The sequence below is a fragment of the Streptosporangium sp. NPDC000509 genome, from assembly GCF_042898365.1.
Lineage (GTDB): Bacteria > Actinomycetota > Actinomycetes > Streptosporangiales > Streptosporangiaceae > Streptosporangium.
Genome location: NZ_JBIAYX010000026.1, coordinates 39,133 through 95,318 on the forward strand (window position 1 = coordinate 39,133; position 56,186 = coordinate 95,318).

General features: G+C 71.2%; 53 protein-coding genes and 3 pseudogenes (1 of these 56 running past the window's edge). 30 read left to right on the forward strand and 26 right to left on the reverse strand.

The features are described 5' to 3' along the window. Positions 1-188 precede the first annotated feature (188 nt). Positions 189-1,085: an alpha/beta hydrolase gene (locus tag ACFY3D_RS35285; protein ID WP_389987989.1), complete on the forward strand. Its 897-nt coding sequence runs from the start codon at positions 189-191 to the stop codon at positions 1,083-1,085. Positions 1,086-1,301: 216 nt separating this feature from the next. Here the strand turns inward: ACFY3D_RS35285 and ACFY3D_RS35290 are convergent, their stop codons facing one another. Beyond that, on the reverse strand, positions 1,302-1,841 hold the full coding sequence (locus ACFY3D_RS35290) for a dihydrofolate reductase family protein (RefSeq protein WP_362905967.1): 540 nt from the start codon (positions 1,839-1,841) through the stop codon (positions 1,302-1,304). A 119-nt stretch (positions 1,842-1,960) separates the two neighbouring features. Then, positions 1,961-2,773 carry an aminoglycoside 3'-phosphotransferase gene (locus ACFY3D_RS35295; RefSeq protein ID WP_389987992.1) on the reverse strand — a complete coding sequence of 271 codons (813 nt, stop codon included), beginning with the start codon at positions 2,771-2,773 and terminating at the stop codon, positions 1,961-1,963. A gap of 125 nt (positions 2,774-2,898) precedes the next feature. On the opposite strand from ACFY3D_RS35295, the gene ACFY3D_RS35300 reads away from it, so the two are divergent. Beyond that, complete coding sequence (locus tag ACFY3D_RS35300; protein WP_389987995.1) at positions 2,899-3,129, forward strand: hypothetical protein; 231 nt, start codon at positions 2,899-2,901, stop codon at positions 3,127-3,129. A gap of 93 nt (positions 3,130-3,222) precedes the next feature. Here ACFY3D_RS35300 and ACFY3D_RS35305 read toward each other — a convergent pair whose 3' ends face one another. The 5 genes from ACFY3D_RS35305 to ACFY3D_RS35325 form a co-directional block, all read right to left on the reverse strand. Continuing rightward, complete coding sequence (locus tag ACFY3D_RS35305; RefSeq protein ID WP_389987998.1) at positions 3,223-3,870, reverse strand: SRPBCC family protein; 648 nt, start codon at positions 3,868-3,870, stop codon at positions 3,223-3,225. Next, entirely contained in the window at positions 3,867-4,250 is a 384-nt protein-coding gene (locus ACFY3D_RS35310; RefSeq protein ID WP_389988001.1) for an ArsR/SmtB family transcription factor, read from the reverse strand. Before ACFY3D_RS35310 ends, ACFY3D_RS35305 begins: the two co-directional genes overlap by 4 nt. Before the next feature lie 188 nt (positions 4,251-4,438). Further along, positions 4,439-4,837 carry a hypothetical protein gene (locus tag ACFY3D_RS35315; RefSeq protein WP_389988004.1) on the reverse strand — a complete coding sequence of 133 codons (399 nt, stop codon included), beginning with the start codon at positions 4,835-4,837 and terminating at the stop codon, positions 4,439-4,441. Positions 4,838-4,924: 87 nt separating this feature from the next. Next, on the reverse strand, positions 4,925-6,247 hold the full coding sequence (locus ACFY3D_RS35320) for a hypothetical protein (RefSeq protein WP_389988007.1): 1,323 nt from the start codon (positions 6,245-6,247) through the stop codon (positions 4,925-4,927). A gap of 211 nt (positions 6,248-6,458) precedes the next feature. Then, complete coding sequence (locus ACFY3D_RS35325) at positions 6,459-7,169, reverse strand: TetR/AcrR family transcriptional regulator (RefSeq protein WP_389988010.1); 711 nt, start codon at positions 7,167-7,169, stop codon at positions 6,459-6,461. A 148-nt stretch (positions 7,170-7,317) separates the two neighbouring features. Between ACFY3D_RS35325 and ACFY3D_RS35330 the strand changes: the two genes are divergently transcribed. The 4 genes from ACFY3D_RS35330 to ACFY3D_RS35345 all read left to right on the forward strand — a co-directional run bounded on the left by ACFY3D_RS35330 (position 7,318) and on the right by ACFY3D_RS35345 (position 11,709). After that, on the forward strand, positions 7,318-8,964 hold the full coding sequence (locus ACFY3D_RS35330; protein ID WP_389988013.1) for an ABC-F family ATP-binding cassette domain-containing protein: 1,647 nt from the start codon (positions 7,318-7,320) through the stop codon (positions 8,962-8,964). Between the two features lie 114 nt (positions 8,965-9,078). Beyond that, positions 9,079-9,954 carry a hypothetical protein gene (locus ACFY3D_RS35335; RefSeq protein ID WP_389988016.1) on the forward strand — a complete coding sequence of 292 codons (876 nt, stop codon included), beginning with the start codon at positions 9,079-9,081 and terminating at the stop codon, positions 9,952-9,954. Between the two features lie 159 nt (positions 9,955-10,113). Continuing rightward, positions 10,114-10,701 carry a DinB family protein gene (locus tag ACFY3D_RS35340; RefSeq protein WP_362905947.1) on the forward strand — a complete coding sequence of 196 codons (588 nt, stop codon included), beginning with the start codon at positions 10,114-10,116 and terminating at the stop codon, positions 10,699-10,701. Positions 10,702-10,710: 9 nt separating this feature from the next. Beyond that, the gene (locus ACFY3D_RS35345; protein ID WP_389988018.1) at positions 10,711-11,709 is read left to right on the forward strand and encodes an NAD-dependent epimerase/dehydratase family protein; all 999 of its coding nucleotides are present in this window, start codon (positions 10,711-10,713) and stop codon (positions 11,707-11,709) included. Positions 11,710-11,815: 106 nt separating this feature from the next. Here ACFY3D_RS35345 and ACFY3D_RS35350 read toward each other — a convergent pair whose 3' ends face one another. Beyond that, positions 11,816-13,204: a hypothetical protein gene (locus tag ACFY3D_RS35350; RefSeq protein ID WP_389988021.1), complete on the reverse strand. Its 1,389-nt coding sequence runs from the start codon at positions 13,202-13,204 to the stop codon at positions 11,816-11,818. A gap of 92 nt (positions 13,205-13,296) precedes the next feature. Between ACFY3D_RS35350 and ACFY3D_RS35355 the strand changes: the two genes are divergently transcribed. The 3 genes from ACFY3D_RS35355 to ACFY3D_RS35365 are packed head-to-tail and all read left to right on the forward strand — an operon-like array spanning position 13,297 to position 15,462. After that, positions 13,297-13,962: a glycosyltransferase family 2 protein gene (locus ACFY3D_RS35355; protein ID WP_389988024.1), complete on the forward strand. Its 666-nt coding sequence runs from the start codon at positions 13,297-13,299 to the stop codon at positions 13,960-13,962. Then, on the forward strand, positions 13,959-14,798 hold the full coding sequence (locus ACFY3D_RS35360; protein ID WP_389988027.1) for a TIGR04282 family arsenosugar biosynthesis glycosyltransferase: 840 nt from the start codon (positions 13,959-13,961) through the stop codon (positions 14,796-14,798). The genes ACFY3D_RS35355 and ACFY3D_RS35360 overlap by 4 nt, the downstream gene beginning before the upstream one ends. A 52-nt stretch (positions 14,799-14,850) precedes the next feature. Beyond that, complete coding sequence (locus tag ACFY3D_RS35365) at positions 14,851-15,462, forward strand: class I SAM-dependent methyltransferase (protein WP_389988029.1); 612 nt, start codon at positions 14,851-14,853, stop codon at positions 15,460-15,462. 289 nt (positions 15,463-15,751) lie between these two features. Here ACFY3D_RS35365 and ACFY3D_RS35370 read toward each other — a convergent pair whose 3' ends face one another. Next, on the reverse strand, positions 15,752-16,468 hold the full coding sequence (locus ACFY3D_RS35370; protein WP_350949382.1) for a polyprenol monophosphomannose synthase: 717 nt from the start codon (positions 16,466-16,468) through the stop codon (positions 15,752-15,754). Between the two features lie 774 nt (positions 16,469-17,242). Here ACFY3D_RS35370 and ACFY3D_RS35375 point away from each other — a divergent pair. Further along, a complete protein-coding gene (locus ACFY3D_RS35375) occupies positions 17,243-17,788 on the forward strand; it encodes a hypothetical protein (RefSeq protein ID WP_389988032.1) in 546 nt (181 codons plus the stop codon). Positions 17,789-17,891: 103 nt separating this feature from the next. On the opposite strand, the gene ACFY3D_RS35380 is transcribed toward ACFY3D_RS35375, so the two are convergent. From ACFY3D_RS35380 to ACFY3D_RS35390, 3 genes are read right to left on the reverse strand one after another with little or no spacing between them, the layout of a single operon-like run. Beyond that, positions 17,892-19,250, reverse strand: coding sequence for an FtsX-like permease family protein (locus tag ACFY3D_RS35380; protein WP_389988035.1), 1,359 nt, complete (start codon positions 19,248-19,250; stop codon positions 17,892-17,894). Continuing rightward, positions 19,247-19,909, reverse strand: a complete 663-nt coding sequence (locus tag ACFY3D_RS35385) for an ABC transporter ATP-binding protein (protein ID WP_389988038.1) — start codon at positions 19,907-19,909, stop codon at positions 19,247-19,249. The genes ACFY3D_RS35380 and ACFY3D_RS35385 overlap by 4 nt, the downstream gene beginning before the upstream one ends. Then, entirely contained in the window at positions 19,902-20,426 is a 525-nt protein-coding gene (locus ACFY3D_RS35390) for a PadR family transcriptional regulator (protein ID WP_389988041.1), read from the reverse strand. The genes ACFY3D_RS35385 and ACFY3D_RS35390 overlap by 8 nt, the downstream gene beginning before the upstream one ends. 774 nt (positions 20,427-21,200) lie before the next feature. On the opposite strand from ACFY3D_RS35390, the gene ACFY3D_RS35395 reads away from it, so the two are divergent. Together ACFY3D_RS35395 and ACFY3D_RS35400 are read left to right on the forward strand one after the other, a co-directional pair. Then, positions 21,201-22,028, forward strand: coding sequence for a nitroreductase/quinone reductase family protein (locus tag ACFY3D_RS35395; RefSeq protein WP_389988044.1), 828 nt, complete (start codon positions 21,201-21,203; stop codon positions 22,026-22,028). Between the two features lie 190 nt (positions 22,029-22,218). Beyond that, complete coding sequence (locus tag ACFY3D_RS35400; protein WP_389988047.1) at positions 22,219-23,865, forward strand: FAD-dependent oxidoreductase; 1,647 nt, start codon at positions 22,219-22,221, stop codon at positions 23,863-23,865. Positions 23,866-23,922: 57 nt separating this feature from the next. Here the strand turns inward: ACFY3D_RS35400 and crcB are convergent, their stop codons facing one another. From crcB to ACFY3D_RS35430, 6 genes are all read right to left on the reverse strand, one after another. Beyond that, the gene (crcB, locus tag ACFY3D_RS35405) at positions 23,923-24,309 is read right to left on the reverse strand and encodes a fluoride efflux transporter CrcB (RefSeq protein WP_389988050.1); all 387 of its coding nucleotides are present in this window, start codon (positions 24,307-24,309) and stop codon (positions 23,923-23,925) included. Beyond that, a complete protein-coding gene (locus tag ACFY3D_RS35410) occupies positions 24,306-24,647 on the reverse strand; it encodes a DUF190 domain-containing protein (RefSeq protein WP_362905923.1) in 342 nt (113 codons plus the stop codon). The genes crcB and ACFY3D_RS35410 overlap by 4 nt, the downstream gene beginning before the upstream one ends. After that, the gene (locus ACFY3D_RS35415; protein ID WP_389988053.1) at positions 24,644-25,165 is read right to left on the reverse strand and encodes a fluoride efflux transporter FluC; all 522 of its coding nucleotides are present in this window, start codon (positions 25,163-25,165) and stop codon (positions 24,644-24,646) included. Before ACFY3D_RS35415 ends, ACFY3D_RS35410 begins: the two co-directional genes overlap by 4 nt. Before the next feature lie 294 nt (positions 25,166-25,459). After that, complete coding sequence (locus tag ACFY3D_RS35420; protein WP_389988056.1) at positions 25,460-27,106, reverse strand: acetyl-CoA acetyltransferase; 1,647 nt, start codon at positions 27,104-27,106, stop codon at positions 25,460-25,462. A 191-nt stretch (positions 27,107-27,297) separates the two neighbouring features. Then, positions 27,298-27,645, reverse strand: a complete 348-nt coding sequence (locus tag ACFY3D_RS35425) for a PRC-barrel domain-containing protein (protein WP_350949394.1) — start codon at positions 27,643-27,645, stop codon at positions 27,298-27,300. Positions 27,646-27,802: 157 nt separating this feature from the next. Next, a complete protein-coding gene (locus ACFY3D_RS35430) occupies positions 27,803-28,291 on the reverse strand; it encodes an NUDIX domain-containing protein (protein ID WP_389988059.1) in 489 nt (162 codons plus the stop codon). Positions 28,292-28,479: 188 nt separating this feature from the next. On the opposite strand from ACFY3D_RS35430, the gene cobF reads away from it, so the two are divergent. The 3 genes from cobF to ACFY3D_RS35445 all read left to right on the forward strand — a co-directional run bounded on the left by cobF (position 28,480) and on the right by ACFY3D_RS35445 (position 31,441). Further along, positions 28,480-29,265: a precorrin-6A synthase (deacetylating) gene (gene cobF / locus ACFY3D_RS35435; RefSeq protein WP_362905912.1), complete on the forward strand. Its 786-nt coding sequence runs from the start codon at positions 28,480-28,482 to the stop codon at positions 29,263-29,265. A gap of 304 nt (positions 29,266-29,569) precedes the next feature. Next, complete coding sequence (locus ACFY3D_RS35440) at positions 29,570-30,529, forward strand: putative protein N(5)-glutamine methyltransferase (RefSeq protein ID WP_389988062.1); 960 nt, start codon at positions 29,570-29,572, stop codon at positions 30,527-30,529. Between the two features lie 69 nt (positions 30,530-30,598). Beyond that, a complete protein-coding gene (locus ACFY3D_RS35445) occupies positions 30,599-31,441 on the forward strand; it encodes a pentapeptide repeat-containing protein (RefSeq protein WP_389988065.1) in 843 nt (280 codons plus the stop codon). 82 nt (positions 31,442-31,523) lie between these two features. On the opposite strand, the gene ACFY3D_RS35450 is transcribed toward ACFY3D_RS35445, so the two are convergent. Then, positions 31,524-32,714, reverse strand: coding sequence for an MFS transporter (locus ACFY3D_RS35450; protein WP_389988068.1), 1,191 nt, complete (start codon positions 32,712-32,714; stop codon positions 31,524-31,526). A 60-nt stretch (positions 32,715-32,774) separates the two neighbouring features. On the opposite strand from ACFY3D_RS35450, the gene ACFY3D_RS35455 reads away from it, so the two are divergent. Then, a complete protein-coding gene (locus ACFY3D_RS35455; RefSeq protein ID WP_389988071.1) occupies positions 32,775-33,737 on the forward strand; it encodes an ArsR/SmtB family transcription factor in 963 nt (320 codons plus the stop codon). Positions 33,738-33,765: 28 nt separating this feature from the next. On the opposite strand, the gene ACFY3D_RS35460 is transcribed toward ACFY3D_RS35455, so the two are convergent. Continuing rightward, positions 33,766-34,191, reverse strand: a complete 426-nt coding sequence (locus ACFY3D_RS35460) for a nucleoside deaminase (RefSeq protein ID WP_389988074.1) — start codon at positions 34,189-34,191, stop codon at positions 33,766-33,768. After that, the gene (locus tag ACFY3D_RS35465; protein WP_389988077.1) at positions 34,188-35,036 is read right to left on the reverse strand and encodes an LLM class flavin-dependent oxidoreductase; all 849 of its coding nucleotides are present in this window, start codon (positions 35,034-35,036) and stop codon (positions 34,188-34,190) included. Before ACFY3D_RS35465 ends, ACFY3D_RS35460 begins: the two co-directional genes overlap by 4 nt. Positions 35,037-35,150: 114 nt before the next feature. Here ACFY3D_RS35465 and ACFY3D_RS35470 point away from each other — a divergent pair, with 114 nt between their 5' ends. The 4 genes from ACFY3D_RS35470 to ACFY3D_RS35485 all read left to right on the forward strand — a co-directional run bounded on the left by ACFY3D_RS35470 (position 35,151) and on the right by ACFY3D_RS35485 (position 38,527). After that, entirely contained in the window at positions 35,151-35,606 is a 456-nt protein-coding gene (locus ACFY3D_RS35470; protein WP_389988080.1) for an Lrp/AsnC family transcriptional regulator, read from the forward strand. A gap of 250 nt (positions 35,607-35,856) precedes the next feature. Further along, a complete protein-coding gene (pyrF, locus tag ACFY3D_RS35475; protein WP_389988083.1) occupies positions 35,857-36,684 on the forward strand; it encodes an orotidine-5'-phosphate decarboxylase in 828 nt (275 codons plus the stop codon). Beyond that, the gene (locus ACFY3D_RS35480) at positions 36,678-37,685 is read left to right on the forward strand and encodes a 3-deoxy-7-phosphoheptulonate synthase (protein ID WP_389988086.1); all 1,008 of its coding nucleotides are present in this window, start codon (positions 36,678-36,680) and stop codon (positions 37,683-37,685) included. The genes pyrF and ACFY3D_RS35480 overlap by 7 nt, the downstream gene beginning before the upstream one ends. A 44-nt stretch (positions 37,686-37,729) precedes the next feature. Beyond that, on the forward strand, positions 37,730-38,527 hold the full coding sequence (locus tag ACFY3D_RS35485) for a thioesterase II family protein (RefSeq protein WP_389988089.1): 798 nt from the start codon (positions 37,730-37,732) through the stop codon (positions 38,525-38,527). A gap of 59 nt (positions 38,528-38,586) precedes the next feature. On the opposite strand, the gene ACFY3D_RS35490 is transcribed toward ACFY3D_RS35485, so the two are convergent. Both ACFY3D_RS35490 and ACFY3D_RS35495 read right to left on the reverse strand, forming a co-directional pair. Then, entirely contained in the window at positions 38,587-39,744 is a 1,158-nt protein-coding gene (locus tag ACFY3D_RS35490; RefSeq protein WP_389988092.1) for a winged helix DNA-binding domain-containing protein, read from the reverse strand. An 11-nt stretch (positions 39,745-39,755) separates the two neighbouring features. Beyond that, positions 39,756-40,967, reverse strand: a complete 1,212-nt coding sequence (locus tag ACFY3D_RS35495) for a cytochrome P450 (protein ID WP_389988095.1) — start codon at positions 40,965-40,967, stop codon at positions 39,756-39,758. A 211-nt stretch (positions 40,968-41,178) separates the two neighbouring features. Here ACFY3D_RS35495 and ACFY3D_RS35500 point away from each other — a divergent pair, with 211 nt between their 5' ends. The 7 genes and pseudogenes from ACFY3D_RS35500 to ACFY3D_RS35530 form a co-directional block, all read left to right on the forward strand. Beyond that, complete coding sequence (locus ACFY3D_RS35500) at positions 41,179-43,725, forward strand: S9 family peptidase (protein ID WP_389988098.1); 2,547 nt, start codon at positions 41,179-41,181, stop codon at positions 43,723-43,725. Continuing rightward, positions 43,722-47,303, forward strand: a complete 3,582-nt coding sequence (locus ACFY3D_RS35505) for an amino acid adenylation domain-containing protein (RefSeq protein ID WP_389988100.1) — start codon at positions 43,722-43,724, stop codon at positions 47,301-47,303. The genes ACFY3D_RS35500 and ACFY3D_RS35505 overlap by 4 nt, the downstream gene beginning before the upstream one ends. Next, positions 47,300-47,428, forward strand: a complete 129-nt coding sequence (locus ACFY3D_RS35510) for a hypothetical protein (protein WP_389988103.1) — start codon at positions 47,300-47,302, stop codon at positions 47,426-47,428. Before ACFY3D_RS35505 ends, ACFY3D_RS35510 begins: the two co-directional genes overlap by 4 nt. Positions 47,429-47,900: 472 nt before the next feature. Further along, entirely contained in the window at positions 47,901-48,392 is a 492-nt protein-coding gene (locus tag ACFY3D_RS35515; RefSeq protein ID WP_389988106.1) for a sensor histidine kinase, read from the forward strand. Continuing rightward, positions 48,389-49,042, forward strand: coding sequence for a response regulator (locus tag ACFY3D_RS35520; RefSeq protein ID WP_389988109.1), 654 nt, complete (start codon positions 48,389-48,391; stop codon positions 49,040-49,042). Before ACFY3D_RS35515 ends, ACFY3D_RS35520 begins: the two co-directional genes overlap by 4 nt. Before the next feature lie 86 nt (positions 49,043-49,128). Further along, positions 49,129-49,932: pseudogene (locus ACFY3D_RS35525) on the forward strand (ATP-binding cassette domain-containing protein); the annotation flags it as partial. A 231-nt stretch (positions 49,933-50,163) separates the two neighbouring features. After that, positions 50,164-50,601, forward strand: a pseudogene (locus ACFY3D_RS35530) (recombinase family protein); the annotation flags it as partial. A gap of 141 nt (positions 50,602-50,742) precedes the next feature. On the opposite strand, the gene ACFY3D_RS35535 reads toward ACFY3D_RS35530, so the two are convergent. Then, a complete protein-coding gene (locus ACFY3D_RS35535) occupies positions 50,743-51,375 on the reverse strand; it encodes a TetR/AcrR family transcriptional regulator (RefSeq protein WP_389988112.1) in 633 nt (210 codons plus the stop codon). A gap of 144 nt (positions 51,376-51,519) precedes the next feature. Here ACFY3D_RS35535 and ACFY3D_RS35540 point away from each other — a divergent pair, with 144 nt between their 5' ends. Next, positions 51,520-52,308, forward strand: coding sequence for an SDR family NAD(P)-dependent oxidoreductase (locus ACFY3D_RS35540; protein WP_389988115.1), 789 nt, complete (start codon positions 51,520-51,522; stop codon positions 52,306-52,308). Positions 52,309-53,168: 860 nt separating this feature from the next. After that, positions 53,169-53,687 (forward strand): hypothetical protein, encoded by a 519-nt coding sequence (locus ACFY3D_RS35545; RefSeq protein WP_389988118.1) that lies wholly within the window; start codon positions 53,169-53,171, stop codon positions 53,685-53,687. Positions 53,688-54,298: 611 nt separating this feature from the next. Here the strand turns inward: ACFY3D_RS35545 and ACFY3D_RS35550 are convergent. Both ACFY3D_RS35550 and ACFY3D_RS35555 read right to left on the reverse strand, forming a co-directional pair. Continuing rightward, on the reverse strand, positions 54,299-54,667 hold the full coding sequence (locus ACFY3D_RS35550) for a hypothetical protein (RefSeq protein ID WP_389988121.1): 369 nt from the start codon (positions 54,665-54,667) through the stop codon (positions 54,299-54,301). Positions 54,668-55,393: 726 nt separating this feature from the next. Continuing rightward, positions 55,394-55,675 (reverse strand): annotated as a pseudogene (locus ACFY3D_RS35555) (transposase); the annotation flags it as partial. Positions 55,676-56,104: 429 nt separating this feature from the next. Here ACFY3D_RS35555 and ACFY3D_RS35560 point away from each other — a divergent pair. Next, positions 56,105-56,186: the beginning of a TetR/AcrR family transcriptional regulator C-terminal domain-containing protein gene (locus tag ACFY3D_RS35560; RefSeq protein ID WP_389988124.1), read on the forward strand. It continues 578 nt past the right edge of the window; the window shows 82 of its 660 coding nt (coding positions 1-82); the start codon lies at positions 56,105-56,107; the stop codon falls past the right edge of the window.

The window sequence follows — 56,186 nt, forward strand, 5'->3', positions numbered from 1 at the left end:
TTTTTTTATTTTATTTCTACTTAACTCTTGTTTTTCGCTCGGTCACCCACCCCCGGACGTGGCCCGGGCGGGGCGCCCCCCCCCCCGCCCCCCCCCGCCCGGGGGGGGGCGGCGCGCGCCCCCCCCCCGACGGCGGAGTCACCGTTCACCGGAACCCGGAGGTCGTTCCTCGCATCAGGGAGAGAGCAATGAGACCCGCCCGTGTCCGCCTACCGCTCGGTGGGATCGCCCCCGCGGTGGCATTCGCCGTGATCGCGGCAACCACCATGACATCACCGGCGCCCGGCGACCGGGCGGCCACGACGGTACGCGCACCGTCGGCGCCCACGGGTGAGCCGCTGCCCCCCTGCCGCCGATCGCCGGGCCACGCCAAGCCCACGGTCGTCCTGGTACACGGCGCCTGGGCCGACGCCTCCAGTTGGAGCGGCGAGGTGGGCTCCCTGCAACGAGCGGGCTACACCGCGCGGGCCATCGCCAACCCACTGCGCGGGCTCACCGGCGACGCCGCGTCCGTCGCCGACTTCCTGAGAACGATTTCCGGCCCGATCGTGCTCGTCGGACACTCCTACGGAGGTTCGGTGATCACGAACGCCGCCGCGGACGTCCCGAACGTCAAGGCCCTGGTGTACGTCGACGCGGCGGCGCCCGACATCGGGGAGAGCACCGGCGAGCTCAGCGGCCACGACTCCGCCCTGTCCGCAGATCCCGCCTCTCTCTACGAGACGGTGTCCTACCCTGCGGCGCCCCAGGGAGCGAAGGACCTGTATCTCAGGCGGGACACCTTCGTCCGCTCGTTCGCCTCGGACCTGCCCCGGGCCACGGCCCTGCGCCTGTGGGCCTCCCAGCGGCCCGCCTCGACCAGCGCGTTCACCACGCCGTCGCAGGCCGCGGCGTGGAAGACGATCCCCTCCTGGTACTTCATCAGCACCGGCGACCGGATCATCACCCCGTCCTCGGAACGGTTCATGGCCCGCCGGGCACACTCGAAGGTCACCGAGTTCCCCGGCGGCTCTCACCTGACCCTGGTGTCGCATCCGGACGCGGTGACGGCGGTGATCGGATCCGCGATCTGCTCCGTCCGCTAGACCTGTTCGTCGCGAACCGGCGGCTCCGTCCGATCCGGTACGACGGGTGATCCCCGGGCCGATCGGATCGCACGCGGAACACATGGCCGGCATACGGTGGCGGCGTCCGGCCGATCGAGGACGCAGCGCCGGCCGGGTCGTCGGGCGACACGGCCTGACGCCGAAGCCGCCACGCGCGGGGGTGCCCCGCGTGGCGGCTTCGGCGACGGGCCGGCGCTACCCGGCGGCCGGACGGTAGTCCAGCACGATGGCACCGGAGCTGAAGGCCGCGGTGCCGGCCAGCCTCCAGGAGGAGGTGGCGACACCGTCGGGGAACAGGCGCTTGCCGGAGCCGACCACGACCGGGTGGAGGAAGAGCTTGAGCTCGTCGACGAGCCCGTGCTCGATCAGGTAGGCGACCAGCTCGCCGCTGCCGTAGATCAGCAGGTCCTGGCCCTTCTCGGCCCTGAGCCTCGCGACCTCCTCGGCGACGTCCCCCTTGATCACGGTGGCGTTCCACTCCGGATCCCGCAGGGTGGTCGAGGCGACGTACTTCGGCAGGCCGTTCATCTGCTCCGCCCCCGGCGTACCCTCCATCTTCGGCCAGGCCTGCGACATGCCGTCGTAGGTCTTGCGTCCCAGCAGCAGCGCCCGGCTGGCGTGCAGCTGGCCACTCTGGAACCTGGCGTGCTCGTCGTTCCAGTACGGGCCGGTCCAGGCGGGCTCCTCCACGACGCCGTCCATCGAGATGTAGATGACTGCGACAACCTTGCTCATGTCCTGCTCCTCAAGGGTGGCCGGCCCTTCTGGCCCGCTGTTTTCGATGTGCCTTCAGCGTGGCGGAACCCGTTTACGGATTGTTTACGGCTTCTCGCCGGACAGGCGGCCGCGGCCGGTCAGGCCAGGTCCCACAGCAGGCGGTAGTAGGCGATGCGCTCGGGGTCGGGGACGATTCCGTACGCCTCGTACACGACGCCGTCGTAGCCGGGGCCGTAGTTCCAGTCCATGCTCCACGCCGCGACCGCGAGGTCCGCCCACCGGTCGGCCACCCCGAGCGAGCCCAGGTCGACGTGCGCGGCAAACGTGCCGTCCTCGTGCAGCAGGGTGTTGGGGGCACACGCGTCCCCGTGGCAGACGACGAGGCGATCGACGGCGGGGGGATTCCCGATGCGGGCCCGTGCCTCCGCGAGTCCCAGGTGCCGGTGCTCGGGGAACCAGTCGGCGGGTCCCTCGCCGTCGGAGACGCGTTCGTCGGCACGCGCGAGCCGCCGCTCGACACTCCATTCGTACGGGCACCGGTCCACGGGCAGGGTGTCGTGGAGCAGGCGCAGCCCCCGGCCGATCGCGGCCGCCGCGGTCGCCGGGGCGTCGCTCCAGCGGGGATCCACCGCCGAGAGTCCCGGGACCGCCGCCGTGACCAGCCACGCGCCGCCGGCGTCCGTACCGTGCCCGAGGACCCGCGGGACGGTCACCCATCTCCGCGCCCAGATCAGGCGCTCCGCCTCCGCCTGAAGGTCGATCTCCGGGGTGCCGTCGGCGACCCACTTGGCGTATCTGATGCCGCCGCGTCCGTCTTCGAGGCGGAACGTCAGCCCGCCGAGCTCGTTGCGCCACACCGGGGTGACGGTGTCACCGGCGGCGAGTGCCGTGACGACGCCGGGCACGGTGACGGGGCCGGTCGGGATCTCGGAGATGACGGGACGGCTCATGAGAACCTCATCCTTCACAGGCGCGGCGCCGGCGGCAAACGGTTTTCCCGCCGGAGGGCCCGGCCGTGGGGACGAGCCGGGAAACCGATCGCCGCGTCCCGCGCGGGCGGTCAAGGATGAGGGCGGTGAGCAGAGCGAAGACGCACCCCGACGAGATCCTGACCGATGTTCCGCTGGTTCGCCGACGCTTCCGAGCCGAGCTCGACGTCGACGACGCGGCCTGGTCACGTGGCCGCGGCTGGGCGCTCCACCAGGCCGTAACGGGGCTGGCGTACTACTGGGATACCAATCCCGGGATGGTTCGGCAGACCGCGCACGCGCCGGCGCAGATCCTGGCCGACGACTCCCCGTCGTGAGGTGCCCGGCCCGTGCTCCGGTGCCCGCGGCCGGCATCGCCTGATCCACCGCGGGCACCCGGCGCGGTGCGCGTACGGCCGGCCGCCGTTCGATCAGGCGTTCCCCTTCTTCTCCACGGGGGAGCCGACGTCCGGGGCGAACTGCGCCAGCGAGACCTCGGTCGCGGCGGCGATCTCGGCGGAGTCGGCGGTGCCCGAGGCCTCGACCGCCGCGACCCACGCGTGGACCGACTGCCGGCAGAACTCCTGGCCCTCCGGCGAGTTCGCCGCCGCGACCGGGTCGTCACTCACCTCCCCGGCGACGAACAGGCCCAGCGCCATAAGGGCGCCGTCCCATCCTGGCCCGACATAGAGCGCGCCCGCGCCGCTGCCGGCCATCTCCAGGGGGACGGTGTGCTCAAGTTCGAGGGTGGTCGCCTCCTCCCCGTCGGGGGACAGGCGCAACTCGACCAGGCTGCTCTCGCCTCCGAACGTCACCTTCAGCAGGCTGGGGGGCTCGCAGCGCAGGATCCGGCCCCCCGCGTTGCCCTCCAACTGGAAGTCGCCGCCGACCCGCAGCTCGCCGCTGATCGGCAGGAACCAGCGCTTCATGCGGTCGGGGTCGGTCAGCGCCTCCCACACGTCATGGATCGGCGCCTCGTAGCGGCGGCGCAGCAGGACGCCGACGGCCTCGCCGTCGGCCGTCGGCCGGTTGCCGACCTCACGGTTGATGGCGTTGATCTGGGCGATGATGTCGATCATGGATTTTTCTTCTCCTTGGCAGGGGGGCGACCGTCGGCCGCCGCACCCGGATCGTCGGTCGGGTGGCGTTCGCCGCGGGTGAGTTCGGTGGCCAGCACGTCCAGATGCCGGCTCCAGAACCGGCGGAAGCGTTCCAGCCACAGGTCGATCTCCCGAAGGGGGGCGGAGTCCATGGCGTACAGGCGGCGGACGCCTTCGGGCCGGACTTTCGCGAACCCGTTCTCCCTCAGCACCCGCAGATGCTGCGAAACCGCCGAGGGGGAGAGTTCGAACTCCTCCCGGATGACCACGGTGATCGCACCGGAGCTCCGCTCGCCGTCGGCGAGCAGCTCCAGGATCCGGCGCCGGACCGGATCACCGAGAACATCGAAGGCGTGCACAGGACACATTATTTCAGAATTCACTTATATAAGTCAACGCTGCTATATGGGTGGCGCGACTCACCAGCCTTCGGCCACAACACCACCGCCCTCAGGGCCCGAGCTCCTGCCGGAGGTCGACACCTCCAGGATCGCCGAAGGTCCCGCCGCCCATGCCGGGCGCGACGGGACCTCTCGGCGGCCCAGGGTCAGGCGCGGCGCAACCCGACGTACTGGAGTTCGGCGAAGGCGCCGACCAGCAGAGCCTGGGCGACGACGAAGGCGACACCCAGCGGGTTCGGGTCCACCCAGCCCGTGAACAGCAACAGGACACTGTCCACGGCCCACAGCACGTTGACGACGATCAGCGTCCAGACGCCCGCCCTGGGCGGAACCGGGCGGGTGGCCAGATAGGCGACGAACGCCGTGAACGGCAGCAGCCCGATCCCGGCCCAGCGGACCAACGGCTCGGGGAGGGCGAGCAGACCGGCGAGCGGGGTCGCCGCGACGGCCAGCAGGAGCGCGAACCCTCCGGTGAGGACGGCGTCCGTCCTTAGCACGCGGGTCAGCAGGGAGGTGCGGCGAGCGGTGGGGGCGGTCGTGGTCATCGATGTCTCCTTCGCTGGGGGTGTCGGGTTTCGACACGCCCAGCACACCGCCCCACCCGCTGCCATCTGCAGACATGGCACTGCCATTCACTGCCGATTCTCACGACGAAGATCATCGGCGACGAGTTTGGCCGCCGCGTTCTGCCAGTTGTAGAGCGTACGTTCGGGAACCTCGCGGACGAACCAGTCGAACGCCTGCCGCTCGGCGGCGGCGAGCCCACCTCGGTCGGCCCCGCGCCGGTAGGGACGCAACCCTCGAACGTACGGGAAGTACAGCACGTTGTAGAAGCGCCACTCCTCACTGGTGCCGAACTCGCCGTCGCGAGGCTTAAGCCGCTGGATGCTCTCCAGCAGCAGGTGCTTCAACTCGGCCGCCCGCTCCAGGGGAATGTCACCGGTGATCCGCGCGTCGATCACCGGCAGGTTCGCGAGCGGGCTGCTGGCGAGCTTGCCCAGATCGCCGTAGTTGGCCAGGGCGCGCCGCGTCAGCCGGACGAACTCGGTCTCGTCCGGCGGCGGCGGACCCTGCTCGCGGCGCGGTAGCGCCTCGGACGTCTCGCGCAGTTCGGCCCGCTCACGGCGGATCCCCGAGTCGCCGGGAAAGGCGATCCGGTCCAGCGCCCGATGCACAGGACCGGCCAGCGTCTGCGCGGCGACGACCACCGCGATCACGCCGAACAACAGCGCCGAGAGGGCGGGCGTGGACTCGCCGAGCGCGACGGCCAGGGCGACCTGGCCGCCGGAGGCGACGGCCACGGCCGTCGCCCCCAGCAGGGACCGCAGCATGTCGCGCCAGAGTGCCTCCCCCGCCTGGAACGCGCTGGACATCGCGATGGCCACGCCCAGCAGGACCATGTCCACGTCGATGGCGACGATGGAGAGCAGGCCGGGCGGGCCGAACAGCGGGAACACCAGCAGCACCGCCCCCAGCCAGAAGAACAGCGTGGCGACCACCACCAGCCACCCGGCCCGCGGCGGCCTGGCCCGCACGAGCAGCACCAGCACCCCGGCCAGCGGTCCCAGCAGCAGCACCCCGGCCACCACCCGCGCCGCGAGGCTCACCCCCTCCCCCAGCCCGGCCACCAGCAGCCACACGAACACCACGAGCGTGAGCGGGACGAGCCCTCTGGACCAGACCCGGTCCAGCCGCTCACCACCGGGAACGAGGGTCAGCACGGCGCCCGTCCAGAGCAGCGCCGGCAGGCAGACCAGCGTGGTCTCGACCGCGCCCAGCACCTTCACCGCGTTGTCCGGTACGGCGGTGAGCACCTGGGCGATCGCCAGCGCGACGGCGTAGGCCAGCAGCCCCAGGCCGGCCCGCCTCGGCCCGCGCTCGCGGGGGTCCCGGGCGATCACGTAACACCCGAGCCACCAGGTGAGCCCGAACACGGTCGCGACGGCGAAAAGCATCGGCCTCCCTTCCCGCTCCCTTACGGTCCTTCCCGGGCGCGAGCGTATCGGCCGCGCGCCGCGGGTCGATCGTCAGGTGGACCAAGATCGCTAGGGAAGGAAGGTGATCTTGATTTTCGTCTGTTCATGACCCCGCACGGGCGCCTTTACATTGTAGATCAACAACCGTCGACCCTCGCGACGGAGAGTTTCTCGCGCCGAGCCCGCCGACTCACCGGATACGCGACTCGATGCCGTCCAGAAGGTAGTCCAGCCCGGTGCCGAACACCTGGTCCCAGTCATTGCCGATCGGGGCCCCGTGCGCGGCGAGAGTCGGATACAGCTCACCGCCGGCCCGCACCCGCAGCTCGGCGGCTCGCCTCCACCCGGCCTCGCCGTACGCGGCACCGGCGACCTGCATCGTCGCGGAACCGATGACGTAGTTGGCCAGGGCGTAGGCGGCGGCGGTGAGGCCGGGACCGGTGAAACCCGCCCCGGCGAGCGCGGCGTGCAGGTATTCGGTGCGGGCCAGCACGTTGGGCCCCAGCAGAGGACGGTCGAGCACCGCCACCGACCACGGGTGGCGCAGCATGGTGGCGCGCCACTCGGTGATCAGAGCGGTGACGTCGTCGCGCCACGCCCCCCGCGACGCCGGCGGGACGGGCACCTCGCCGAACACGGCGTCGAGTGCGAGGTCCAGCACGTCGTCCTTGGTCTCCACATGCAGGTAGAGCGTGGTGGCGGCGGTCCCCAGCCGCTCGGCGAGGCGGCGCATGGTCAGCCGATCGGCCCCCTCCTCGTCCAGCAGCTCCACGGCCGCCCCCACGATCCGCCCGAGGGTGACGACCGGCTCGGCCCTGCTCGCGCGCGGGGGGCGCAGCCACACCCCGGGCGCCGCCTCACCGCTCCGGCGCCGCGTTCTCCTGCCCGGCGTAGCGCTCACGACCCTCCGATCCCCGACTCTCCCGCTCTGAGGATCCTAATGGCTTGAGAAGCGGCCCGATCAATGTTCATAGTGTATGACCAATGTTCTAACTGCGGTTTCGCCCGTACAACACGCCGAGAACCGCCACCTTCGAGGAGACGCCACCGTGGGACATGTCGAGGCCGACGAGCTCACCTACGTGCTGCCGGACGGACGGCTGCTGCTCAACGAGGTGTCCTTTCGCGTGGGTGACGGCGTCACCGCGGCGCTGATCGGCCCCAACGGAGCGGGAAAGACCACCCTGATACGACTGATCGCCGGCGACCTCCACCCCTCTTCCGGGCGGATCATCGCGTCCGGCGGGCTCGGCGTGATGCGCCAGTTCATCGGGGGCATCCGCGGAGGTCAGACGGTGCGCGAGCTGCTGCTGTCGGTGGCCCCGCAACGCGTGCGCGCCGCGACCGCCGAGTTGGAGCGGGCCGAGCGGGCGATGGGTGAGCGTGACCTGGAGGAGACCCAGCTCGCCTACGCCCGCGCCCTCGGCGACTACGCCGACGCCGGCGGCTACGACATCGAGGTCACCTGGAGCGCCTGCACCACCTCGGCGATGGGTGCCGACTACGAGCACGTCGCGGACCGCGACGTCGGCACACTGTCGGGCGGGGAGCAGAAAAGGCTCGCGCTGGAGGCTCTCCTGCGCGGCCCCGACCAGGTCCTGCTGCTCGACGAGCCGGACAACTACCTGGACGTCTCCGGCAAGCAGTGGCTGGAGGAGCAGCTGGGGGCCACCCGGAAAACCGTCCTGCTCGTCTCCCACGACCGCAGGCTGATCGCCAACACGGCGACCCGCGTCATCACCGTGGAGTCACGCGGGGTGTGGACCCACGGCGGCGGCTTCGCCACCTACGCCCAGGCCCGCCTCGACCGCAACGAGCGCCTGCACGAACGCCGCCGCCGCTGGGACGAGGAGCACGCCCGCCTCAGGAAACTGGTCCACACCCTGCGCCAGAAGGCGACCAACAACGACGCCGTCGCCTCCGCCTACCGGGCCGCCCAGACCCGGCTGGGCAGGTTCGAGGAGGCGGGCCCGCCCGAGAGCGCACCCAAGGAGCAGAACGTCCGGATGCGCCTGAGCGGGGGCCGTACCGGCAAGCGCGCGCTCACCTGCACCCGCCTGGAGCTCACCGGCCTGACCGAGCCGTTCGACGTCGAGATCCACTACGGAGAGCGGGTCGCGATCCTCGGCCCGAACGGCTCCGGCAAGTCCCACTTCCTGCGGCTGCTCGCCGAATCGGGAGGTGGCGCGCTCTCCCCCGCGTCCACGCCGCCGGACCCGGTACGCCACCGGGGCACCGTGGAACTCGGGGCCAGGGTCGTACCCGGCTACTTCGTCCAGACGCACGCCCGCCCCGACCTGGCCGGAAGGACTCCCGCCGACATCGTCACGGCCGCCGGGTCGCTCACACTCAACGACGCCATGGCCTCCCTCGCCCGCTACGAGCTCGCCCCCACCGGTCGGCAGCTCTTCGAGACCCTCTCCGGCGGGCAGCAGGCGCGCCTGCAGATCCTGCTGCTCGAACTGTCGGGAGCCACCCTGCTGCTGCTCGACGAGCCGACCGACAACCTCGACCTGGCCGGCGCGCAGGCACTCCAGGACGGCCTCGCCTCCTTCTCCGGCACCGTGCTCGCCGTCACCCACGACCGATGGTTCGCCGACGACTTCGACCGCTTCCTGATCTTCGGCGCCGACGGGGAGGTCCGGGAGTCCGGCGAACCCCTCTGGCAGCCGGACCGCGACCGCCGCGCACGATGACGGGCCGGGAAGCGGTCGAAGTCGTCGTCGAACATGCCACCGGCCTCGCCCAGGCGGGGCCGCGTCCGATTCGTACAAGACAGCCCCGGCGAGTACCCGCCATCATCGGATGGCATGAGTGACAGCATCCTTGACACCGCTTCGGCCTTCATCCTCCGCGAGGGACGCCTGCTCGAACGCCGCCTGTTCGCCACGCTTTTCCAGGCGGCGCCCGCCACCGGAGTGGTGGACGCCCTGCGCGGCTATCGGAACGAGGACGGCGGCTTCGGTCACGGCCTCGAACCCGACAAGCGCTGCCCCGAGAGCCTGCCCATCGACGTGGAGGTCGCGTTCCAGACGTTGTCGACGGCCGGCGCGCCCGGGACCGACCCGATGGTGTCACACGCGTGCGACTGGCTCGCGACGGTCGCCGCGCCCGATGGAGCGGTCCCCCTCTCCCTGCCGGTCATGGAGTCCTACCCCAGGGCCGCGCACTGGTCGGACTGGACCTACGCGCCGGGGCTGAACCCCACCGCCGGGCTGGCCGGGCTGCTGCATGGGATGGGCGTGGAGCATCCGTGGCTCACCCGGGCCACCGACTGGTGCTGGTCGACGCTGGAGAAGGGATTTCCCGACGACGCGCACGCCATGTCCGAGACGCTCGTGTTCCTCGAACACGTCCCGGACCGCGACCGGGCCGAACGCCTCGCCGAGCGGGTGGGCGAGTGGCTCCCGCAGCTGAAGTGGTATCGGAGCGACCCCGCCGACCCGGAGTACGGGGTCAGCCCTCTGCATCTGGCTCCCCACCCTGACAGCCGCTGGCGCCGGTTGTTCTCCGACGACGTGATCGAAGGCCACCTCGACCGGCTCGCCGCCGACCAGCGGCCCGACGGAGGGTGGGCCATCACCTGGGAGCCTCCCGGCTCGGCCGCCACCCTGGAGTACCGGGGGGTGGAGACCCTGCGTGCCCTCCAGGTGCTCGGCGCCTACGGGAGGGTGCCGTCGAGCTGAGAATCCGCCACAGAAACCCGGCCGTCGGCGCGCGTGGAACCCTTACCACCGCGGTCGCGGTGGTAAGGGTGGAGCGAGCAGGACCGCGTCGTCGCCGGTGTGGGCCAGGTAGGTGAAAACCTGTGGCGGGGCGGCGGGGAGCGGTGCCAGGGTTCCCGGATGACCGTACCTCGCGTTGATCTGCTCGTCCGGCAACTCGACATCGCATGGGCGCTGTTCGAGTATCACCTGAAGGACCTCGACGACCCGGCCTGCCTCTGGGAACCCGCGCCCGGCTGCTGGACCGTCCGGCCCGACGACCGGGGCCGCTGGACGGCCGACTGGGAGGTGCCCGAGCCCGACCCCGCGCCGGTCGTCTCGATCGGGTGGCTGACCTGGCACATCGGTTTCTGGTGGACGACCACCCTCGGGCACTGTTTCGGATCCGGGGCGCCCGAGCGCGAGGAGATCACCTGGCCGGGCACCGCCACGGCCGCGGCCGACTGGCTGCGCGCTCTGAAGGACGACTGGCGGGCGGCGCTGCTGCCGCTCACCGACGCCGACCTCGACTCGTCCGACAGGACCGCCGGCCTGCCGTGGGGGCAGGATCAGCGGCTGGTAGACATAGCGGGCTGGGTCACCGTCGAGCTGACCAAGAACGTCTCCGAGATCGGCCTCGTCCGCCACCTTCACGGCGCGCTGGCCCCCTCCTTACGAGATGCGAACGTCGTCGTGGTGTCCCCCTCCCACGAGCCGGGGCGGGGATAGCGTCGCCGCATGAGGACACTGGTCACCGGTTCCGCCGGGTTCATCGGAAGTCACGTGGTCGAGGCCCTGGAGGAGGCCGGGCACGAGGTCGTCGGCCTCGACGCGCGGGCCGGTAGCGGGGATGTGCGCGACGACGCGGCGCTGGACCGCGTGCTGGGCGGCGTCGACGCCGTGGTGCACCAGGCGGCGAAGGTGGGACTCGGAGTGGATGTGTCCGACCTGCCGGACTACGCCTCGGTGAACGTGCTGGGCACCGCCACGCTGCTGGCCGCGATGGCGCGGCACGGCGTCGAGCGGCTGGTGCTGGCCTCGTCGATGGTGGTGTACGGCGAGGGCGCCTACGACTGCGCGGCCCACGGCAGGGTACGGCCCGGCCCCAGGACCCGCGACGACCTCGTCCGGGGGGAGTTCGAACCCCGGTGCCCGAGCTGCGGACTCTCCGTGACGTGCGCCGTCATCGGTGAGGACTCCCCGGCCGACCCGCGCAACGCCTACGCCACGACCAAGCTCGCCCAGGAGCATCTGGCGGCGAACTGGGCGCGCGAGACGCGCGGCGCCGCCGTCGCGTTGCGCTACCACAACGTGTACGGGCCCCGGATGCCGCGCGACACCCCGTACGCGGGGGTGGCGGCGATCTTCCGGTCGGCGCTGGAGGCGGGCCGGGCCCCTCGCGTGTTCGAGGACGGCCGCCAGCGCCGGGACTTCGTGCATGTGCGCGATGTGGCGGCGGCCAACCTCGCGGCGCTCTGCGCGCTCGGCTCGTCGGCCGGGGGAACGCTCACCGCCTACAACATCGCGAGCGGGGAGCCGCACACGGTCGGGGAGATGGCCGCGGCGCTCGCGGACGAGCGCGGCGGCCCGGCGCCCGTGACCACCGGCGAGTACCGGCTGGGCGACGTACGGCACATCGTCGCCAGCCCGGAACGCGCGCGGGCCGAGCTGGGCTTTCGCGCCACCATCCCGTTCGCGGACGGGATGAAGGAGTTCGCCGGCGCCCCGCTCGGCTGACGGGAGTCACCGGTCGGCTGATCGGGCAGACTTGACGCCTGACAGCCGCCGGTGAGTGAGCGCTTTCTTCGGCTGGACCGATGTTCGAGCCCCAAGATCGGACCGGTCACCAGGGGGAGATGACGAGTCCCTGCAGCAGGAGCCCCGTCAGGGCCTGGGCGGCGAGCCAGCGGCGGCTCGGGGACCAGGCCGCCGCCAGGACGATCCAGGTGGCGTAGGGCACCCAGATGCGCTCGACCTCTCCCCTGGTCACCCCGCTGACGTCGAGGGCGAGCACGGCCACGATCGCCGCCGCGACCAGGGCACGCGCGTCACCGGACACCGCCCGCAGCAGGGCGGGCACGTCGCGGGGCACCGTCCCCAGCGGGGCACGCGCACCGCCGGGCGCCATCCGCGCCAGGCCCGCGGCGGTCGCCGGGCCGGTCAGCAGGGCGAGCACGGCCAGGTTGGCGATGAGGAAGTAGAGGTAGGGCCGCGCCGCGCCGGGGTCGGCGGTCCACTCCGCGTGGGTGGCGAGCACTCCGGCCGGCCAGAGGAAGCCTCCCGCGGCGAAGGCGGCCGTGACCGCCGCCACCCCCGCCAGGCAGGCGACCGCGCTCGCGCGGGAGATCCGGGCGACGACGGCGGCGACCACCGGGATCAGCAGGTAGGGCACGAGACCGTAGCTGAGGTACGGCAACGCCCCCAGCAGTACTCCGGCCGCCACCCCGGAAAGGACGCGCGTCCTGCCCGCGCCCCCGGACACCAGCAGTGCCACCCCCCAGGCGCCCACCCCCGCGAAGAAGGCGTCCATGCTCGTGGCGATCCAGACCGCGGCGGGGCTCAGGGCGAGGTACGGCAGCGCGCGCCTGGCCGCCTCCTCCCCCGCGACACTCCGGACGGTGACCGCGACCGCCACGACCGTCGAGCAGCCGACCAGCACGACCAGTACCGCCGCCCAGAACGGACCGGGCAGTCCCACCCTCGCCAGGGCCCAGAGCACCAGCACGGGCAACGGCGGATGTCCTCGCACATGGGTGGGATAGCCGGGAAGCCGCTCGGTGAAGGAGCCCAGCCAGCCCAGCGGGTCGTCCCCCACCGCGGGCAGCACGGCCGGATACTCGTGAGGGCCGGCGAACGGCCTGGCCAGTCCCTCGCCGGAGGCGGCGAGCAGCACCGTCCAGGCCAGGGCCGTGCCGTAGGTGAGGAGCAGGGCGGCGCCGAAGCGCAACCGCGCGGTCAGGACGGGCAGTACGGCGACCGCGAGGGCGCCGAGGAACAGGGGCGGCAGAAGCGAGAACGACGGCGTGCGGAAGTGTCCGTGCAGGGGTGGCAGGTGATCGATGGGCAGCATGCCCAGCGCGTGCAGGACGGCCCCGGCGGCGAACGCCGCGACGACGAGCGAGATCCAGACGGCGAGCGCCCGCCCGCTCCGGCGGCCGCCGGGGTCATCGGGAGCGGAGGAAGCAACGGCCGCACGCGGACCCTTGACCTGCCGGCGGGAGAGTTTGATCACCCTCCCACAGTAGGTACGGGTCGCTTTCTTTCCCTGACACGTCACTACTCCGTAAGAGTTGACAGGCCTTGTCGACCTTAGCGTTCTCAAACATGAAGATCGATGTTGTGCTCCCGTGCCTGGACGAGGAGACGGCTCTGCCGTGGGTGCTGGAGCGCATGCCCGACGGTTACCGGCCGATCGTGGTGGACAACGGTTCCACGGACGGATCGGCGCGGGTCGCGGCCGAGCTGGGAGCGCTGGTGGTGAGTGAGCCCAGACGCGGGTTCGGTGCCGCCTGTCACGCGGGACTGCTCGCCTCGAGCGGCGAGGTGGTGTGCTTCATGGACGCCGACGCGTCGCTGGACCCGGGCCAGCTCCCTCGGGTGACCGAGCCGGTCGTCTCAGGTCGCGCCGACCTGATGCTCGGCAGACGGGTTCCCGTGCCGGGAGCGGCCTGGCCGCTGCACGCGCGGCTGGGCAACGCCTTTCTCGGCCGGCGGCTGGCCGGGCGTACCGGCACCAGGCTCCGCGACATCGGCCCGATGCGCGCCTGCCGCCGCGCGGACCTCCTCGCCCTGAACCTGGCCGACCGGCGTTTCGGCTACCCGTTGGAGATGGTGCTGCGCGCGGCCGACCAGGGCTGGCGGATCGCCGAGACCGGGGTGGACTACCTGCCTCGCGCCGGACGGTCCAAGGTCACCGGCACCGTACGCGGCACGCTGCGCGCGATCGGTGACATGCGCAAGGTCATGAGCGAACCGGGCGGCGCGCGATGACCGGCGACCGGAACGCGCCGCGGCGGGACCCGCACACCCGCGACGCCCGGAACACGACGCGACAGAGCGCGCCCTTCAAGGACGGCGGCCCGAACACGACACGGCGAACCGCGCGCCCCCGGGACGGCGAGCGGCGTGACGTGGTCGGCGCCGGGCAGGGCGGCCGAGCAGGCGGAGGTCAGGCCGTCCAGGCGGGCGACGGCCAGATCGTCGTCATCGCCAAGGAGCCGGTGGCGGGCGAGGTCAAGACCAGGCTCACCCCGCCGTTCAGCCCCGAGGAGGCCGCGACCCTGGCCACCGCCGCACTGGCCGACACCCTGGGCGCGGTGGCCGACGCTCCGGCACGCCACCGGGTGCTGGCGCTGCGCGGCGACATCGGCCCCTGGCTGCCACCGGGCTTCACCGTCCTGCCGCAGCGGGGCGCCGGGCTGGACGAGCGGCTCGCCGCCGCCTTCGAGGACGCGTACCGCTCCCGCCCCCTGCCCATGGTCCTGATCGGCATGGACACCCCGCAGGTCACCCCGGCGCTCCTGACCGACGCGATGGCCGAGCTCGCCACCCGCGACGCCGTGTTCGGCCCCGCCGCCGACGGCGGCTTCTGGCTGCTCGGCCTGCGCCGGCCCGACCCCGCGCTCCTGCTCGGGGTGCCGATGTCGCGGCCCACGACCGGCGCCGCCCAGCTGCTGCGGCTGCGTGCGGCGGGCCTGTCGGTGGGCATGCTGCCCCTCCTGCGGGACGTGGACACCGCCGACGACGCCGCGGCGGTCGCGGCCCAGGCGCCCTCGTCCTGCTTCGCGACCGTCCTCGCCGCGCTCGGGACGAGGGCGATCCGGTGACCGGGCGACCGTACGACGCGCCGCCCGCCGCCCGGAGGGCACGGGTGATCCGGTGATCGGGCAGCTCTACGAGAAGTCCCTGGCGGGCGCCACCGTCGAGATGGAGTACGCCGACGGCAGGACCGCGCCCCTCGACGCGGCCCGCTGGCTCGCCCCGATCGACGGGGACGAGGCCATGCTGTCGCGGTGCGCGGCCCCCACCCTGGACATCGGGTCCGGTCCCGGCCGCCTCACCGTCGCACTCGCGCGGCGAGGCGTTCCCGCCCTGGGCGTCGACATCGCCCCCTACGCCGTCCGGCTCACCCGGCGCGCGGGAGGCCGGGCGATCTGCCGCGACGTCTTCGACCACCTGCCCGGCCACGGCCGCTGGGCCACCGTGCTGCTCGCCGACGGCAACATCGGGATCGGCGGCGCCCCGGACACCCTGCTGCGCAGGGTCCGCGAGCTGGTACGGCCCGGGGGCGAGGTCATCGCCGAGGTGCAGCCACCGAGCGCATCGGGCCGCGTCGAGCATCTGCGGCTGCGCGGCCGCGAGCTCGCCGGCCCGTGGTTCGGCTGGGCCACCGTGTCCGTTTCCGACCTGGGAACCCTCGCCGGGCGTAACGGTTTCTCCCGGGTGGACTCGTGGAAGGAGGCCGGAAGGTGGTTCGCGAGCCTGCGCTGACGGGGAAGGTCCACCGGAACGCCACGCTCGGAGGGCGTCGTTCTTTTCCTCGGCGTTGTGCCGTTCGAGCGCGTCGGGAGGTGACGCACCGCGCCTTCCGGCATCACAGGTCGGCGACGCTCGCCATATGACATGCCGATGGACAACGGCGGGTCGAATTCGTCGATTATCGACAAAGGCTCACCGGGGGTGAGCCGACGGCGCACGGGGCATCCCGTCTCCCGGAGCGCTGCCCTGCGAAGGAGAATCGATTCCCATGTCCGGGGAACTCTCGTGTCGCGCGGATCCCTTAGCGCCTGAAGACAAGCCGCCACGGCATCAGGGCCGATTCCCACTGCACCCGGAGGCTCATCTTCGAGTCACCCGCCCGGCGGTCGGAGAAATGGATGGGGATCTCGACGATCGTCATTCCGGCCCTGATCGCCCGATAGTGCATCTCCACCTGGAAGCTGTAACCCCCCGAGGAGATCGTGCCGAGGTCCAGGGCGGTGAGGCTTTCCGCCCGCCAGATCTTGAACCCGGCGGTCACGTCCCGCAGCCCGAGGCGCAGGATGGTGCGGACGTAGAAGTTCGCCCACCTCGACAGGGCCCGCCGCCACAGGCTCCACTCGGCGGCCAGCGTCCCACCCGGCACGTACCGGCTGCCGATCACGCACGCCGCCCCCGTCGCCCGCGCGGTCTCCAGCAGACGCGGAACGGCGTCGACGGGGTGCGAGAAGTCGGCGTCCATCTGCACCACGAACTCCGCCCCCGCCGAGAGCGCGGTCTCCATGCCGTCGACGTAGGCGCGCCCGAGCCCTTCCCTGACCTGCCGGTGCACCACGTCGACCCGGCCGGGGTGCGCGGCGGCCAGTCGGTCGGCCACCTGGCCCGTACCGTCCGGGGAGTCGTCGTCGACCACCAGGATTCGCAGGCCGTCGAGCGGCAACGCGAGCAGGGCCTCCGCGATCGACGGAAGGTTGTCCGCCTCGTTGAACGTCGGGATCACGACGGTGACGGTGGCCATGGTCGGGGTCAGGGCCTTCCGGGATCGATGGTCGGATGTTCTTCGCCGCGAACGACGTGGCGCCGCCTTCCGGTGATGTCCGACACCGGAAGGGACGAAGATCAACCCAATGCTAGCGGCCGGCGGCCCGGCCGCGCCGTTCCCCTCCCGACCGAAGGTCACCGCACGTCGTGTCGCCATGAGTATGAGCAGGAAAAACCCATTGCGCTCACATCAGGTCGACGTATTCTAAAGGATCATCCATTCATAATGGAACCGGGCGGCGACCGATTATCGCGGGGACATTATGCGGGCCGAATCCATGTCGGCCGGCCAACCCCTGGAAATCGCCTGTGACGAGTCCGGTTCGGAGGGTGAGAATCCCATCGGGGGGGCACCGATGTTTTCACGCACGCCGGCCTGTGCCTGGACGTCGAGTCGGCGGCCGGCCGCATTCGGGAGATACAAAAAATGGCGCCCTCTCCAGCGGTGGAATACAAGGCCGATCTTCTGCTCCGCGAGAAGAACAGGCCGGCGAGGTACCGGAACGGCGCGGAAGACAGCGTCGGACGAGCTCAACGGCCGGGGTGACGCGGAGCTCACCGTCCTGCTGCGACCGTACGTGGATTCGTTCTCGGTCTGGGGAGACGACCGGAGCCGGTCCCTGTGGAGCCCGCCCCCGGCACCCGTTCGCAAGGCCCGGGCGACTTCCCCCGCGTGCGACCAGGTTGCATTACTGGATAGCGACAGTATCTAATACTGGATAGTTCAACTATCCGATTAGGAGGTGCGTCGATGTCCGCATTCGTGGTTGAAATCGTTCTCGTGGCCGCCACCCTGGGCTTCCGGGTGCTGGGCGCGCTCGGCGCCCGCCGCTTCGCCACCTGGCCGGTGAGCGCGGCACACGGGATGGCCGCCATGCTCGTCGTCACCGCCACCGCGCACTTCGTCCCGGCCGAGGTGACCTTCATGCCCAACCACGCCGACCTGGTACGCATGGTGCCGCCCGTCGTGCCGTTCCCCGGCGCCGTGGTCTACGCGACCGGCGTGCTGGAACTCCTCGGCGCCGCGGGACTCGTGGTCGCCGTGACACGCCGGACCGCAGGGATCGGCCTGGCCGCTCTCTACGTGCTGCTGCTTCCCGCCAACGTCTACGCGGCCGTCGCCGACGTCCCCTTCAACGGCGACGAGGCGACGCCCCTGTGGCTCAGGATCCCGCAGCAGGTCCTGTACATCGCCGTCGCGCTCTGGGCGGCCAGGTCGGCCGACACCACCCTGACCCGCCCCGGCTGGACCGCGCGATCTCTCCGCGCCGAGAGCTCGGAGTCCGCGGCCCGCTGAGCAGCGGACGTCTCGCGGAACAGGCCGCCGTCCAGCGCCAAGGCCGTGCCGCGAGAAAGAGAGCGACCCGGCCTTGGCGACGAGTCCGGGACGGCGGCCCTTCTCATTCCTCCCGCAGCCCCTCCGGCCGCAGCGTCCGGCGCAGGATCGGCCGGGCGGCCCGCGCCACCAGCACCGCGGCCAGCACGCCGATCCCCACCATGAGCATCGCCCGAGCGGCGGCGACGGAGAGCGCCGCCGGCAGGTAGATGTCCGCCAGCGACAGGACGACCACTGCCACCCCCGCGACGGCGGCCACGACGCACACCGGCAGCGCCGCGATGAGCGCCTGCCGGGTGAGGATCCGGCCTAGCGCGACGCCGGGCACGCCCGAGGCGGCCAGGGCCGCGAACGAGCGCCGGTGATCCAGCAGGTCCTCCGCCTGGTGCGCCACGAGGGCGGCGGCCGAGGTGACCAGCGCGATCAGCAGAGCGAGGTCGACGAGCAGATAGGCCACCCCCTCCGAGGGTCTGAAGCCGCCCCGGAGAAGGATGTGCCCCTGCTGGGCGCCGACCGCGGAGCCGAAGAACACGGTCAGCCCTACCACCGCCAGCGCGCGGGCCCACCCCCTGGGGTCGGCCCCGACCATCCGGGCGGCCAGCAGGGTCTCCGCCGACCCGGTGCGGTCGCCGATCCGCCGGGCGGCGGCCCTGATCAACCACGAGGCGGCGAGGACCAGGCCGAACATCAGGAGCACCATGCCGGCCAACATGGAAAGCACCGCCGCGTACGGCCCGCCGGGGAATTTGCCCTTGCCGACGAGTCCGGCGACGAACATCACGGCACCCGCCGCGACCAACGCCAGGTCGGACGCCCTGGGACCGGCCGGGGGTGTCCGCCGGACCACGCCCAGCGGTGAGGTCACCACGTTCCGTCCCGCCCTCAGCCCGGACAGCGTCCCGGCGAGCAGCACTACCGCGAGGATCGCCAGGATCTGCGCCGGTGGGACACGGGGCACCGCACCCTCCAGCGACCACGCCGGCACCAGGTGCGCCACCAGGTACAGCGCGACGCCGGACACCCCGCCCAGCAGGGACCGCCACCCGCTCTCGTACGCCCCGAGCAGGCGCACCTCGCGCGGCGTGGCCCCGGCCAGCCGGAGCGCGGCGAGCCTGCGCTCCCTCGTCGCGGTGGCCAGCCGGCTCACCTGATGGACGAAGGCCATGGTGGGCACGACCAGCAGGGCCAGCGCCAGCGCGGTGACGAGCCGTGCGTCCCTGCCGGAGAAGAAGCCGAGATACTCGATCCGCCTCTCGACGAGGAAACCCTCGGGGTCACGCGAGACGCCGAGCCCGAACGCCAGCAGGTTCGCCGCCACGCACAGCAGGAAGGTCGCGAGCGCCGCCCCCGCGACCATGAGACGCCCCCGCACCCGCTCGCGCCGCGACCCGCCCCTGGCGAGCATCCGCATCACGGTGATCACACGGTCACCCCGGCCGTCCTGCCGTCGCGCAGCACGATCTCCCGGTCGGCGTAGGCGGCCACCCGGTTGTCGTGGGTGACGATCACCAGGGTGGTGCCGTCCGCGCGTGCCGTACCGACGAGCTCGTCCATCACCCGTTCACCGGCCAGCGAGTCGAGCGCGCCGGTCGGCTCGTCGGCGAAGACCACTCGTGGACCGGTGACCAGGGCGCGGGCCACGGCGACCCGCTGCAGCTGTCCGCCGGACAGCTCGCCGGGGCGCCGGGCCGCGCAGTCGGCCACCTCCAGCCGTTCCAGCCGGGACCGGGCGGCCAGCAGCGACTCCTGGCGTCCGTGCCGGTTGAACAGCAGCGGCAGCGCCACGTTCTCCTCGGCGGTCAGCTCGGGGACGAGCCCGCCTGACTGGAAGACGACACCGAAACTCTCCCTGCGCAGCGTCGTCCGGTCGGCGTCGTCGAGGGTGTCGACGCGCCGCCCGTCGAAGTGGACCTCCCCCGACTCTGGACGGATGATCCCGGCCAGGCAGTGCAGCAGGGTCGATTTGCCGGAGCCACTCTGGCCGGTGATCGCGACGATCTCCCCGTCGCCGATCTCCAGGGACACGCCGTCCAGCGCGACGGTCCTGCCGAAGGTCTTGCGTAACGCACGTGCCTCAAGCATCGATCTCCTCCTTGAGATCCGCGAGTCGTTCCATGGCCGTCTCGATCCAGCGCAGGTCGGCGTCGAGGTGCTGAAGGGCGTAGTCGGCGGCGAGCGCCTGCGCGGGGGACCCCGAGGCCCGCTCCGCGGTGAGTTCGCGCATCCGCGCCAGGTGGGCGGCGCGCTGCCTGACCAGGTAGCCGTCGGCGGCGCCTCCGGCCACGATCGCCACCACCACGCGCGAGACGAGCGTGCTGGAAACGTGCGGCGCGGGTGTTTCCACCTGCTCCAGCCACCGGGTCAGCTCGGCCAGCCCCTCCTCGGTGAGCGCGTACACCGTGCGCTCGGGACCGCTCTCCCGCACGGTCTCCGCCACCTCGGCGAAGCCGTCCCTCTGCAGTCGCTGCAATGTCGCGTAGACCTGCCCGTACGCGAGCGGCCTGGCGCCCGGCAGGCGCTGGTCGTGCTCGCGTTTGAGTTCGTACCCGTGTTTGGGCCGCTCCGCGAGCAGTCCGAGCATCACGTGTCCTGTAGACATGATCGGGACTATACATTCAATACATACACTGAGCGAATAGAGAAAGGCCGATCATCTCGCGCCGGGGAAGGCGAGCGCCGGCGTCGTTGGAACAGGCCCCGGTAACAGGTGAATCCGCGACGCCGGTCGTCATATCGGCGGGTCCTGCGGCGTCACGCGGAAGGCGTGCGCGTGCTCGGCCCCCAGTCGCGGAAGGCGCACCCAGTCACGGAAGGTACGCGCCGCGTTTCCCGGTGGCCTCCCGTACCCGCAGGGAGTTCTCGCTCGCGGTGACCGGGAAACGCGGCGTTGCTCCGATGCGTTTGTGGCATTACGGTTGACCTTGTGACTGCCGGGTCGGCCTTGGGCCAACAGCGAGTAGGGCACCCGGCCGAGGCGTGAGCCCCGGGCGGGCCAGAGGCCCTCCCCTTCTCTTCCTTCCGCGCTCCCAGCGCGACGTTCCTCCGTGGACGCGACCCGGATCTCTCCTCCGTGGTCTCCGCGTCTCATGTAGCCCGCGCGTGTGATTCCCACCGGTTTCCATGGTCCGGTGGCTTCCACGTCCCGCGTGACGCCCACCTGCTCTCGCGGCACCGGTCACCGCGGGTTTCGCGCCGTTCGTGAACCGGCCCCGGCGATGAATCGCCGACCGGGCCGGTCGCCCGGTGCTCCTTCCTGATTTCCCGCACCACGGTCGCGGTCGCCCCGTGGTGATTTCGTCCTGCCCATCGGACGGTCCTTCGTCATGCCCGCGAACAGTCGCGGGACCATCGATTCCGGAGAAGAAAACAGAGAATGCCCAACGAATTCAACCAGCAGATCATCGAGGAGTTCCGCGCCAACGGCGGGCGGGTCGGCGGCCCCTTCGAGGGGGCTCGGCTGCTCCTGCTCACCACCGTCGGGGCACGGTCCGGCGCCCGGCACACGACCCCGCTCGGCTACCTTCCCGACGGTGGCGCCCGGGTCCTGGTCATCGCCTCGGCCGGGGGCGCGCCGAACCACCCCGCCTGGTTCCACAACCTGGTGGCCGACCCTCTCGTCACGGTCGAGGACGGCATCTTCACCTACCAGGCGCGGGCCGTCGTCCTGGAGGGCGCCGAACGCGACCGCGTCTTCGCCCGCGCGGCCGAGGCCGACCCCGGGTGGGCCGAGTACCAGGCCAAGACGGCGCGTGTCATCCCGGTGGTCGCCCTCCAGCAGGTCGGCGGCGGGCCGCCGAAGGGGGCGTCGGCGGGCGCGACCCTCAGGATGGTCCACGAAGCGTTCCGGCGAGAGCTCGCCCTGATCCGCAAGGAGGTCACCGAGTCGGGTCCCGGACTCGGCGCCCAGCTGCGGGTGAACTGCCTCACCCTCTGCCAGGGGCTGCACAACCACCACACCGGTGAGGACATCGCGCTGTTCCCCTTCCTCGCCGGGAGCCACCCCGAGCTCGCCCCGACCCTAAAGCGGCTGAGCCGGGAACACGAGAAGATCGCGGCCCTCGTCGAGGAGTTGCGGGACGTCATCTCCACCGAGGGCACGGATCCGCTGCCGGTGCTCCCCGAGGTCGAGCGGCTCACGGACGAGCTGGAAAGGCACCTGGTCTACGAGGAGGAGCAACTGCTCCCGATCCTCGGCGCGTAGCACCCCGCCGCCCGCGTACCGGTGACGTTCGCCGTCGGCCGGTACGCGGGTCACCCGCCTGAGGACGCGTCGTGCGCCCGTGTCCGCCCGTCCTCAGGCCCGCCCCCCTCTGTTTGCCGGTTCGGCAACTAAGTTTGCCGGATTCGGGGAGGTGGGCGGAGTATTCACGGCGAACGGAGGTACTACACACATGACCGTACAAGCGGAACAGACCGTGGCCGCCCCCGCGGGTGAGGAGCGGCGCTACGACGTCGTGGTCGTCGGCGGTGGCGCCGCCGGGCTGAGCGGGGCGCTGACCCTGGCCCGTGCGCGGCGTTCGGTGCTGGTGATCGACGCGGGCCGGCCGCGCAACGCTCCGGCGTCCCACGTCCACTCCTACCTGACGCGCGACGGCATGCCCCCCTCGGAGCTGGTGGCCGCGGGACGCGCGGAGGTGACCCGCTACGGCGGCGAGATCATGCAAGGTGACGTCGTGGCGGCCGAGCGCCTGGACACCGGAGGTTTCCGCGTCGCCGTCGACGGCGGGATCTCGGTCGCGGCGGACCGGCTGCTCGTGACCACCGGCCTCGTCGACGAACTGCCCGAGGTGCCGGGCCTGCGGGAACGCTGGGGGCGCGAGGTCCTGCACTGCCCGTACTGCCACGGCTGGGAGGTGCGCGACCAGGCGATCGGCATCCTCGCCACCGGGCCGTTCGCGGTTCACCAGGCCCTGCTGTGGCGGCAGTGGAGCAGGGACGTGACCTTCTTCTCGCACACCGCGCCCGAGTTCGGCGCCGAGGAGTACGAGCAGCTCGCCGCCCGCGACATCGCCGTGGTCGACGGGCCGGTGACGGCGCTGGAGGTGGCGGACGACCGGCTCACCGGCGTACGCCTGGCCGACGGCCGGGTGGTCCCCCTTCAAGCTCTCGTGGTGACCCCGCGCTTCACCGCCCGCTCCGGCCTCCTCACCGGCCTGGGCCTGGAGACGACCGACCAGGAGATGGGCGGGCACGTGTTCGGCAGCTACGTCGCCGCCGACCCGTCCGGGGCGACGGCACTGCCCGGGGTGTGGGTGGCGGGAAACGTCACCGCGCTCACCGAGCAGGTGATCGGCGCCGCCGCGGCGGGCGGGCGTGCCGCCGCCGCGATCAACGCCGACCTGATCGCCGAGGAGACCCGCCGGGCCGTCGCCGCCCGCCGCGACTCCGGCCGGCACGAGCACACGCGGGAGAATGCCGTCCCCGAGGAGGAGTTCTGGGACCTCCGCTACCGCGAGAGCGACCAGATCTGGAGCGGGAACCCCAACGTCGTCCTGGTCCGCGAGATCACCGGTGTGGAGCCGGGCAGTGCCCTGGACCTGGGATGCGGCGAGGGCGCCGACGCGATCTGGCTCGCGCGGCGAGGATGGCGCGTCACCGCCACCGACATCTCCGGTGTCGCACTGGAGCGCGCCGCCCGGCACGCCGCGTCGGCGGACGTCACCGGCCTTGTCGACTGGCAGCGGCACGACCTGGGGGTCTCCTTCCCGCAGGGCGTCTTCGATCTCGTCTCCGCCCACTTCCTGCACTCCCCCGGCGACATGCCGCGAGAGAAGATCCTGCGGACCGCCGCCTCGGCGGTCGCGCCCGGCGGGACGCTCCTCATCGTCGGGCACGCGGGACTCCCCGCCTGGGAGCACAACCCCCATCCCGACGTGCACCTCCCCACCCCGCAGGAGGTGCTGGAAAGCCTGGAGCTTCCGGAAGGAGAGTGGGAGGTGCTGCTCTGCGAGGAACACGAGCGGATCCAGAACGACCCCGAAGGACAGCCCACCACCCGCACGGACAACGTCCTCAAGGTCCGGCGCCTGAAAGGCTGAACTGCGGCCCCTCCCCCTTTCCAGGGCCGGGCGTCTCCCGTGTCTCGTGGAACGGGGTCACGCGACGATCACCTGGGCGAGGGTGAGGCCGAGGAACACCGCGCCGAGACCGGCGGCGACCGAGGCGACGACGTTGACCACGGCGAAGAGGACCGCGCCGGTCTCGGCGAGCCGCAGCGTCTCGTAGGAGAACGTCGAGTACGTGGTCAGCGCCCCGCAGAAACCGGTGCCGAGCAGAAGTTGCACGCCGGGGCCCACCGCGCCGGACAGCGCGACCCCGGTCAGGGCTCCCAGGATCAGCGAGCCGACCACGTTGACGGTGAAGGTGCCCCAGGGGAAGAGCGTGTCGTGGCGGGCCTGCACGGCCCGGTCCGTCAGGTAGCGCAGCGGCGCCCCGACGGCACCGCCGAGCAGCACCACGAGCCAGTTCTGCGGCCCGCTCACGTCGTCGCCCCGGTCCCGGGGCGGACGACCTCGACCTCGTCCAGGGTGGCCAGCCCTTCGGTGAGGAGGTCGTCCAGCCTCGGCAGGAAGGCCCGGATCCGTTCCTCGGTGTCGATGATCGTGACGATCACCGGCAGGTGGTCGGCCATCGACAGCAGCCGGGTGGTGTGCACCATCGAGGTGGCGCCGAAGCCCTCGATGCCGCGGAAGACGGACGCCCCCGCCAGCCCGGCGGCGTGGGCCCGATGCACGATCTCGGTGTACAGGGGTCGGTGGCGCCAGGTGTCCGTGTCGTCGACGAAGATCGTCAACCTCAGTGCCCGGGCGGCTGGAATCATCGCGTTCCCCTCGTCGCTCTCGCCGTCCTCGCCAGGAGCCTGCGGGTGGTCCACGCGCCGGCCGTCACCGCGACCAGGGCCGCGATGACCGTCGCCGCCAGGTAGCCGAGCGCCGGGCCGATCCGGCCGGCGGAGACCAGGCGCTCGATGTCCAGGCAGTAGGTGGAGAAGGTGGTGAAGCCGCCCAGCACCCCGGTGGCCAGGAACGGCCGCGCCCAGCTGGGCGCCGTCCACGCCTCGGTGAGCACGACCATGAGAACGCCGATCAGCAGGCAACCGGCCGCGTTGACCCCGAGCGTCGTCCAGGGGAAGGAACCGGCCGCGGTCGGCCACAGCAGGGCGGCTCCGTAGCGGGCACCCGCGCCGATCGCGCCACCGGCGGCGATCACCACCAGCACGGCGTGATGGGAGCGACGCGACTCGCCGCCCCCGCGCGCACCGGGTGGATCGAGATCGGGATCGATGCCGGGGTCGACGGGCTCGGTCGCCACCGTGAATTTCACCTGGTCCGGACGCATGCCTCTCCCTACGCGCGGGGGGATGCCCGGCATCGCGGGCACCGCCTGTCACGGGTAGGGACCGTTGGCGGCGGGTGCCGCGGTTGGGAGCGGCGGGCCCCACCGCCGCGAGGCCCGCCGGATATCGGCGGGCTCCTCGTGCCAGCCTAGCGCGACCGCCCCGCGATCATCCGTACGGCCGCTCCCCGAGGCCCGTGTCGCGGAAAATCACGGAGAGGGAGCCGTGACACAGCCGGGCGGGCGAGACGGGATCTCATGGCTTGCGGAACCCGCTGCCCTGCGGTGCCACGCTCCTCACGTCCGTTTCGCGGTCGCGCCACCAAGGCCGGCGCGCGGAGCCGCGACGACCCCGGCGGAGTCCCCACCGGTCAAGAGCCGGTCCAGCACGGTGGCATCCGTGCTCACCCGGTTGCCCGCGTCGAAGGAGCGGACGTGGACACGCCTCCCGACGGGCTCGCCGTCGCCGAGCAGGGCGAGCGTCTTCTCGTCGCCGTCGGCGGTCTTCGCCAGGAAGCGGCGGCCGTCGGCCTCGAGTCTCCCGATCACGATGCCGACGCGGGTGCCGTCACGCCGGTGCCTCACGGTGTAGGTCTCGATCGTGCCCCGCCCGTCGGCCCGGACGGCCTGCGGGACGGCGGGCCAGGCGTCGATCTCGGCCTGAAGCTCGGCGCTGCGATCCTGGCGCCACCCGGTGGGGGTGGTCGAGTAGACGCAGACCGAGTACTTGCTCAGCATCCCGCCGTTCGCCCCCACCATGCCGTACGAGCCGGGCCTGGCGCGGAGCCTCTGGACGATCTCGGCTATCGCGTGCGTCGAGTAGTTGTTGCCCGCTCCGCCGAAGAAGGGGAGTCCTCCGGTGACCGTCAGCCCGCGCGGGTCGTCGGCGGCCAGGCCGAGGCCGTCGCAGATGTTGGAGACGGCGATGGGAAAGCAGCTGTACAGGTCGATGGCGTGCAGGTCGTCCACCCCGATGCCCGCCAGGTCCAGGGCGTGCCGGGCGGCCGTCACGGAGGCCGGTCCCGCACCGAGGTCGGCCCGGTCCAGCAGGTCGCGCTCGCGCAGATCGGCGTGGCCGTGCAGGAAGACCCACCTCTGCGCGGGGACGCCGAGACGTCTCGCGTCGGCCACGGACATCAGCAGGACGGCCGCCCCCTGGTTGACCTTCTCGCGCGCGACGAGGTAGCGGGTGTAGGGCTCGGCGATGAGCCGGTTGTCCTCGGTCGGGGTGACCAGTTCCCCGGCGTCGCGTTCGACGGGCGCGGCGGCGTGCGGGTTGGCGGCGGCGACCCTGGTGAACGGGGCGAACAGCGCCCCCATCCCGGCCGCGTACTCCCGCCTCGTCTGCCCGAGGCGGGCCCGGCGCGCGTTGTCGAACAGCGCGTACTGGCTCGGCGCGCCCGCCAGCCCGTGCGTGGCCAGGAACCGGGAGACGAGTCCCTTGAGCCCGTAGCCGCGGTCCTCCAGATCACCTTCGACGGTCTCGCCGAAATCGGGCCTGTCCTCGGCCCCCGCCAGGTGCAGGACCGTCGAGATCGCCTCGGATCCGACGATGAGGGCCACCCGCGAGGACCCGGTCGCGATCGTCGCGGCGAGTTCGTTGACCAGGCGCTGGGGCGCCTGCCCGCCGGCCACCTCCAGGATCGCCCGGCCGGGGTTCGCACCCACCCGGTTCGCGACGGAGCGAGGGTAGTTGGTGGATCTGCCCAGCGGTGCGAGGGCGCCGGGCGCGGAGATCTCGAACTGGCGCACCCCCGCCACGGTGTCGACGGCGGCGGCGACGTCCGCGGGGTTCGCACGGGTATCGGCGAGGGCCTCGCGGACGGCGGCAGCGGCGAGCTCGACGGGTGACAGGCGCCGGTAGTCGCGCTCGCCGATCCGCTCGGACGACTGCCCGACGCCCACGAGCACCGGCGTCCGGGGGTCGAGATCCTCGAAGGTCATCTTCACGCTCCAGCGGATCCGGCGCCGAGGGCGTCACCACCCCGAAGTGATGGTCACCCTGGTCACCCGCGAAAGACAATATTTACAGATAAATATTGTCCTTAAACGATGGAACGTATCTCCCCCTTCACGGGACCATCACGTCAGCGAGCCCCTCCCCGTACGGGGAGGGGCTCGCTGACGGCCGACGATTACAGCGTGCCGGGGCCGTAGTAGCCGCCCAGCTTCTCGCGGTAGTCGGGCTCCCTGTAGGTCGCCTCGTCGAACTCCGGCGCGTCCTTGATCTCCTGCTTGGTGCGCGAGACGTAGATCTTGCGCTCCTGCGGATCGATCTGGTGCACGGTACCGGCCGGCAGCAGCACCTTCTTGCCGAAAATCCAGAACCCGGTGTCGACGACGATGTAGCTGTTGCCCACCGTGTTGCTCTCCTCGTCCACCGAACCGATCTTGCCGTCGGTGGCCTCCACGTCGAACCCCACGAGATCCAGCGCCTGCTCGCCGCTGTAGGTGTCGGGGCGGTAGCTCCACACGTCCGTCATGGTGTTTCTCCTCGTCAGTGAAGGTGGGACAACCGCCCCCTACCCGCCGCGCCCGCGCTAAACGGGCCGTCGGAGATCCCGGACCGGGCCCCCGGCGGCCGCGTCGCCCTCCCTCCGAGGTCGAGAGCCGAATCCACCGGTGCCGACGACCGCGTAATCATTTCGCGGCGAAGTACTCCGCCACGATCCGGGTGTGCAGCGGGAAGGCGAGCTCTCGCGGTCCGTCGATCAGCAGCCACTCCGTCGTCTCGTCCGTCGGCACGACCGGCGGGAGGTCGGCCGCGCTCGTCCGAGGTCCCAGGGCGAAGACCAGCACGGTCCCGTCGGGGGCGCTGAGCACGTCGAGAAGGCGCACGCCGTCCGGGCCGACGACGACCCCCGTCTCCTCGCGAAGCTCCCGGACGGCCGCCTGCTGCCAGGACTCGCCCATGTCGACGAAGCCACCGGGCAGCGCGAGAGCGCCCCGGTGCGGTTCGACGCCACGACGGACCACCAGCAGGCCCTCGTCCACCGGCAACACCATCACCGCGACCGGCAGCGGGTTGAGGTAGGAGGTGTTCCCGCAGCCGGAGCAGGTGCGCGGCCACGCCTGGCCGGGGGCGAAGGCCCTGCCACAGAAGGAGCAGTGTGAGTTCCTGATCGTCACGATCGCGAGACTAGACCAGAACGAGGTCTTGATCCGACTTCTCCCCCCGTACGGGGACCCGCGACGAGATCCCGCGTCATCCCGCGTCGCACCGCCCGGCCGGGGTCTGCCGGGACGGATGTCGAGCCGTACGGCCCGGATGCCGCCCGGCGCGACGTCCTCTTCGCACAGGGGGCAGACTTTCCCGCGTGAAGCGAATCCTCATCATCGGCATCGGCGCGGGAAACCCCGACCACCTCACCCTTCAGGCGGTCAAGGCCATCGCGGCGGCCGACGTGTTCTTCGTCCTCGACAAGGGAGAGGCCAAGCACGACCTCGTCCAACTCCGGCAGGACCTCGTCGACGCGCACGCCCGCGCCCCGTACCGGCTGGTCGAGGCCCGCGATCCCGAGCGCGACCGGACCACCCCCGCCTACGCGGGCGCGGTGGAGGACTGGCGGTCGCGCCGCGCCGACATCTACGAGCGGCTCGTCCGCGACGAACTCGGCGACGACGAGACCGGCGCGTTCCTCGTCTGGGGCGATCCCTCCCTCTACGACAGCACGCTGGCCATCGTCGAGGAGGTCCTCGCCCGGGGCACGGTGCGGTTCGAGTACGACGTCGTCGCCGGCATCAGCAGCGTGTCCGCGCTGGCCGCCCGGCACCGCACCAGCCTGACCCGGGTCGCACGGCCCCTGCACATCACCACGGGCCGCCGCCTGTCGGAGGAGGGACCCGGCGAATCCGACGACATCGACGACATCGTCGTGATGCTCGACGCCCGCAACGCCTTCGCCTCCCTGCCCGACCCCGCCGACTTCGAGATCTACTGGGGCGCCTACCTCGGCACCCCCGACGAGATCCTGGTGGCGGGGCCGGTCGAGGAGGTCGCCGACCGGATCCGCGACGTCCGTGCCGAGGCGAGGGAACGCAAGGGCTGGATCATGGACACGTACCTGCTGAGGCGGGTTCCTCGCGGGAGCTCTCCCTCCTGACGGGAGGTCGCGGCGGGTGGCGCGCGAGGGCCTGTCGTCGGATCGGCCGCGTCGAGGAGCGGTGTCGGCGTTCCGCTCCGGCAGGGGCACGGGGAGTTCGGCAGGACCGAGGTGAGAGCCGCCTCGCCGTAATGTGTTCGTACGGAGGGCGGCTCGGAGGTAGTGTTGCCCTCCAGCAATGGACGTGATCGAGGAGGTGAGACCCATTACCGCTGTGTCAGGTCGGGTGCTCCCGTCTCACGGTCGCGCGGTCCTTCCGGCGTAGGTGACCGAGGGAGCCCCATCGGCATCCCGAAAGGCTCCAATGTCGGCTTTACCGCCGTTTCTCCCCCAACCCGTTGTCGTCGCCAAGCTCCGGGCCGCCGGTTGCGTCTTCGCCGAGGACGAGGCACGGTTACTCCTCTCCACGGCGCGGACGTCGTCCGAACTCGCCGCCATGCTGGACCGGCGGATCTCCGGTCTGCCCCTCGAACACGTTCTCGGCTGGGCGGAGTTCTGCGGGCTGCGGATAGCCGTGGACACCGGGGTCTTCGTTCCCCGGCGCCGCACCGAGTTTCTCGTCCACCAGGCCGTCGCCCTCGCCCACCGAACCGCCGGATCGGCAGATCGGTCCGCCCCCCTCCCCCGCCCCGCCTCCGATCCCCCTGTTTCCTCCGGCTCCGAAAACCTCACCGCTCCCGGCGACCAGGTCCCTCGGCCACGGATCGTCGTCGATCTGTGCTGCGGCTCCGGAGCGGTGGGGGCCGCACTGGTCGCGGCCCTGGAACCGGTCGAGTTGCACGCCGTCGACATCGACCCCGCCGCGGTGCGCTGTGCCCGGCGCAACGTCGCCCCGGACGGCCGGGTGTACGAGGGTGATCTCTACGAGCCGCTGCCCGCCACGCTGCGGGGCCGCGTCGACATCCTGACCGCCAACGCCCCCTACGTGCCCACGGAGGCGATCGGTCTGCTGCCCCCGGAGGCCCGCGTACACGAACCACGGGTGGCACTCGACGGCGGCGCGGACGGGCTGGAGATCCAGCGGCGGGTGACCGCGTCCGCGGCGCGGTGGCTCGCACCGGGCGGTCACCTGCTGATCGAGACGAGCCGACGCCAGGCACCGCGGACCACCGAGGCCTTCGCCCGCAACGGGCTGGTCCCGAGGGTGGTCGAATCCGAGGAGCTGGACGCCACCGTCGTCGTCGGGACCATGCCCCCTCCCTCCGCCCCGCGATCCCGCCCGCGATCGGGAAACAGGCGCGGTCGGATAGGGTTTAGCGGTTGAACCGCTGTTCGCGGCCCTGTTTCAAGGACCGCGAACAGCGCGACCGCCCCGCATGAGGAGATCCCCGCATTGTCCGACAGCCGTGAGCACACGGTCCCCTCCACCGGGGGAGATCGTGCCGATCTGCGAGCCGACTGCGAGAGCTGCTTCGCGCTGTGCTGCGTCGTGCCCGCCTTCTCGGCCTCGTCGGACTTCGCGATCGACAAGAAGGCCGGGCAGGCCTGCCCCAACCTGCTGACGGACTTCCGCTGCGGCATCCACACCCGCCTCAGGGACAAGGGTTTCCGTGGTTGCACCGTCTACGACTGCTTCGGCGCCGGGCAGAAGGTCTCGCAGGTCACCTTCGGCGGGCAGGACTGGCGGCGGGTGCCACAGACCGCGAAGCGGATGGCCGAGGTGTTCCCGGTCATGCGCGACCTCCACGAGCTGCTCTGGTACCTGACCGAGGCGCTCACCCTGCGACCGGCCCTTTCCATCCACGATGAGCTCGGCCTCGCCCTGGAGAGGACCGAACGCCTCACCCGCGACACCCCCGAGGCGCTCGCACGGCTGGACGTGGCGGCACACCGGCGGGAGGTCAACGCCCTGCTGCTGCGCGCGAGCGAGCTCGTACGCGCCGAGGCCGGGCGCGGGAAGAAGAAGGACCGCAGGGGCGCCGACCTCATCGGAGCCAAGCTGAAGGGTGCCGACCTGCGGGGCGCCAACCTGCGGGGGGCCTACCTCATCGGGGCCGATCTGAGGGGCGCCGACCTCAGGACGGCCGACCTCATCGGAGCCGACCTGCGGGACGCGGACCTCTCGGGCGCCGACCTCACCGGGAGCATCTTCCTCATCCAGTCCCAGCTGGACGCGGCCAAGGGTGACGCCCGGACCGCGCTGCCGCCGTCACTCACCCGACCTGCCCACTGGTAGCCCGATCCAGGCTCAGCGGAGGCGGCCGCTCACCTCCGGATGACTCCACGGCCGACCGGCTTCCCCGGGAAAGCCGGATGCTTCACTGCCGGGGCGTCCGCTCCTCCGTACGGCGGGTCAGGGTGGGATACAGGCACGCGGTCGCCACCAGTGACGCGACCCCCGCCAGCGCCATCGCCGCGGAGACCGGTACGAACTCGGCCAGCGTTCCCGTCCCCGAGGCCGCCAGCGCCTGTCCGGCCATCATGCCGCTGCCCGCCAGCCCGAGTGCCTGTCCCCTGACCTGCACGGGCACCGCCGCCACGTAACGCTCCTGCGTGCCCAGGTGCCCGGCGAACCCGAAGGAGGCGACCGCCACCAGCGCCGTCGCCACCCACACGCCCGGTGACAGCGCGAAGAAGAGGTACGGCACCGCCAGCAGCGTGAACAGCGGCACCGCGAGCCGGATCCGCTGCTCGGGAGTGGTCCATCGGCCGACCAGGAGGTCACCCACGAGCATGCCACCGGCCGCCGCGACGAACAGCGCTCCCGCCGCTCCCGACGAGCCGTTCGCGTATGGCACGTAGAGCGCCTCCGCCCCGACGATCAGCCCGTTCGGCACCCACTGCACCAGCAGCAGCCCGCGGATCCGTCGGTCACCCAGCAACTCGGCGTTCACCGCCCATGACTGTCGCCAGACAGCCCGCCCCGACACCCTCGGCGGCCTGGCCCGCAGCCCCAGCCGCTGTGTGAGCGCCACCAGCACGCCGAGCGCCGCGCCCGACCACAGTGCCGCGTACGGCCCGGCCACGGCGAGCAGCGTCCCGGCGAGGGCGAATCCGGTGATCTGCATGGCGCCGACCGCGATGTTCAGGGCCGAGCGGCCCAGCACGTAGCCGTTACCCGGCAGCAGGTCGGCCAGCAGCCCCTGGCGCGCACCACCCGCGACGGCGTCGAACAGCCCGCACGCCATGACCAGCGCCAGCATCCCCCACACCGGCAGCACTCCGAGGGCGAGCATCGCGACCGCGACCGCCCTCGTCAGATCCCACGAGACCAGCAGCGCCCGGGGTGGCAGTCCGTCGGCCAGCCCTCCGAGTGTCAGCGCGCCGACGGCCTGCGGCAGGAAACCCGCGAGGTAGGCGAGCGCGGCCAGGAACGGTGACCCGGTGTGGGCGTAGACGAGCGTGGACAACGCCAGGCTTTCCATGATCTTGCCCATGACGCTCGCGGCCTGCGCGGCGAACAGCGTCCTGAACTGGCCGACGGCGAAGAGCTCCCGATAGGTGTTCACGCACCGGAGCATGCGGGCCGATCCGTGCGGCGGGCTACTGTTTCGTCAGGAGGCGAAACCTTGGCCTATCTGGAGTGCACCCCCGAGGATCTGGCGCGTACCCGCTTCGTGATGTCGCCGATGGCGCAGGTGGTCACCGCCCTGCCCCTGCTCGCCGGTGTCCGGTCTTCACCGGGAATGTCGCGGTGGACGGCCAGGGTGCGGGACCGCTACGAGGCGCTCGTCGCCGCCGACCCCGTCCTGCGTGCCCTGGTCGACCTGCTGGTGGTCACCGACTACGTGCCCGACTTCTTCTGCGTGCCGCCACCCCGCGCGGACACCACGTTCGCCCAGGAGGCGCTGGCCGTGCGGCGCACTCCGTACCACAAGGCCCGCGCCGACCTGGAGCTGAGCTACCGGGGCCGTCCGACTGCCGCGGCACTGGACGTGCCCGACGTCGCCGAGCGGGTCGCCGAGAGCCTGGTCGCCGTGTGGAGCGCGCTGATCGAACCCGACTGGCCGAGGACGCGCGCGCTGCTGGAGCGTGACATCGTGCGGTGGGCGGGACGGCTGGCGGTGTACGGCTGGACAGAGGTGTTCGAAGGGCTGGACGTGCAGATGTCGCTGCGGGGCGAGCGGATCCTGCTCGGCCGGATCAGCGGCGCCTCGCACCGGCTGGGCGGTGTCGGCCTGGTCCTGATGCCCAACGCGTTCGGCGGGAGGATCGTCTACCTCGACCCGCCGCGCGCCTTCGGGCTCACCTATCCCGCGCGGGGTGTGGTCGCGCTGTGGGAGAGCCGGGCACCCGCGCCCGACAGCCTGGCCGCGCTGCTCGGCAGGGGCAGGGCCGCGGTGCTGCTGGAGCTGGCGACGCCCGCGAGCACCAGCCAGCTCGTCGCCAGGCTGGGCATGACGCTCGGCGGCGTCGGCGACCACCTCGCGGTGCTCAGACGATCGGGGCTGGTCTCGCGCGGCAGGAGCGGGCGTTCGGTGCTCTACACGCGCACCCCGATGGGCGACGCCCTGGTGGAGTGGAACGCGTGAACAGCGAGGCACCGCTGAGCGATCGGTTTCAGGTGTAGTAGCCCTCGACCGGGACGCGCGCCTCGTCGAACAGCGCGGGACCCTCCTGGGACACGTGCGGCCAGCCGCCTACCGGCTTGAGGCTCGCGAGTTGCTCGTTGGAGAGCGCGAACACGACGCGGCCGAGACCGGATCGTTCGATGGCGCCCGCGCACATGGGGCAGGGCTGGCAGCTGGTGTACATGGTCGTGGCCGCCGCGACGTCAGGGGTGAGCTCGCGGGCCGCCCACCTGGCCAGCTTCAGCTCGGGGTGGGCGCTGATGTCGCGGTCGCTGAGAACCGTGTTGTGGTCCTCGGCGAGGATCGTGCCGTCCGGGCCCACCAGCAGCGACCCGAAAGGGGCGTCTCCGGTCGCTCGCGCCCCGGCGGCGAGTTCGATCGCCCTGCGGAGATGCTTCTCGTCATCGTGCGTCATGATCGTCCTGTTCGTGGTCGATGAGTGTTCAGATCCCAGTGGGCCGCCACGGTCGCGAGCGCCTGCCAGGCCACCTCCGGGTGGCGCGTCTCCTGCGGGTCGCCGTTGAACGGATCGAGCACGACACTGTCGGCGCCCAGCAGGCGCAACTGTTCGAGGTCGTCGACGACCTGGTCGATCGTGCCTTCGCCGGCGAGACGTCCCGGAGCGGTGATCGGGGCCCGCGTGAGCCGCAGGACGATGCGGGGCGCGAAAGCGGGCACCGCCCGCCGTTCCTCGTCCGCGGCGACCTTCAGCCGGTCCAGCCCTTCGCGCATCCGCTCCAGGGTGAGGCGAAGCGGGTGCCACGCCTCCCCGAGGCGCACCGCCCGACGCAGTCCCACGTCGCCGTTGCCGCCGACCCAGATCGGTATCCGCCCGGCCTGGTAGTCCTCGTCGTTCTCCCAGGCGGCGCGTATCACCCGGAGGTGATCGTCGGTCAGCGCCCCGCGTCGCTCGAACGGAACCCCGAGCGCCTCGAACTCCTGCCGCGCCCAGCCGACGCCCACGCCGAGGACGAGCCGCCCGCCGCTGAGCCGGTTGAGGTTGGCCGCCATGCGGGCGACGAGCAGCGGGTGGCGGTACGGCACGATGAGCACCGTGGTGCCGAGCCTGATCCCGTCGGTGACCCCGGCCAGCCAGGACAGGGTGGTGAAGGGCTCGTAGAACGGCGGCGGATACTGCTCGGCGACGTCCGGGGTGATCACGACGTGGTCCGAGACCATGAGCAGGTGAAAGCCCAGGCCCTCCACCGTTCGCGCCCAGCCGCGCAACACACCGGGGTCGGTGCCCGGTCCGAAGTTCAATACGTTGACGCCTATTTCCACCACCGCAGGCTATCGAGCGGTCGTTCACGGCCGGAAGGGACTCATCCCGGCGTAGGAGGTTATACACCGTTGATATCCCGGTATCTTTGCCATATGACCGAGACCCTCGACACGATCGATTGGTCGATCCTGGTCGAGGTCCAGCAGGACGGGCGTATTCCGATCACCGAGCTGGGGCGGCGGGTGAATCTCAGCGCCTCCGCCACGACCGATCGGGTCAGGCGGCTGGAGGCGATGGGCGTCATCACCGGCTACCACGCGCATGTCGACCTGGAGAAGGCCGGTCTCCCCCTGCTGGCCGTCGTGCGCCTGAAGTATCCGGGCAGCCGGCACCAGCCGTTGCATCGGCTGCTCGACGAGCGTCCCGAGATCCTGGAGTGTCTGCGGACCACCGGCGACGACTGTTACCTGCTGAAGGTGGCCGCGACCTCGATGGGCCACCTCGAAGAGCTCGTCAACGAGCTGGCCCAGCTGGGCAGCACCACCACCAACCTCGTCTACAGCCGGACGCTCCCCTACCGGGGTCCGCGAGGTCCCCGGACGGGCTGACGACGTCGGCTCCTCCTGCCAGACGGAGGCTCCCACGGCGGCCTCCGGCTGTCTCGACACCGCTGCCGGCTGTTTCCCGTCGTGGTGAGCTCGGTGATGCCGGGTGTTTCACCAACCGAACGCCTTTACGTTGTAGATCAGTATATGTTCGCAACGCCGACGACCGAGCGGGGCGAAAATTTTAGCCGATGACGCCGCAGCGGCGGGCGAGCGCGACGCGGCCCCCGGCGCGAGCGTGTGCAATGGGCCCATGGCTGCCGTACCGATATGGACCGACCTGCTCAAGACCCGATCCTCCCTCTGCCTGGGAATAGCCCCCTCCCCCAAGTGGCTGGAGGCGTGGAGGATGAACGACGACGTGGACGGAGCCCGGCGGATGTGCGGGGTGGTGCTGGAGGCCGCGGGCGAGCGGGTGTCCGTCTACCGGATCCAGGTCCCGTTCTTCACCCGCTTCGGCGCGCCGGGCACGAACCTGCTGCGCGAGGTCGTCGACGGCGTGCACGAGCGGGGCTCACTCGCCGTGCTGGACGCGAAGGTGTGCGACGCCGACGACACGATGGACTCCTACGCCGACCTCTACCTCGGTCCCGGCAGCGTGCTGGGCGGGGACGCGGTGACGGCGAACCCGTTCATGGGCTTCGCCGCCCTCGATCCGCTGCTGCGCAGGGCCCGTGACAGCGGGACCCTGGTCATGGTGCTCGTCCGCACCTCCAACCACGCGGCCGGCGGGGTCCAGGGCGCCGTGACCGGGTCGCGCACCGTCGCGCAAAGCACCGCCGACGAGGTGCGGGAATGGAACGACGAGCACGGCGTGGCCGCCGCGGCCGTGGTCGGAGCCGGCCGCGAGGAGGCGACCGACCTGGTGGCCCGCATGCCGTCGGCGGTCGTGGAACTGCCGGGCCTGGGCAGGGCCGGACGCGAGACCCGCGACCTTCTCGCCGTCGCCGCCGAGGCGCCCGGACGTGCCGTCCTGCCGGTGACGACCGGGGTACTGCGACACGGGCCCGACGTCGCCGCGCTGAGCGCGAGCATCGCGGCCTGGCGAAAGGAGATCGACGCCGGGGTCCCGGCGTGCTGATCGAACTTTGGCCCGGCACCTCCGCCGAGGTCGCCGAGGAGGTGACGGCGCTGGCCGGGGCGCACGAGGACGTCGCCGCCTGGCCGGTCAGGCTGGCCGGGCGGGTCTTCGTCGTGGTGAGCGGCGACGAGTCCCTCGCCCGCGTACCCACCTCGCCCGCGGTGCTGGCCCGTCACCCGACCCCTGAGGGCCACTGGCTGGTACGGCGGGAAAGCGGCGTGGCACCGAGCGAGGTGGCGATCGGCGACGGGGTGGTGGGGGGAGATCGGCTGTGGTGGGCGGCGGGGCCGTGCGCGCTGGAGTCGGCCGAGGACACGGTCGAGACGGCCCTCGCGGTCAAGGCGCAGGGGGCGCACGCCCTGCGGGCCGGGCTTTCCAAGACGCGCAGCAGCCCCTACCACTTCCCCGGCAAGGGCAGGCGTGGCCTGGAGGCGCTCGCGGAGGTAAGACGGGCGGCGGCCATCCCCGTGATCACCGAGGTGTGCGACCCGCGCGAGGTGGAGGCGGTCGCCGAGGTGGCCGACTGCCTACAGGTGGACGGGCGGCAGCTGGACAACCGCCCGCTCCTCGCCGAGCTGGGCGCCCAGCCCAGGCCGGTACTGCTGATGCGGGGGCCTCGGGCGAGCCTGGACGACTGGCTGCGGGCCGCGGAGTTCGTCCTCACCCGGGGCAACGACGCCGTGGTGCTCTGCGCGGGCGCCTCGGGAACCCCGCCGCAACCCGGGTTCGGGGCGATCGCCGCGCTGCGCGCCCGCACCGACCTGCCGGTGGTCTTCGACCCCAGCCACAGCACCGGCTCGGCCTCGCTGGTCGCCCCGGCCTCGCTGGCGGCCGCGGCGTACGGCGCGGACGGGCTGCTCATCGAGTCGTGTTCGAGGCCGGAAAGGATGTACCGGCCCGGCGACGCGGCGCACATGTTCCCCCCCGAGTCCCTCGCGGACCTGGTCGCCGCCTGCGAGCGGGCCCGGGACTCCGCACGATCCCTGGCGGTTCCGCGATGACCGTTTCCCCGACCTCTGCGAGCTCTGCGACTTCCATGACCTCAGTGACCTCGACGACGACCTCGACGCGCGCCGCGTCCCCCTCGCCCCCCGCGGTTCATCCCGCGAGCTGGCTGGTGCCACTGCACCGGCCGGCACGGCCCCGCGCGAGGCTGGTCTGCGTGCCCAACGCCGGAGGCGGCGCCACGACGTTCCGCGGCTGGGCCGACCTGCTCCCCGGTGACGTGGAACTGTGGGCGGTGCGCTCGCCGGGCAGGGAGACCCGCATCTCCGAGAAGCCCAGGCACAAACTGTCGATGATCGTCGACCCGGTGATCGACGGGCTGTCACGCCTGGAGGCACTGCCGTTCGCGCTGTTCGGGCACAGCATGGGAGCACTGGTGTCGTTCACGGTCACACGACGGCTGCGCTCGCGCGGGTTGCCTGGCCCCGGACGGCTGTTCGTGTCGGGCTGGAACGCCCCCCAGGTCCGCGACGGCATGCCGCGGCTCGGGCAGCTCGGTGACGAGGACCTGATGCGGGTGCTGCACCGGCTGGACGGCATCCCCCCGGAAGTGATCGGCAACGCGGAGCTGATGAGCCTCATCATGCCGGTGCTGCGGGCGGACCTGAACGCCGCCGAGTCCTACGTCCACGAGGACGAGCCACCGCTCGCCTGCCCGATCTCGGTCTTCGGCGGGAACGGGGACCCGACCACGACGGCGGCCGGGCTGAGCGCGTGGAGCGCGCAGACAGGGTCGGCGTTCCGGCTGCGGCTGCTGCCGGGCGGGCACTTCTTCATCCACACCCAGCGCCGCACCATGCTGCGCGCGATACGGGAGGATCTCGGCGCCTGCCGCTGAGTCCGTCGGGGGGAGACTTCCGCCGCCGCACTCCCTGCCGGGAGTGTCCCGGGAGGAGCTCAGCGTTTCTTGCCGACGAGTTTCCCCATGGACAGGGTGGCCTCGGCGCCGTAGAAACGGCCGACGCGCTCGACCTCCTTCTCCAGTTCCCCGCTCTGGCCGGAGTCGAGCTTGACGAACGACTCCAGCTTGATCTCGACCTTGCCGCCCTTCTCCTTGCGCTCCCACATCCCGGCCACGACCCCGTCGACGAGCATGATCTGGTGGGCGACCGCGCCCTCGTACCTGCCCCTGCCGTGTTCGAAGACGCGAGCGGCGGTGTCCCTGGGCACGACGACCTCCTTGGGACCGCTGCCGAGAACGTACGCCTCGTACTGCGGCAGCAGCCGCACGCAGCTCGGGTCGGACGGCCAGCGGCCCTCGTCGGCGGCGAGGACGTACGCCTTGCGTCCCTCCACCTCGACCTGGGCGACCTCCTCGCCGAGCGACTCCAGCGCCTCACGCGCCTCGGGCGGTCTGAGCGCGAACCAGCGGGCCAGGTCCTGGTGGGTGGCGGGACCGTACGCGCGCAGATAGCGGCGCATGATCTCCATCGCCGACTCCTCGGGGTCCGGCTGGTCCTTCACCTCGGTCTTCAGCCCCGCCCACCGGTCGGGCCTGACATAGGTGACCTTGGCTCCGCGTACCGGCCCGAAACAGAGCACGCCGAGGTAGGCGACGGGACGCAGCAACTCGCCCCAGTTGGAGGCGAGCTTGTCCTTCGCCCACGCTCCGACACGTCCGGAGACCTCCTTCGCCAGCTCCTCGCGGGTCAGGCACTCGCCGTCCAGCGCGTCACGGACCGCGTCGACGAACGCCTCGCCCTGCTTGGCGGTGAGCCCGTGGTGGGCGTGCCAGCTGTCCTTGGCGCGCCAGTAGGGCTTCCAGCGCATCGCGGCCATCCACAGTGCCAGCTCGTCGGCGGCGTGCACGTGCAGGGTGCCGCGCAGGCTGTACGTCTTGACCAGGCGCTTCTTGTCGTACAGCTCCGCGCGCACCTGCTCCTGCGTGGCGTCCTTCACCCGTGCCCCGATGGCCAGCTCGGCCGCGGCGGCGACCTGCGACTGCACCCCGCACACGTCGCGCACGGGTTTGCGCAGGTCGCCGGAGACGGGTTTCACGAGGTGATGGCGGGCCAGCCGCCGCGCGTGGACCTGATCCCAGGTGAGTGAGTTCATGGTCGACGCTTCTACCCCATGGGATGGAGCCGAACCTGGACGTGCTTGACGCCGTTGATGACGGGAGAGCGCAGATAGTCGGGCGGGCCGAGCAGTTCCGCCCCCGACACCGAGTTCGCGAGCTCGTCCAGGAAGACGGTGAGTTCCAGCTCGGCGAGGGCGGCTCCCAGGCAGAAGTGCGGGCCGGAGCCGAACGCGACGTGCCCGCTGCGGGAGCTGCGCGGACGCCCGACGTCGAACACCTCGGGAGAGTCGAACACGCGCTCGTCGCGGTTGGCGGAGGTGTGCCAGATGACGACGTCCTGGCCCTCGTGAATGGTCTTGCCGTGCAGCTCGGTCTCGCGGGCCGCGCGGCGCAGCACGTGGCGGCTGGGCGAGGTCCAGCGCAGCAGCTCGCCCACCGCGTTGGGCACCAGCTCGGGTTCCTTGCGCAGCCGCTCCCACTGGTCGGGGTGCTCCATGAAGGCGAGCAGTCCCCCGACCGCGGCGTGCCGGGTGGTCTCGTTGCCGCCGAGCATCAGCACGTCGAAGAAGAGCAGGCACTCCTCCTCGCTCAGCACCCCCGCGTCCTGGGAGCGGGCGAGCAGGCTGACGATGTCGTCGCCGGGCGACCTGCGGCGTTTTTCCACCAGGCCCTGGCAGTACAGCAGGAGCTGGCCGTGCGCCTGGGCGGCGTTGGCGCGCACGTCGGAGGTCATCTGGTACTCGCTGTCGTGCGAGCCGAACGCCGTGGAGGTGAGCCTGAGCATCAGGTCCCAGTCCTGGCGCGGCACGTCGAGCAGCGCGGAGATGCCCGCGACGGGCAGGGCCGCCACGACGGTGGCGAAGTCGCACTCTCCCTGTTCCAGCGCGTCGGCGAACACGTCCTTGACGACCGAGCGCAGGTACGGCTCCAGGGCGGCGATCGCCCGGGGGGTGAAGCACTTGTTGACCAGCTTGCGCAGCTCGGTGTGGCGGGGCGGATCCGTCGTGTTGATCATCTTCCCGGATCCCTGGTCACCGGTGTTGCGATGCGGGCCGAGGGTGTTGGTCTGGTTGGAACTGAAGGTCTGCGGGTCCTTCTGGACGTTCACGCAGTCCTCGTAGCGGGTGACCGACCAGAAGCCGGGCTCCTTGCCGTCGGGGTTCCAGTAGAGCGGGTCGTTGTCTCGCAGATGGCGGAAGACCTCGTGGGGTCTGTCGCCGACGTGCAGATCGGCATCGGCCAGATCGACATCAGTCATTTAGGAACTTCCCATTCCTCGGAGAATTTTCCGGCAGAAGTCATCTCGCCGGCGGGATGGCTCGATTACCGGCGGGCCCGATTACCGGTGGGGCGGCCTCGATTAACCCGCGTACCGTCCCGATTAAGGCGAGGGCGGGATTATAGGCCGCCTTCCGGAGACCCGTCCGAGCGTTTTTTCCTGTTTCCGGTGACATGGTTATCGTCCTCCCATGGTTCTACGTGTCAAGCTCGCCCTGTCATTGCTCACGGCCGCCGCCCTGGTGGGAGGTGCTTCCCCACCGGCTTCCCCGGTGGTGGAACGACCCGTCGCCGCGGGGGCCGCGCGGCCGTTCGCGATGCAGGACTTCATGACCACGAAGAAACTCGGTCAGGTCGTGCCGTCCCCCGACGGTAAAGCGGTGGCGGTGGTCGTGAAACGCGGCCCGAGCGAGTCGAGCAGATATGGGGCATCATTTGTCGACGGAAACGAGCGCGCGGACATCTGGATAGTCGACGGCCAGGGACCGGCGCGCGACGTGACGCACGGCGCGAAGGACGGCACCGGCCACTACAACCCGGTGTGGTCGCCCGACGGGCGCATGCTCGCCTTCGCCTCCACCCGGGGCGGCGACGATGTGTTCCTGCACGTGTGGGACCGCGAGACGGGCGAGACCCGCAAGCTGACCCCGCGCGGGGTGCAGACGATGACGAACGCCTCGGGCTACCTCATCCAGTGGCTGGACGAGCGGCGGGTGATCGCTCCGATGGTGAACGCCGGCCGCTGGGCGCTGGAGTACGGCCAATGGCTGGAGGCCCAGCGCGTCGCCCCGAAGCAGTGGGCGAAGGTCGAGAAGGGCAAGGAGGCCACCGCCTCGGTGCTCGACAGCTCCACCGCCCAGGGCGAGGACAAGCTGGACGAGGAGATCGCCGTCGTCGACGCCGTCACCGGGAAGCTCACCTCGGCGGGCCCTGCCCGTACCTACACGGCGGGCAACCTGGTGGCCGACCCGACTGGACGCCTCATCGCCCGGGTGGACGACCTCGGCCCCACCCCGGCGGTCGCCGGGCAGCTCAAGCGTGTCCTGGAACGGCGCACCCAGCTCGCGATCGCCTCCGCCTCCGGCGGGCAGCCGCGCGTGGTGACCGAGGTGCCGAACCCCTCGGTCACCGTGCAGCCTCGCTGGGCCGCCGACGGCTCTCGGCTGCTCGTCGTCGGCAAGACCACCCCCGAGACGCCCGACCCGTTCACCGCCTACCTCGTACCCTCCGCCGGTGGAAAAGCAGTGCCACTCGCCGCCGACCGGCTCGTCGCGACGGGCCTGCTGTGGGGCGCCGGGACCCCGCTGGTGCGCGGACTGAAGGCCGCGAACGCTGTTAATCCCACGGCCCGCCAGGACTGGTGGGCGTTCGACCCCGCCGACCCGGCCGCCGCGCCGCGCGACCTCACCTCGGGGTTCAAGGTCCCGCCGCTGGAGCTGGTACCTGTGCCCGGCGGCGTGCTGGGCGTGGCCGACGGGCGCGCCTGGCTGATCGACCCGCGTACCGGAAAGGCGCGCGACCTGAACGCGGGCGGCGCCGCGCCGCTGGCGGAGCTGGCCTGGCCGCTGGACGACGGCGTCAAGCGCAACGGCGTGCGGCCCACCGACCGGGGAGGGGCCGAGCCGGCCAACCCCCGCCTCGACCGCGACTTCCCCGTGGTGCTCGCCCGTGACGCCAAGGGCGGCCTGTACGAGCTGGCGCCCGGCGCCTCACCCGTGCTGACCCCGCTCCCGCTGCCGCACGCCGAGGCGGGCGTCGCCGGATACTCCCCCGCGAGCCGCACCGCGGTCTTCGGCGCGGGCGGCGACCAGGGCACCGCGCTGTGGACCTCCCAGGCGGGCCGCCACACCCAGCGGCTCTCGCTGAACGGCCACCTCGCCCAGGTGACCCCTCCGAAACGCGAGCTCATCACCTACAAGGGGGCGGACGGGGAGAAGCTCACCGGCGCGCTGCTGCTGCCACCGGACCACCGCGACGGGCAGCGCCACCCGCTCGTGGTCAACGTGTACGGCACCAGGATCGTCTCCACCCTGGAGGACGTGCCGGAGTTCCAGGTGAACAACCCGAGCTACCTCACCCTGCAGTTCCTCGCGGCCGAGGGTTACGCCGTGCTCGTCCCCTCCATCCCCCGCCCCCAGGGCAAGGCCGCGGCCGAGCCGATGACCTGGCCCACCAAGCCGATCATGAACGCGGTGGACGCCGCGATCGACGAGGGCGTGGCCGACCCGAAGCGGCTCGCGGTGCTGGGACACTCCTTCGGCTCCTACAACGTGCACAGCCTGGTGACGCAGACCGACCGCTTCAAGGCGGCGATCGCGATCTCCGGCTTCTCCGACGTGATCAGCAGCTACGGCGTGTTCGACTCCCGCTTCCGCTACACGCCCCGCGCGCAGGAGTGGTTCGCGCCCGCCTACATCGAGGACCCCGCGTTCGAGTTCGGGCTGGGCAAGCCGCCGTGGGAGGACCCGCAGAGGTACGTGCGCAACAGCCCGCTCCTGCACGCGGGCAAGATCAAGACGCCGGTGCTCATGCTGCACGGCGAGCGTGACTACCTGACCCACACCGGCTCGGAGGAGATGTACACCGCGCTGGCCAGGCAGGCCAAGAAGGTGCGGCTGGTCAGCTACTGGGGCGAGGCGCACATGCCGTACTCGATGATCTCCCCCGCGAACTTCCAGAGCATGATCGAGCAGGAGCTGGACTGGCTCCGCCTGAACCTGCCCGGAGGCACCCCGTGAGACTCTTCTCGCCAGCCCAGGAACGGGCCTGGCTGGAACACCGCATTCGCGGCGACGCCGTACCCGACGGGATCTCCCTGCGGCTGCGGCTGACCGGCCCCCTCGACGAGAAGGCGCTGGGCTCGGCGCTCGGCGACCTGGCCGCGCGGCACGAGGTGCTGCGCTGGACCCTGCCCGCCCGTGGCGACGGACCTCGCCCGGTGGTGTCGGCCGGGGCTCTGCCCGCGCCCCGGGTGGTGCCGGTCGAGCCGGAGAAGCTCGGCGCGACGCTGGCCGAGGTGGAGTCCCGGCCGTTCGACCCGGTGACCGGGCCGCTGGCGCGCGCCTCCCTGCTCGCGCTCGGCCCCGAGGAACACGTACTGGTGGTGCGCATGCACCCGTGCGTCGCGGACGAGGGCTCGGTCGCGGTGCTCGCCGCCGACCTGGCCGAGCTGTACCGGGCCAGGGCCGAGGGCGACTCCCCGCGCCTGCCCGGCACGCCCCGCGTGCCCGGCAGGGACGACTTCCCCCGTCCGGATACGAAGGAGCTCGACCCGAAGGACCCCGCCACGAGGGCTCCCGGCGCATCGGCGTCGCTCCCGGGCGGCCGAGACTCGGCACCGGTTCGCGGCCGGGACGCCGCGCCCGCCGACCTCACGGCGGCCCGGCCGCGAACGGACACCGGCTCCGAGGTGAAGAGCGACGGCAGATGGGAGTTCTGGCGCGAGGCGCTACGGGACGTGCCGCCGCTGGAGACGGCCACCGACCGGCCCCGCCCCGGGCGCCGCTCCGGCGCGGGCGGGACACATCGCTTCGAGGTGGCCGTGCCGCCCGAGCCGGCCTCCCCCTCCCTCGCGGTGCTCGCGGCGTTCGCCGTCCTGCTGTCGCGCTGCTCGGGCCAGGAGCGCTTCACGATCGGCGCGCACGCCCCAGGGCGTGTCTCGGGGCTGCTCGGCGGGGAGCCGAACGAGTTCGCGGGGACGGCCGGGCCGCTGGACGACCTTCTCCCCCTGCCGGTGGACCTGTCAGGCGACCCGGATCTCGCCACCCTCTCCGCCCGGCTGGGGCGGGCCGCGGACGACGCCTGGCGGCACCGGCTGCCCCTGCAGGACCTGGTCTCCGCCGTCGCGCCGCCCCGTGACCCCAGCCGGGGCGCGCTGTTCGACGTGGCGTACGGCGTCGTGTTCCCTCCCGCCTCGCACGAGGCGGCGGGCCTGCGCCTCGAACCGCTCGGCGACGAGGAGCCCGCCGCCCGGCGTACGGCCTGCGACCTGGACCTGCGTCTCGCCGCGAAAACACCGGACAGGACCGGCACCCGGAACGGCGAAGGCCGAGGAAACGGGGCCGGAGAAGGAACGGGGATCGGGAACGGAGAAGGCGCCGAGGACGGCCACCTGTTCCAGGCGACGCTGACGTACGCCACCGACGTCTTCGACCACGCCACCATCGAACTGATGGCCGCCCGCCTGACCCGGCTGCTCGGCGAGATGGCCCGCTCCCCCGCGCGGCCGGTGTTCGACCTGCCACTCGACGACCGCTCAGGACCGATCGCGGGCCCGCCCGCAGCGGTGGACCTGGACTCCCCGGGCTCCACCCTGGCCGCGCTGATCGCCGCCCAGGTCCGGCGCACCCCAGAGGCGACGGCCGTGGACGGGGACGACGAGCGGCTCACCTACCGCGAGCTGGACGAACGCGCCCGTGAGCTGGCCGGATGGCTCACGGCCGAGGGGGTGGGCCCCGGCACCGTGGCGGCGATCTGCCTGCCGCGCTCGGCCCGCCTGGTCACGGTCGTGACCGGGGTGCTGTACGCGGGCGGCGCGTTCCTCGCTCTCGACCCGTCCCAACCGGCCCCCCGGCTGGAGTATCTGCTGTCCGACGCGGCGGCGGCCGTCCTGGTGAGCACCGGGGATATTCTCGGCGGCCTGCCCGAGAGCGGGGGGCGCCGCCTCGACCTCGACCTGCGCGATCCCGTTCCCCTCGACCGTCTCGTCCCCGGGCCGTCCAACCGGCATGCCCTCGCCAAGGAGACTCCGCCCGGCCCTGCCGGACCCCACGACCTCGCGTACATGATCTACACCTCGGGCTCGACCGGCCTGCCCAAGGGGGTGCTGCTCGAGCACTCCGGCGCGTGCAACCTGGTCATGGCCCTCGCCCCCGAGCTGGGGATCGGCCCCGGGGTACGGCTGCTGCAGTTCGCGCCGCCGACCTTCGACGCCTGGGTGTGGGAGGTGTTCACCACGCTGGTCTCCGGGGGCACCCTGTGCGTGCCGGAGGCGGGGAACATCCTCGTCGGCCGGGCGCTGAGCAGGTGCCTGTCGGAGCGCGAGGTGAACGTCGTGTTGCTGCCCCCCTCGGTGATCGCGACGCTGCCCGGCGACGACCCGCTGCCCGCCCTGCGGGTGCTGGTCACCGGCGGCGAGGCGTGCACCCCCGACCTGGTGGAGCGCTGGGGCACCGGCCGGCGCATGGTCAACGCCTACGGGCCGACCGAGGCGACTGTCATCGCAACTCTGGCCGACTGCTCGCCCGGCGAGGGCGTACCGCCGATCGGGCTGCCCATGGCGGGAGCGTACGCGCTGGTGCTGGACGCAGCCGGACGCGTCGCGCCGTGGGGGGTGCCCGGGGAGCTGCACGTCGGCGGCGCGGGCGTGGCACGTGGTTACCACCGGCGGCCCGCGTTGACCGCCGAGCGGTTCGTCCCCCTGGCCGGACGACCACCCACGGCACCGGACACACCGTCACCTTCGGCCCTGAACGGCCCATCCCCCTCGGCGCCGGACGGGCCTCCCCCTTCGACATCAGGCGGGTCGCCCCTCTCGGGGTCGGATGTTCCTCTCCCCTCGACGTCAACCGACCCATCCCCCTCGGCCCCCTCGGTGCCGGGCGAGCCGCCTCCGGTGTGCGGTGAGCGGCTCTATAGGACCGGTGACCTGGTGCGGCAGCGCCCCGACGGCCGCCTCGACTTCATCGGCCGGGTGGACCACCAGGTCAAGCATCGCGGCTACCGGATCGAGCTGGGCGAGATCGAGCAGACGCTGCGGGCCTGTCCCGGCGTGGACGACGCGGCGGTGGCCCTGGAGGACGAGCAGCTGGTGGCCTACGTGGCCACCTCCGCCTCCACCGCCGCTTCGGGGACCGCCGCCGCGTCCGTTTCCACCCCCGCGCCCCGCTCGGGATCCACCGCGACCTCCACCTCCGCGATGACGGTCACGGCGAAGGACGCCAGGGCGTGGACGGCCGGGCGGCTGCCCGGCTACATGGTGCCGGGGATCGTGCACGTGCTGGACGAGTTGCCGCTGACCACCGCGGGCAAGATAGACCGCCGCAGGCTCGCCTCCTCGGCCGCCCGCGCCGCGAGCCGGTCCGACGAGCCTCGCGACCGGCTGGAGCTGGAGGTACTGGAGGCTTTCCGGCGGGTGCTGGACGAGCCGGGTATCGGCCCGCACGACGCCTTCTTCGAGTCGGGCGGCGACTCCCGGCTCGCGGTGACGTTGCTCGGCCGCCTGCGCGGCGGCCTGCGCAGGCCGGTGGCGGCCCGCCTGCTCTGGGAGCGTCCCACGGCCGCGGGCCTGGCCTCGGCGCTACGCGAACTCGGATGAACCGGCACCGCGCACGTGCCCTCCCGTCCACGGCCCCGAACCCGGGGATACCGGCCGCCGGGCTGCTGTTCGGCGTACAGAAGAGGCAGATCCCCGACGCGCTCGTGGTCGACGGGGTCCACTGACCCGCGAGGGTCAGCCGTGTCGTCACGCCGGACGGCACGGCTGACCGCCCACAACCTTCGCCTCCGCCGTACGAGGAACCGCGCCTCTGGGAGCAGGCTCCCAGAGTGGAATCCTTCGGCAGGCCGCGGAAAGCCGGAGTGCGGGAGGTGAGACTTGGAGACATGGTCATTGAAGCTGCGGAAGCCGCACTGCCCCTCCACACCGCGGCTCTGTCACCTGGTGCACCGACCACTCCGGCCGGCTCGCACGAGTGCGCGAGTGCGAGCGCGCGCTGCGACGGCGGCATCGACTCCTCGCCCGGCGCCTTCGGCTAGGCCGTGGACCTCTTCGGGCATGAGTCGGCGGCCGCCCCCGCTGTCGGACAGGATCCACCCGGGATCTCCTTGATGGTCGCGGATGGTCGCGGACTCAGCACAGACGCCGTGCCGTCGCCCGGGCTCACGGCGAAGTAACGTGACTTAAGGTTTCAGCGTGCGCGTGGCACGAACCTTCATGGAGATCGCGCGTTTCCTCAGACGTCCCCGGGTCTTCGATACGACGCTGGTGATCGTGCTCTTTCTCCCTGCGCTCCTGAGCATGGCCTTCGTACTCCTGCGCACGGCCCCCTTGACGGTCCAGGACGAGACACGGCTCATGGTGGCCGCCAGACTGACGGTGACCGGCGAGCCCGTCGAGCTGCCCGCCGCCGTGGACCACGCCGTCTACCGGATCGTCCAGGAGGCGCTGACCAACACCCGCAAGCACGCCGTCAGCGCCAGGACCGACGTTCGGCTGACCTACGAGCCGGCAGCGGTAGAGGTCGAGGTGCTCGACGACGGCCTGGCGGAAGAGGCCGGCACCCCGGGATTCGGACTCAGCGGCATGGCCGAGCGGGTGGCGTTGTGCGGCGGTCGGTTGTCCACGGGCCCGCGCCCAGAGGGCGGTTTCCGGGTGTACGCCCGCATCCCCCTGGAGAGATCATGATCAGAGTTCTGCTGGCCGACGACCACGAGCTGGTGCGCATGGGCTTCAGGCTGATGCTGGACGCCCAGCCCGACCTGAGCGTGGTCGGCGAGGCCGCCGACGGCGCGGAGGCGGTGGAGCTGAGCAGGAGACTCCGGCCGGACGTGGTGCTCATGGACCTGCACATGCCCGGCCTGGACGGCGTGCGCGCCACCGAGCTGATCACCGCGGAGCTGCCCGGCGTTCGGGTGCTCGCGCTGAGCACGTTCGACCTGGACGAGAACGTGGTCGCGGCGCTGAGGGCCGGCGCCAACGGCTTCCTGCCCAAGGACGTCTCCACCGAGGAACTGATCGAGGGCGTACGTGTGGTGCACTGCGGAGAGTCGGCCGTCGCGCCGCGCCTGCTGACCAGGCTCATCGGCAGGTTCGTCCGTTCCTCGCGCCCGAGGGCGGTGCCCGTCGAACTGATCGGGCTGACCAACAGGGAGCGGGAGATCCTCGTGCTGATCGCCCGTGGCCGCTCGAATCCGGAGATCGCCGCCGACCTGTCCGTATCCCCGTCGACCGTCAAGAACCACGTGACGAGCCTGTTCGCCAAGATCGGCGCCAGGGATCGGGCGCAGGCCGTGATCGTCGCGTACGAGGCGGCATTGATCCAACCCGGAGAGTAGGACCAGAATCCCAAGGGCCTCCCTCTGGAACCGTTCTCGGGCATGAAGAAACCGGCCGTCCGCGACGGCACGCTGGGATCATGACCGTGATTCGCGCAATGAACCTGAGTAAGCGCTATGGCGGCACCACCGCGGTGGCGGACCTGTCGTTCGAGGTCAAGCCCGGTCAGGTGACCGGGTTCCTGGGTCCGAACGGGGCCGGAAAGTCCACGACCATGCGGATGATCCTCGGGCTCGACCACCCGTCCGGCGGTTCGGCGCTCGTGGACGGACGCCCCTACCGCGAGCTGCGACATCCGCTGCGCAAGGTCGGCGCGCTGCTTGACGCCAAGGCCGTGCACGGCGGGCGCAGCGCGCGCGACCACCTGCTGGCCATCGCCCAGAGCAACGGTATCCCCGCGAGCCGGGTGAACGCGGTGCTGGAGACCACCGGCCTACGGGAGGTGTCCAGGCGGCGGGTCGGCGGTTTCTCGCTGGGCATGTCGCAACGGCTCGGCATCGCGGCGGCGCTGCTCGGCGATCCGGAGATCCTGATTTTCGACGAGCCCGTCAACGGCCTCGACCTCGACGGCATCCTGTGGATCCGTACGCTCATGCGCGAGCTGGCCGCCGAAGGACGCACGGTGTTCGTCTCCAGCCACCTCATGAGCGAGATGGCCCAGACCGCCGACCACCTGATCGTGATCGGCAGGGGCAGGCTCATCGCCGACATGGGCGTGCAGGAGTTCATCGGGCGCAGTTCGCAGGGGTATGTGCGGGTGCGCTCGCCCCGGCTGGCCGAGGTGGCCGAGTTGATCAAGGTGGGCGAGCCGCACCCGGACCACCTGCGGGTGACCACGATGAGCACGCTCGAGATCGGCACGATAACCGCGCGGGCCGCCATCCCACTTGGCTTGACTTCGCCCCACCTGGAGCGCGGCACCGGGGAAGGGGTGGGGTCCGGCCTGTGGTCTCGGGGCTGTCGCCCCCGAACCCCTGCCCCGCGAGGACCTCGCCCGCCCGGCGGGCGCGCTGGCGAGCGAGATGAAGGGGCGGATAAGACCCTCGCCCCGGATCATAAGCTCAAGCACCGACGCAACGGCCGCTGGCCGCGTGGCTGGCGACTAAACGACGAACTCACCGTGCTCGTTCTGGCCGACCGCGGGCCGGGCAAGAAGTGGACGCAGCGCCCGGAGGTCGCCGCGTCGGCACCGGAGACGAGCGGGCTACCGATCCGAATCGGCTACGCGCGGTGCTCCACCGCCACGCAGGAACTGCAAGGTCAGCTCGACGCGCTCGCGGCGGCGCACTGCACGCGGGTGTTCTCCGAGAAGATCAGCACCCGCATCAAGATCCACTCCGAACTGGAGAAGGCGCTCACCTTCGCCCATGAGATCAAGACCGCCGCACCGGACCAGCCGGTCATCCTGACCGTGCACGAGATGAAACGCCTCGCCCGCAACGCCGCCGAGTTGATGACGCTGTCCGCGCAGCCGCAAGGCGGCGGTGTGCAGCTGGAGTTGCTGAGTGGGCCGCTGACCGGGATCTACGACCCTCACGGCATGGGCTCCATGCTCTTCGCCGCCGCCGCCCAGCTCGACCGCCGCATCGCTCTACCGGGCCCTCGCCGACAAAGACGCCTGACCAGGTCCTACGCGCCTCCACGGCCCGTTTCTTGTCCGGACTGCGGATCACACCAGAACGGCTACCTGACGCGAAGATCAGGGCAGCTCTTTTTCCTCCGGAAGCTCAACGTGTGGCCGGTCGCCGCCCAGTGCGGCCAGTACGGTCCGGTAGGTCAGGTCGGCCCGTGCGCCCACCCTGCCCGCCGCGGCGCTCAGCATCGGTGAGTTCGTCGGCAGCTGTGCTGCTTCGTGGACGACGGCCAGGTAGACGGCGCAGCACCACGCCGTATCGGTGGCGGTGATTTCACCGGCTTCGCGCAACCGCCTGAACAGCAGTTCGAGCCCGGCCGTGACCTCGGGGCTCAGGGGTGTCATCTTGGTGGCCGGGTCGACGGTGAGTTCCATGATTGCCCGGTTGTCGATTTTGAGTTCGAAGAGCAGCTCGGTCAGCCGGTACAGCGCCGCGACGGGCGGCGCCGTCGCCACTCGCGCCTGGTCGAGCCCGCGCAGGTAGCGCTCGTTGAGCAGGCCGGTCAGCGCCTCCAGCAGCGCCTTGCGGGACGAGAATCGGCGGTGGACGGTGGCGCGCGCGAGCCCCGCGGCGTCGGCGATCCGCTCCAGTGTGGCGGTCGCGTCGACGGCGAGCACCTCCTCGGCGGCCGCCAGGATCCGCGCCGTGCTGCGCTCCGCGTCCGCCCGTAAGCGCCGCGGTTCGGCGTCTGCGCCCATACGGAACTCCTCCGTCCAGCTCGGCTCATTTGAAGACGTCCCACGTCAGATTACATCCGAAGCGCGAACGTCTCGACTTCTCATTTAACTGATACTTAGATGTAGCATTTATGGGGTCAAGTCAGACGTAAAGGGAGCACCACCATGGATCTGGATCTTGCGGGCAAGCGCGTCCTCGTCACCGGGGCGAGCAGGGGCATCGGACTGGCGACGGTCGAGGCGTTCGTCGCCGAAGGCGCCGAAGTCATCGCCGTGTCGCGGAAGAGCACTCCTGAACTCGAAGCCACCGGCGCGACGTTCGTGTCCGCCGACCTGCTCGACGCCGCCGCGCCGCAGCGGGTGCTCGACACTGTGCTCGCGGGCGACCCACGCCTCGACGTGCTCGTCAACAACGCCGGCGGTGGCGAAGCGGCCGACGCCGACCTCATCGACCCCATCGGCGGTTCCAGCACGGCGTGGGGTGACATTCTCGCGCTGAACCTCGGCGCCGCCGTGGAGATGACCCGGGCCGCGTTGCCGGCCCTGTCGCGGGCGCGGGGCGCGATCGTGAACATCAGCTCGGGTTCCGCGCGCGACCCGCGCGGGGTGCCGCTGTCCTACGCCGCGGCCAAGGCCGCACTGAACGCGTTCTCCCGCGGACTGGCGGAAAAGATGGGGGACACGGGCGTCCGGGTCAACGTCGTCACACCCGGCGCCACCCGGACCGCGATTCTGACGAGCCCGGACGGCTACGTGGGGAAGCTGTCGGCGAGCATGGGCATTGACCAGGAGACGGTGCTCGCGGCCATGCTTGAGCAGTCGGGAATGGTGACCGGCAAGCTGATCGAGCCCGTTGAGATCGCCCGGGCGGTGCTCCTGCTGGCGTCGCCGACGATGCCCAGCGCGGTGGGCTCCAACTGGATCGTCGACGGTGGCACTCTTAAGACGCCGTAAAAGTCTGGCCGACGTGGAATGCGTGCGGTGCGAGCAGTTCGGCGCGGTCGAGGTGTCGCGGGAGGCTTTCGGGGGCGGAGCGAGGATCGCGGCGTGGGCCTGCGAGCGCGGAATGAGCCGGGTTGCGGTCCGCGCCCGTTCCGACCCGCCGCCTCTGTCAGCCGGCAGTCGCCGCCGCTACGCGGTGAAGTCTCCGTCCAGGGCACCCGGCTCGGCGGACGCGCCGGCCGGTTGGCTCGCGGCGAGGCCGGTGTTTCGCCAACGCCTGGGAGGCGTCCCGTGGTGCCGTTTGAAGGCTGCGGCGAAGGAGAATTCCGAAGCGTAGCCCAACGTGTGGCTACGTCACTGACTTCGAGAGCCAGATGTCGACGACTTCGAGAGCCACTCGGCGATCTTCCTCGCTCAGAAATGTCGGCGAGATTGGGAGCCGGCCACTACTGCCCGCAGTGGTCGGCGGACGTGGTCGAGGCCGACGTGCTCGACGTGACCCGACAGACCATGACGGCCCCTCGCTCGGGTCCGTGCTACCAGCCGCAAAGTAACGCTGTGCAACTACGGCCTTCGAGGAGGCTGAGTGCAGAAATTAGCGGTAGCGACCTGGGGCTTCTTCGCCTGTTAATGATCCGTGATGGCCCCGAAACTCCTACAGCCCGGCCAGCCGCCGGTCATGATCAGTGGGTGCGGCGGCAGCTCCTCACGGTTCAGTTTCGGCTTCGGTGAGGGATAGATCACCACAACGCAAGTAACTTACAGTAATCAAGCGACTACTATTCGTGTTGACCGTGGTGATCCAGATCATTCATACAGCGGTCCCCAGGCCCCCTTCCCGGGGGCGTGACAGCGAAAGGAACCACTCTGCCATGACCACACGACTCTCCCTGCGCCGTCGGCTACTGGGCCGCACCGCCGCCGCGGCCTGCCTGATCCTGCTCGCCCTGCCGCTGCCCGCCAACGCCGCAGCCGACCCGATCATCCCCGGCGACTCCTACTACCTGCACGCCCACACCAGCTACGGAACGCGCGGCACCACCTACCAGAGCTGGCTGGGCTCGGACTATGTCCTGCTCACAAACAACACCGGCGATAGCGGAGCAGCCTGGGTGTTCGACAAGGACGGCGAGAACTACCGCATCAGGCAATCGCCTGGGTACGGCGCCTGGTGCATCCGCGGCAACGACATCAAGCTCACCGATTGGCGAACCTGCTCCACACGCTGGACACTCATCCCCGCCCCAGACGGAACCTGGTACATCGGGGTGGCCAACACCCCCTTCAAAGTCACCAACGTAATCGCTGATAGCGGTTCGTGGCTGGTGATCTACACGCGCGAGAACGGCTACCGCGAGTTCACCCGCTTCACCTTCACCCGCGCCATCTAACCGCCCAGCCCGCACAGCGGCACCCCTGGGTCCTCTCCCCCTCTCCCCCTCTCCCTGGAGGCCGGGTGCTCGGGTCCGTGTCACCAGGGACAGAGTAGGGCGTTGCCGCAGGCCACAGCGGGTGACGGCTACGGCTCCCCACCCGGGTTTCGGTCCGGGCATTCGGGGATGAGTCCGGCGCTCGCTGCCCTGATAACGACGGCGGGCACGCGTTTCCGCAGGTCGCGTTGCTCGCTAACGGCTCTTATGTCAACCCGCCCGGGAGCTCCCGGTTACTTACAGCTACTTTGCGTCTGGTGACACGGACCCGAGCGCCGGGCCATGACCGGCGAGCCGGAGACCTGCCGCTCCGCTCCGGCCACGAGTCAACGAGGAAAGGCGCAGGTCTGACACCGCCGAACACCTCGGCCGAGGTGGCTCCCAATCTCATCGACACGAGACCACGCTCCAGCGAGATGGCTCTCCGCTCGCGAACATGTGGCTCCGGATCTCACCCACAAAGCCAAACGTGGCAACCGAATCACCGCGATGTTCCGGTCCACCTCATTGGACACGCTCACGCCACCATTCTTGATCAAGGTGTGTGAGAAGTACCGGCCGGGATCAACCGATCAGGTCAAACACCTCGGCGTGTCGCCCCGTAGTCCGGTCAATGGGTCCGGCGTATTCGGTTCCTGACACGACCCGGCCCTGACCGGCGACATCACGAGCTCATTGCCCGTTTCGCTCGTATCCCGGCTGGCCCCCTGGCGGGCCCGTTCGATCTCGGCGATCGCCTCGGTGAGTTCCTGCTCGGTGGTATCGATGCGCCGCTGAGCCTCGGTGCGTGCGGCCTCCAGGCGCTGAGCGGCCTCGGCGCGCACCTGCTCCAGCGCGTTCGCGCGTTCCCGGTCGATTTCTTCCCACCACCCCGCGGAGCCGGGGCCGCCTGTCGCATCGATGATCTGTCCCCGGCTCAAGGCCGGACCCGTGCCCGGCATGTGGCAAGACAAACCATACTGCCCGGTGAGCTGCGCCCACCAAGCAGCGACCAGGGGCCCGGTCTCAGACGGGGTCAGGCTTTGACGGCCTGCTGGGCCTTAGTACGGGCCAGCACTCGGATTCCCATACCTTGTTGCCAGGAGTCCCGGCGGACCTGATGCCGGGTGGGGCCAGTTCAGAGCGCCCTAACCATGGGCCGGTGTCGGCAATAGACGGTTTCCCGACAGGGCGCTCATCTGGCCCCGAGAAACGTGCATAGGGGGACAAAACACCACGGTTGGCGGGGCTTTTCGGGTTCCGATTGACGACAGGATTTTCCGACAGGTAGAACGGGCTTCGTCCTTACTGAGGAGCGCCGGTGCGGATCGTCTACTCCCGCTCGTCCACCGCAACCCAGTCCCTGCTGCGGCAGCGGCACATCCTCACCGAGGCCGGGCTGCTGGTCCGGACCGAGGGTGTGGCCGAGGGGTTCCACCCGGCTCCGGGGGTGCGGCTAAGGCTCAGGCCGCACGGTTCTTCGCCGAGTCAGGACATGTCGATCCCAGGCGTGGCGAGAAGGCCACGAGCTCGTTGTAGGTTTTGTCGTTCTGCAGGCAGTGGAACAGGCAGCCGAGCATCCGGTTGAAGGTGTTGCGCAGCGCGCTGGAGTGCCGGTCGCCCTCGGCGCGCCGGTGGTCGTAATGGGCTCTGGGGCCGGGCGCTCGTAGGGAGGCGAAGGACCACACGTAGCCGACGGCGGCCAGCGGATTGATCGCATACACCATGCGGCCGGTGGCGCGCAGGCAGGAGACCAGCAGGCCGCGACTGGTCTCGATCGCCACCGGAATCAGGGCGTCGGGGTGGTCGCCGTGCTCGGCCAGCAACTCGACCAGGACCCGCCAGCCGTTGGCGTCGTCGCTGATGCGCCGCTTGGTCAGCAGCGTGCCGGTCTCGTCGATCAAGGCGACGTCGTGGTGTTTCTCGCTCCAGTCGATTCCGCATGTCACCGTCATCGGCGCCTCCTTCATCCGTTGTTGGCCCAGGTGGACCGCGCGGGGCACGCCATGCCCTAATGAGAGAGCTCAGGCGGCTCGACATCCGATCAGCGGTTCGTGGCCCCAGCCGGCCGCAGGCCCGCGCTCTGCGCAAGGGCTCGGACGGCCCTGGTGATGGGAGCGGTGTCTCCTGCGGCTGGCTCACGTCACGATCATCGCGGGCGAATGCAACCGATGGGTGGTGACCGAGAGGGGCCGAGGCGCACGGCCTTAGCAGGGGACTCACGGTCCGGTATCAACAAAGGCGTTCACTCGGTCCCTCTCGGCCACCACCCGCTGGGTGGCTCACCAGATCACGTACGGCCTGCAGAGGAGCCACGCTCCGATAGGCACATAGACGTCAATCAGGAGAGCCGGATCCAGGACTCGCGAGCCCCTTGGGAAGTCATTAGGTGTCAACCGATGGGAGAGAGCAAACGAGGAGCCGGCCTGACCCGGCAGACGGTGATCGATACGGCGCTGCGGCTTCTCGACGAGGTCGGTC

Coding starts and splice junctions, on each gene's coding strand:
- ACFY3D_RS35285 (WP_389987989.1), top strand. CDS start 189: ATGAGACCCGCCCGTGTCCGCCTACCGCTCGGTGGGATCGCCCCCGCG.
- ACFY3D_RS35290 (WP_362905967.1), bottom strand. CDS start 1,841: ATGAGCAAGGTTGTCGCAGTCATCTACATCTCGATGGACGGCGTCGTG.
- ACFY3D_RS35295 (WP_389987992.1), bottom strand. CDS start 2,773: ATGAGCCGTCCCGTCATCTCCGAGATCCCGACCGGCCCCGTCACCGTG.
- ACFY3D_RS35305 (WP_389987998.1), bottom strand. CDS start 3,870: ATGATCGACATCATCGCCCAGATCAACGCCATCAACCGTGAGGTCGGC.
- ACFY3D_RS35315 (WP_389988004.1), bottom strand. CDS start 4,837: ATGACCACGACCGCCCCCACCGCTCGCCGCACCTCCCTGCTGACCCGC.
- ACFY3D_RS35320 (WP_389988007.1), bottom strand. CDS start 6,247: ATGCTTTTCGCCGTCGCGACCGTGTTCGGGCTCACCTGGTGGCTCGGG.
- ACFY3D_RS35335 (WP_389988016.1), top strand. CDS start 9,079: ATGAGTGACAGCATCCTTGACACCGCTTCGGCCTTCATCCTCCGCGAG.
- ACFY3D_RS35340 (WP_362905947.1), top strand. CDS start 10,114: ATGACCGTACCTCGCGTTGATCTGCTCGTCCGGCAACTCGACATCGCA.
- ACFY3D_RS35345 (WP_389988018.1), top strand. CDS start 10,711: ATGAGGACACTGGTCACCGGTTCCGCCGGGTTCATCGGAAGTCACGTG.
- ACFY3D_RS35355 (WP_389988024.1), top strand. CDS start 13,297: ATGAAGATCGATGTTGTGCTCCCGTGCCTGGACGAGGAGACGGCTCTG.
- ACFY3D_RS35360 (WP_389988027.1), top strand. CDS start 13,959: ATGACCGGCGACCGGAACGCGCCGCGGCGGGACCCGCACACCCGCGAC.
- ACFY3D_RS35370 (WP_350949382.1), bottom strand. CDS start 16,468: ATGGCCACCGTCACCGTCGTGATCCCGACGTTCAACGAGGCGGACAAC.
- ACFY3D_RS35375 (WP_389988032.1), top strand. CDS start 17,243: ATGTCCGCATTCGTGGTTGAAATCGTTCTCGTGGCCGCCACCCTGGGC.
- ACFY3D_RS35385 (WP_389988038.1), bottom strand. CDS start 19,909: ATGCTTGAGGCACGTGCGTTACGCAAGACCTTCGGCAGGACCGTCGCG.
- ACFY3D_RS35390 (WP_389988041.1), bottom strand. CDS start 20,426: ATGTCTACAGGACACGTGATGCTCGGACTGCTCGCGGAGCGGCCCAAA.
- ACFY3D_RS35395 (WP_389988044.1), top strand. CDS start 21,201: ATGCCCAACGAATTCAACCAGCAGATCATCGAGGAGTTCCGCGCCAAC.
- ACFY3D_RS35400 (WP_389988047.1), top strand. CDS start 22,219: ATGACCGTACAAGCGGAACAGACCGTGGCCGCCCCCGCGGGTGAGGAG.
- ACFY3D_RS35410 (WP_362905923.1), bottom strand. CDS start 24,647: ATGATTCCAGCCGCCCGGGCACTGAGGTTGACGATCTTCGTCGACGAC.
- ACFY3D_RS35415 (WP_389988053.1), bottom strand. CDS start 25,165: ATGCGTCCGGACCAGGTGAAATTCACGGTGGCGACCGAGCCCGTCGAC.
- ACFY3D_RS35420 (WP_389988056.1), bottom strand. CDS start 27,106: ATGACCTTCGAGGATCTCGACCCCCGGACGCCGGTGCTCGTGGGCGTC.
- ACFY3D_RS35425 (WP_350949394.1), bottom strand. CDS start 27,645: ATGACGGACGTGTGGAGCTACCGCCCCGACACCTACAGCGGCGAGCAG.
- ACFY3D_RS35440 (WP_389988062.1), top strand. CDS start 29,570: ATGTCGGCTTTACCGCCGTTTCTCCCCCAACCCGTTGTCGTCGCCAAG.
- ACFY3D_RS35460 (WP_389988074.1), bottom strand. CDS start 34,191: ATGACGCACGATGACGAGAAGCATCTCCGCAGGGCGATCGAACTCGCC.
- ACFY3D_RS35470 (WP_389988080.1), top strand. CDS start 35,151: ATGACCGAGACCCTCGACACGATCGATTGGTCGATCCTGGTCGAGGTC.
- pyrF (WP_389988083.1), top strand. CDS start 35,857: ATGGCTGCCGTACCGATATGGACCGACCTGCTCAAGACCCGATCCTCC.
- ACFY3D_RS35490 (WP_389988092.1), bottom strand. CDS start 39,744: ATGAACTCACTCACCTGGGATCAGGTCCACGCGCGGCGGCTGGCCCGC.
- ACFY3D_RS35495 (WP_389988095.1), bottom strand. CDS start 40,967: ATGACTGATGTCGATCTGGCCGATGCCGATCTGCACGTCGGCGACAGA.
- ACFY3D_RS35500 (WP_389988098.1), top strand. CDS start 41,179: ATGGTTCTACGTGTCAAGCTCGCCCTGTCATTGCTCACGGCCGCCGCC.
- ACFY3D_RS35510 (WP_389988103.1), top strand. CDS start 47,300: ATGAACCGGCACCGCGCACGTGCCCTCCCGTCCACGGCCCCGAACCCG.
- ACFY3D_RS35520 (WP_389988109.1), top strand. CDS start 48,389: ATGATCAGAGTTCTGCTGGCCGACGACCACGAGCTGGTGCGCATGGGC.
- ACFY3D_RS35535 (WP_389988112.1), bottom strand. CDS start 51,375: ATGGGCGCAGACGCCGAACCGCGGCGCTTACGGGCGGACGCGGAGCGC.
- ACFY3D_RS35540 (WP_389988115.1), top strand. CDS start 51,520: ATGGATCTGGATCTTGCGGGCAAGCGCGTCCTCGTCACCGGGGCGAGC.
- ACFY3D_RS35545 (WP_389988118.1), top strand. CDS start 53,169: ATGACCACACGACTCTCCCTGCGCCGTCGGCTACTGGGCCGCACCGCC.
- ACFY3D_RS35550 (WP_389988121.1), bottom strand. CDS start 54,667: ATGCCGGGCACGGGTCCGGCCTTGAGCCGGGGACAGATCATCGATGCG.